The sequence below is a fragment of the Kitasatospora sp. NPDC057223 genome, from assembly GCF_042669755.1.
Taxonomy (GTDB): domain Bacteria; phylum Actinomycetota; class Actinomycetes; order Streptomycetales; family Streptomycetaceae; genus Kitasatospora.
In genome coordinates this window covers 1-57,671 of the sequence record NZ_JBHUWW010000033.1, presented here as the reverse complement: position 1 = coordinate 57,671, position 57,671 = coordinate 1, and the positions used below count along the sequence as shown (strand labels likewise).

Annotated in this window: 35 protein-coding genes and 1 pseudogene (1 of these 36 running past the window's edge); 21 read left to right on the top strand and 15 right to left on the bottom strand. The window is 73.0% G+C overall.

Features of this window, described 5'->3' with window-relative positions; genetic code table 11:
* Positions 1-263 carry the beginning of an extracellular solute-binding protein gene (locus ACFUK0_RS14970; RefSeq protein ID WP_380250019.1) on the bottom strand. 1,012 nt of this gene lie to the left of the window's left edge, so the window shows 263 of its 1,275 coding nt (coding positions 1-263); it begins with the start codon at positions 261-263; the stop codon falls past the left edge of the window.
* A 153-nt stretch (positions 264-416) separates the two neighbouring features.
* The gene (locus ACFUK0_RS14965) at positions 417-1,481 is read right to left on the bottom strand and encodes a LacI family DNA-binding transcriptional regulator (protein ID WP_380250017.1); all 1,065 of its coding nucleotides are present in this window, start codon (positions 1,479-1,481) and stop codon (positions 417-419) included.
* Positions 1,482-2,175: 694 nt separating this feature from the next.
* Between ACFUK0_RS14965 and ACFUK0_RS14960 the strand changes: the two genes are divergently transcribed.
* From ACFUK0_RS14960 to ACFUK0_RS14930, 7 genes are all read left to right on the top strand, one after another.
* Positions 2,176-2,739 carry a GNAT family N-acetyltransferase gene (locus ACFUK0_RS14960; protein WP_380250015.1) on the top strand — a complete coding sequence of 188 codons (564 nt, stop codon included), beginning with the start codon at positions 2,176-2,178 and terminating at the stop codon, positions 2,737-2,739.
* Between the two features lie 116 nt (positions 2,740-2,855).
* Positions 2,856-5,006, top strand: a complete 2,151-nt coding sequence (locus ACFUK0_RS14955) for a WD40 repeat domain-containing protein (RefSeq protein ID WP_380250013.1) — start codon at positions 2,856-2,858, stop codon at positions 5,004-5,006.
* A gap of 93 nt (positions 5,007-5,099) precedes the next feature.
* Positions 5,100-7,862 (top strand): BTAD domain-containing putative transcriptional regulator, encoded by a 2,763-nt coding sequence (locus ACFUK0_RS14950; protein ID WP_380250011.1) that lies wholly within the window; start codon positions 5,100-5,102, stop codon positions 7,860-7,862.
* Positions 7,863-8,147: 285 nt separating this feature from the next.
* The gene (locus ACFUK0_RS14945; protein WP_380250009.1) at positions 8,148-8,831 is read left to right on the top strand and encodes a hypothetical protein; all 684 of its coding nucleotides are present in this window, start codon (positions 8,148-8,150) and stop codon (positions 8,829-8,831) included.
* A 255-nt stretch (positions 8,832-9,086) separates the two neighbouring features.
* Positions 9,087-11,396 (top strand): hypothetical protein, encoded by a 2,310-nt coding sequence (locus ACFUK0_RS14940; protein WP_380250007.1) that lies wholly within the window; start codon positions 9,087-9,089, stop codon positions 11,394-11,396.
* Between the two features lie 40 nt (positions 11,397-11,436).
* Entirely contained in the window at positions 11,437-12,345 is a 909-nt protein-coding gene (locus tag ACFUK0_RS14935; RefSeq protein WP_380250005.1) for a WXG100 family type VII secretion target, read from the top strand.
* Positions 12,346-12,349: 4 nt separating this feature from the next.
* Positions 12,350-29,101: a hypothetical protein gene (locus tag ACFUK0_RS14930; RefSeq protein ID WP_380250003.1), complete on the top strand. Its 16,752-nt coding sequence runs from the start codon at positions 12,350-12,352 to the stop codon at positions 29,099-29,101.
* A gap of 182 nt (positions 29,102-29,283) precedes the next feature.
* On the opposite strand, the gene ACFUK0_RS14925 is transcribed toward ACFUK0_RS14930, so the two are convergent.
* On the bottom strand, positions 29,284-30,462 hold the full coding sequence (locus tag ACFUK0_RS14925) for a cytochrome P450 (protein WP_380250001.1): 1,179 nt from the start codon (positions 30,460-30,462) through the stop codon (positions 29,284-29,286).
* A gap of 123 nt (positions 30,463-30,585) precedes the next feature.
* Entirely contained in the window at positions 30,586-32,646 is a 2,061-nt protein-coding gene (locus tag ACFUK0_RS14920; protein WP_380249999.1) for a BTAD domain-containing putative transcriptional regulator, read from the bottom strand.
* 151 nt (positions 32,647-32,797) lie between these two features.
* On the opposite strand from ACFUK0_RS14920, the gene ACFUK0_RS14915 reads away from it, so the two are divergent.
* Together ACFUK0_RS14915 and ACFUK0_RS14910 are read left to right on the top strand one after the other, a co-directional pair.
* On the top strand, positions 32,798-33,679 hold the full coding sequence (locus ACFUK0_RS14915) for an alpha/beta hydrolase (protein WP_380249997.1): 882 nt from the start codon (positions 32,798-32,800) through the stop codon (positions 33,677-33,679).
* A gap of 585 nt (positions 33,680-34,264) precedes the next feature.
* A complete protein-coding gene (locus ACFUK0_RS14910) occupies positions 34,265-35,068 on the top strand; it encodes an endonuclease I family protein (protein ID WP_380249995.1) in 804 nt (267 codons plus the stop codon).
* Between the two features lie 81 nt (positions 35,069-35,149).
* Here ACFUK0_RS14910 and ACFUK0_RS14905 read toward each other — a convergent pair whose 3' ends face one another.
* A complete protein-coding gene (locus ACFUK0_RS14905) occupies positions 35,150-35,533 on the bottom strand; it encodes a PPOX class F420-dependent oxidoreductase (protein WP_380249993.1) in 384 nt (127 codons plus the stop codon).
* 218 nt (positions 35,534-35,751) lie between these two features.
* On the opposite strand from ACFUK0_RS14905, the gene ACFUK0_RS14900 reads away from it, so the two are divergent.
* From ACFUK0_RS14900 to ddaH, 3 genes are all read left to right on the top strand, one after another.
* Positions 35,752-35,895 carry a hypothetical protein gene (locus ACFUK0_RS14900; protein WP_380249991.1) on the top strand — a complete coding sequence of 48 codons (144 nt, stop codon included), beginning with the start codon at positions 35,752-35,754 and terminating at the stop codon, positions 35,893-35,895.
* 126 nt (positions 35,896-36,021) lie between these two features.
* Complete coding sequence (locus ACFUK0_RS14895; RefSeq protein WP_380249989.1) at positions 36,022-36,381, top strand: hypothetical protein; 360 nt, start codon at positions 36,022-36,024, stop codon at positions 36,379-36,381.
* Between the two features lie 742 nt (positions 36,382-37,123).
* Positions 37,124-37,963, top strand: coding sequence for a dimethylargininase (ddaH, locus tag ACFUK0_RS14890; RefSeq protein ID WP_380249987.1), 840 nt, complete (start codon positions 37,124-37,126; stop codon positions 37,961-37,963).
* 100 nt (positions 37,964-38,063) lie between these two features.
* Here the strand turns inward: ddaH and ACFUK0_RS14885 are convergent, their stop codons facing one another.
* The 5 genes from ACFUK0_RS14885 to ACFUK0_RS14865 form a co-directional block, all read right to left on the bottom strand.
* Positions 38,064-38,294 (bottom strand): CDGSH iron-sulfur domain-containing protein, encoded by a 231-nt coding sequence (locus tag ACFUK0_RS14885; protein WP_380249985.1) that lies wholly within the window; start codon positions 38,292-38,294, stop codon positions 38,064-38,066.
* A gap of 25 nt (positions 38,295-38,319) precedes the next feature.
* Entirely contained in the window at positions 38,320-38,973 is a 654-nt protein-coding gene (locus ACFUK0_RS14880; protein ID WP_380249983.1) for a HemK2/MTQ2 family protein methyltransferase, read from the bottom strand.
* A gap of 186 nt (positions 38,974-39,159) precedes the next feature.
* Complete coding sequence (locus tag ACFUK0_RS14875) at positions 39,160-39,630, bottom strand: MSMEG_6728 family protein (RefSeq protein ID WP_380249981.1); 471 nt, start codon at positions 39,628-39,630, stop codon at positions 39,160-39,162.
* Between the two features lie 60 nt (positions 39,631-39,690).
* Positions 39,691-40,173: a flavin reductase family protein gene (locus ACFUK0_RS14870; RefSeq protein ID WP_380249979.1), complete on the bottom strand. Its 483-nt coding sequence runs from the start codon at positions 40,171-40,173 to the stop codon at positions 39,691-39,693.
* Positions 40,174-40,458: 285 nt separating this feature from the next.
* Positions 40,459-40,950, bottom strand: coding sequence for an FBP domain-containing protein (locus ACFUK0_RS14865; RefSeq protein WP_380249977.1), 492 nt, complete (start codon positions 40,948-40,950; stop codon positions 40,459-40,461).
* A gap of 70 nt (positions 40,951-41,020) precedes the next feature.
* Between ACFUK0_RS14865 and ACFUK0_RS14860 the strand changes: the two genes are divergently transcribed.
* The 5 genes and pseudogenes from ACFUK0_RS14860 (at position 41,021) to ACFUK0_RS14840 (ending at position 47,726) form a co-directional block, all read left to right on the top strand.
* Positions 41,021-41,590, top strand: a complete 570-nt coding sequence (locus ACFUK0_RS14860) for a TetR/AcrR family transcriptional regulator (protein ID WP_380249975.1) — start codon at positions 41,021-41,023, stop codon at positions 41,588-41,590.
* Positions 41,591-41,878: 288 nt separating this feature from the next.
* The gene (locus tag ACFUK0_RS14855) at positions 41,879-42,415 is read left to right on the top strand and encodes a hypothetical protein (RefSeq protein WP_380249973.1); all 537 of its coding nucleotides are present in this window, start codon (positions 41,879-41,881) and stop codon (positions 42,413-42,415) included.
* 278 nt (positions 42,416-42,693) lie between these two features.
* Positions 42,694-42,813, top strand: a pseudogene (locus ACFUK0_RS14850) (glycosyltransferase); the annotation flags it as partial.
* 284 nt (positions 42,814-43,097) lie between these two features.
* A complete protein-coding gene (locus ACFUK0_RS14845) occupies positions 43,098-45,443 on the top strand; it encodes a HelD family protein (protein WP_380249971.1) in 2,346 nt (781 codons plus the stop codon).
* A 240-nt stretch (positions 45,444-45,683) separates the two neighbouring features.
* Complete coding sequence (locus ACFUK0_RS14840; protein ID WP_380249969.1) at positions 45,684-47,726, top strand: glycosyl hydrolase; 2,043 nt, start codon at positions 45,684-45,686, stop codon at positions 47,724-47,726.
* A 150-nt stretch (positions 47,727-47,876) separates the two neighbouring features.
* On the opposite strand, the gene ACFUK0_RS14835 is transcribed toward ACFUK0_RS14840, so the two are convergent.
* A complete protein-coding gene (locus ACFUK0_RS14835; RefSeq protein ID WP_380249967.1) occupies positions 47,877-48,116 on the bottom strand; it encodes a hypothetical protein in 240 nt (79 codons plus the stop codon).
* 453 nt (positions 48,117-48,569) lie between these two features.
* On the opposite strand from ACFUK0_RS14835, the gene ACFUK0_RS14830 reads away from it, so the two are divergent.
* The gene (locus ACFUK0_RS14830) at positions 48,570-49,835 is read left to right on the top strand and encodes a hypothetical protein (RefSeq protein ID WP_380249965.1); all 1,266 of its coding nucleotides are present in this window, start codon (positions 48,570-48,572) and stop codon (positions 49,833-49,835) included.
* 105 nt (positions 49,836-49,940) lie between these two features.
* Here ACFUK0_RS14830 and ACFUK0_RS14825 read toward each other — a convergent pair whose 3' ends face one another.
* Positions 49,941-50,192 (bottom strand): hypothetical protein, encoded by a 252-nt coding sequence (locus ACFUK0_RS14825; protein ID WP_380249963.1) that lies wholly within the window; start codon positions 50,190-50,192, stop codon positions 49,941-49,943.
* Between the two features lie 443 nt (positions 50,193-50,635).
* On the opposite strand from ACFUK0_RS14825, the gene ACFUK0_RS14820 reads away from it, so the two are divergent.
* A complete protein-coding gene (locus ACFUK0_RS14820) occupies positions 50,636-51,352 on the top strand; it encodes a flavodoxin family protein (protein WP_380249961.1) in 717 nt (238 codons plus the stop codon).
* Between the two features lie 53 nt (positions 51,353-51,405).
* Complete coding sequence (locus ACFUK0_RS14815; RefSeq protein WP_380249959.1) at positions 51,406-51,870, top strand: phage tail protein; 465 nt, start codon at positions 51,406-51,408, stop codon at positions 51,868-51,870.
* Here ACFUK0_RS14815 and ACFUK0_RS14810 read toward each other — a convergent pair.
* The 3 genes from ACFUK0_RS14810 to ACFUK0_RS14800 form a co-directional block, all read right to left on the bottom strand.
* Complete coding sequence (locus ACFUK0_RS14810) at positions 51,854-53,002, bottom strand: IS4 family transposase (protein ID WP_380249957.1); 1,149 nt, start codon at positions 53,000-53,002, stop codon at positions 51,854-51,856. The genes ACFUK0_RS14815 and ACFUK0_RS14810 overlap by 17 nt on opposite strands.
* A gap of 118 nt (positions 53,003-53,120) precedes the next feature.
* Complete coding sequence (locus ACFUK0_RS14805) at positions 53,121-55,382, bottom strand: NB-ARC domain-containing protein (RefSeq protein ID WP_380249955.1); 2,262 nt, start codon at positions 55,380-55,382, stop codon at positions 53,121-53,123.
* Between the two features lie 346 nt (positions 55,383-55,728).
* Positions 55,729-56,640 (bottom strand): alpha/beta hydrolase family protein, encoded by a 912-nt coding sequence (locus tag ACFUK0_RS14800; protein WP_380249953.1) that lies wholly within the window; start codon positions 56,638-56,640, stop codon positions 55,729-55,731.
* Positions 56,641-56,742: 102 nt separating this feature from the next.
* Here ACFUK0_RS14800 and ACFUK0_RS14795 point away from each other — a divergent pair, with 102 nt between their 5' ends.
* Entirely contained in the window at positions 56,743-57,312 is a 570-nt protein-coding gene (locus tag ACFUK0_RS14795; RefSeq protein ID WP_380249951.1) for a TetR/AcrR family transcriptional regulator, read from the top strand.
* Positions 57,313-57,671: the final 359 nt, after the last annotated feature.

The following is a 57,671-nucleotide window of genomic DNA, read 5'->3' as shown; positions in this document are numbered from 1 at the left end:
AGCTTGCGGGCGGCGGCGGCCGCGGTGACCGCGTCGTTGTACGAGCCCTGCGGGAAGTTCTGCTGGACGACCTCGTACTTGCCCTGCGAGCCGTTGAAGTCGTCGATGATCTTCTTGTAGACGGCCAGCTCGCCGGGGTTGCCCGCAGAGTGGGTCCACATGGTGATCTGGGTCGGTCCGCCGTCGGAGGACGCGCCGTCGTGGCCGGCCTTGGCACAGCCGGTCAGCGCGACCGTCCCGAGCAGGCTCGCCGCTGCTACCATCGCGAGGGGATTGCGCACAGAGGTCCCTTTCCGGGGGCCGACCGCCAAGCCGGCCCCGAGTGAAACGGCAAGCGCCAGCTGCCGTGTGGTTGCCCAGCCGAACGGCAGCGCCAACTGCCGTGTGCTGGAAGTACTGCGAGGGGTCCGCCGCCGCTACCGGCTCGCCCGCTGAGGCGGCGGCGGACCCACGGAGTCCCGGCGGATGACCGGGCACCGCATCCGGTACGGCTCGGCCGGGTCGGCCTGCCGCTTCCCGAGCGCCACCTCCATCGCCCAGCGCCCCATCTCGTAGTGCGGCAGGGCGAGGGTGGTCAGCGGCGGGTCGAGTTCGGCGGCGATCAACTGCTGGTCGTCGTAGCCGACCACCGAGAGGTCCTGCGGGATGCGCAGACCGCGCCGGTGGGCCGCGGTGTAGGCGCCCATCGCCATCCGGTCGTTGAAGCAGAACAGCGCGGTCGGCCGGACCTCGGCCGGCAGGTCGAGCAGCGCCCCGGCGGCGGCCCGCCCACCACCCGCGTCGGTCTCCGCCCGCACGTGCAGGGCCGGGTCCGGGGTGATGCCGGCCTCGGCCAGCACCTGGAGGTACCCCTGGTGGCGCAGCTCCGAGGCGACCACGCCGCTGCCGGCCGGGGCGTCCAGGTAGGCGATCCGCCGGTGCCCGGCGGCCACCAGCTCCCGGGTCGCGGCCACCCCGCCGTCCCGGTCGTCCGGCACCACGGCCGGCCAGCCTCCGTCCGCGGGGCGGCAGTCCAGGAAGACGCTGCCCTCGGCGAGACCGGTCGGGGCGTCCACCACCTGGTGCCACATCCGGGCGTAGATCATCGCGTCGACCCGCTGCCCGGTCAGTGCCTCGATCGCCTGCCGCTCCTGCGCCAGGTCGCCGTCGGTGTCCACCAGCACCATCAGGTGCCCGTGCTCGCGGGCCGCGTCGTTCGCGCCCGCCAGCATCCGGCCGGCGAACGGCGTGGTCGCGATGGTGTCCGAGAGCAGCCCGATCATCCGGGTCTTCTGCGTCCGCAGGCTCCGGGCCACCGAGTTGGGCGCGTAGCCGATCGCCTCGGCCGCCTCCCGGACCTTCGCCTGGGTCTGCGCCGAGATGCGCTCGCCGCCGGCGCCGCTGAGCACCAGCGACACCGTGGCGGTCGAGACACCCGCCGCAGCGGCGACATCGGACATCCGCACCCGCGCCATAGCCGTCCGCACCTCGCTCACGTTCATTCAATCGATTAACCGCCGGGAAGTGAGTATGCAATCGCGCCGATACCCGGTCAAGGGGAAGTTGCGGCAGCGTTACCCCACCGCAACGCGGGGCCGCCTCCGCAGGCCGGGCCGGGTGCCTGCAGCTCCCCCTGTGAACCGGACGACGGGGCTCCGTCGCCGGGAGGTGGGTGGTGGGACCGCCATCGCGTCCTCGGGCGGCATCGCGGCCCTGCCGGAGGACGTGGGAGGCGAGGGGCAGTCTCCGGGCGTGGAGCTTGATCTTGACGACGTCGTGCTGGAGGGGTGAGGCGTAGGAGCCGGCCGGGCGTCGGTGCGGACGGAGGGTGCGTCGGCGGTGCGCGGGGGGTGACCTTCTGCTCGTAGCAGGTGCCGTTCCGGTAGCCGGCGGTGATCCCGTCGTCGTAGCCGGTGAAGTCGGTGGCGGCGCCCAGTGGCGGTGGCGGTCCGGTGGTACGACGTGGGCGGGCCCGCCGTGGACCGGCTCGCCCGCGCCGTCACCCCGCCGCCAGGGGGCGGCGTGCTCACGTTTGACTAACGTCCGGCTGACGTGCGGAAACAGGGGTGGAGTGTGGTTGACTGAGCGCGCCGTTCAACCCCGTGACGGGTGGAACGGGCGGACTCCGGCGGTGTCGGGGCGTGCCCGTGGGCGGCGGGAACGTCGGGGAACGAGGGACTGCCATCAGGGGGAGCGATGCGGGCGCTCGCCGCCGTCGGGGATGAGCCGCTGCGGGCGGGCGGGCTGGTGCTGCGCCGGCCGGTGGTGGGGGATGCGCCGCTGGTGTTCCGGGGAACGCGGGATCCGCTGGTGCGGGAGTTCCTGCAGGCGGTGATCCCGCATCTGGACGTGGCGGCCGCCGAGCGCTGGCTGGCCGAGATCCCGCCCCTGCTGTGGGCCGAGAACCGGGCCGCGTACTTCGCCGTTGATCTGGACGAAGAGCCGGTCGGATGGGCCGAGTTGGTGAACCTGGACGCGGCGGACGACAGCGCCGAGGTGACCATGTGGCTGCTGCCGGAACACCGCCGGATGCGGACCGCCACCGGCGCGCTGCGGCTGGCCTGCCGGTTCGGCTTCGAGCGGCTGGGCCTGCGCCGGATCGACGCGTTCGCCGCTGCCGACAACATGCCGAGCCAGGTGATGGGCGCCGCGATCGGGTTCCGCCGGGCCGGGTACCGTCCGGAGCTGTTCCGCAGCTCCCGTACCCAGCGGCTGCACGACGCGGTGCACGCCACCCTCGTCCCCGGCGACCTGTGTTGACCACGGTGACGAGCGCCGACGAGCATCCGGGTGCGGACCCGGGGACGAACCTCGGGCAACGAAACGGGCAACGGGACGGGCAGGCAACTGCCCACCAGTGAACTGGGAGTAATGACATGTCAGGAAGTGTCCGGCTGGAGGCCGGCGGCCGCGGCGAGCTGCTGATCACCGCCGACGGCACGTTCCGCGCGCGCGGGGCGGACGGCGGCGGCGAGCGGACCGGGAGGGTCGACGGTGCGCTGGTGCGACGGGTGCTGGGAGGATGGGGTGAGGCGCCCGCGCCCGTCGAGGAGCCGGCCACGGCGCGGCGGCTGACCGTCCTCGGGCAGCCCGGCCACCCCGACCGGCAGTGGACCGACGGGACGGCGGCGCCCGTCCCGGCCTCGGCCGCCACGCTGGAGGCCCTGCTCGACCAGCTGCTCGCCGAGCCCGGCGCCCCCGCCGCGCTGCCCGGCGCGCTGGCGCTCGCCGACCCCGCCGTCCACGGCGCCCGCACCGCCGCCGCGGTCGGCACGGTCGGCGGCCGGGCCGCGTACGCCCTGGTCGACACGGACGGCTCGTTCGGGCTGACCGCGCTCGACGACGCCGAGTCGCTGGGCGGTTCGGACGCCGACGCGGGCCTGCTGTCCACCGCCGTGGCGCTCGGCGAGGCCGCCGGGCGTTCGCTGTTCGCGGTCGGCGGCGCGGACGGCTCGGTACAGGTGTGGGACGCCGCCACCGGGCAGGTCGCGTACGGTACCACCGGCGGCGAGGGCGCCCAGGCGGTGGCCGCCGCGGTGATCCGGGACATCCCGGTGGCGTTCTCGGCGGGCCAGTCCGGCGACCTGCGGGCGGTGCGCGCCGACAACGGCCGGGTACTGGGAGCCCTGGCCGCCGGCGGCCAGGGCGCGACCGTGCTGCGCGCGGCCCGCTGCGCCGGGCTCGACCTGCTGGCCGCGGCCTCGCCCGACGGCAGCGTCCGGGTGTGGAACGCCGCCGACGGCGAGCAACTGCACCTGCTGGTCGGCCACCGCGGCGAGGTCCGCGTCCTCGCCGTGCTGTCGATCGCCGACCAGGCGGTGCTCGCCTCGGCCGGCCAGGACCGCCGGATCCGGCTGTGGGACCTCGCCACCGGCCAGCTCGTCGCCGAACTCGACGGCCACACCGGCACCGTCACCGGCCTGGCCTTCCTCGACCTGGACGGCCGCCCGGTGCTGGCCTCCTGCGCGCTGGACGGCACCGTGCGCACCTGGGACGTCTACGACGGCCGCCCGCTGCGCGGCTGGCCCGCCGGGGAGTGGCTGACCGCGCTGGCCGCCGACGGCGCCCGCCTGCTGGTCGGCGACGAGCACGGGCGGATCACCGCCTGGGACGCCGCCACCGGAACCGCCCGCGAGACGCCCGTCCCGCTGGGCCGCACCGGCACGCCGGTCACCGCCCTGATCGGGGCCGAACTGGCCGGCCGGGCCGTGCTGGTGGCCGGGTTCGGCGACGGCACCATGGTGTCCTGGGACGCCCTGACGGCCACCCAGCTGCTGGAGGTGGCCGCCGACGGCGGGCCGGTGCACTCGCTGGACGTCGCCGCCGACGGTCCGGACGGGCCGCTGCTGGTCTCCGGCACCGTCGCCGGGTCGGTCCGTGGCCACGTGCTGCGCGACGGTAGCCCGTACCCGCTGCCCATCCCGCACGCCGGGCCGGTCGCCGGACTGGCGTTCACCGCCGACGAGTCGCCGCTGCTGGTCTCCGCCGGGCGGGACGGGGTGGTCGCGGTCCGCGACGCCGCCACCGGCGAGCCCCGGCTGCGCTTCGCCACCGGCCATGCCGGGACCACCGCGCTGGCCGTCACCCGGGCCGGCGGTCACCACATCCTGGCCACCGTCGGCGCCGACCTGACGGTGCGGCTCTGGCACGGCGGCTCCGGTGCGGCCGGGCCGGTCTGCGAGGGTCTGGCGCAGCCCGCCGAGGTGCTGGCCTTCGGCGAACTGGGCGGAAGCCCGGTGGTGATCGCCGGGGCGGCCGACGGCACCGTGCTGGTCTGGTCGGTCGAGAACGGCAGCCGCACCGCGCAGCTCACCGGCGGCGGCGCGGCCGTCCGCTCGCTGGTGTCCCGGGAGTTCGACGGCGAGGCGCTGCTGGCTGCCGGCGACACCGCCGGTACGCTGCGCCTGTGGCACCTGGCGAGCGGCACCCTGCTGAACGAAGCCGCGCTGGAGGGCGCACCGTTGGCGATCGACCTCGACGAGGCGGGACTGCGGGTCGTCACCCCGGCCGGAGCGGTGTCTCTCTGACGGTCCAAGATCCCCGGCCGGTCACTTCGCGTTCATGACGTTGAGTTAAGCTCCTTCACCTGTACGTACCAAGGATTCGCACGGGGGGAAGCGGTGAAGTTCCGGCTGCTCGGTGCGGTCTCGGCGGACGGCGTGGACGGGGAGCTGCGGCTCGGACCGGAGAAGCGGCGCAGCCTGCTCACCGTCCTGCTGCTGCGCCGCAACCGCGCCGTCTCGGTCGCCCAGCTGACCGAGGCGCTGTGGATCGCGGCGCCGCCCGCCAACGCCCGCACCGTGGTGCAGAGCCACGTCTCGCGGTTGCGGGCGCTCCTCGCCGAGGCGCAGGCCGACCGGCACGGGGTGCTGCTGGCCACGGCCGGGGACGCCTACACCCTGCACCTGCCGGACGGGCTGGTGGACGTCGAGCAGTTCGACGAGCTGGTGGCCGCCGCCCGCGCCGAGCAGCGGTCCGCCGACGTGGTGGACGCCCTGGAGCGGGCGCTGGCGCTGTGGCGCGGTCCGGCGCTGACCGGCACCGTGGCCAGCCCGCCGCTGGAGGCATGGCGCCAGAGCCTGGAGGAGAACCGGCTCGCGGCGGTGGAGACCCTCGCCGAGCACTACCTGCTGCTCGGCGAGCCGGCTCGGGCCGCAGAAATTCTACGCGCGGAGACGGTGGCTCATCCGCTGCGCGAGTCGCTGGTCTCCGCGCTGATGCTGGCCCTGTTCGGGGCCGGGCGGCAGTCCGACGCCCTCGACTGGTACCACCGCACCCGCGAGTCGCTGGCCGACCGGCTCGGCGTCGACCCCGGCCGGGCCCTGAACGCCGCCTACGAGCGGATCCTGCGCGGCGAGGTGGCCGTCGTGGGAGCCGGCGTGCCGTCAGCTCAGCTGCCGGAGAACGTGCTCCGGGTGCCGGAGCAGCGCCGGGCCGAACCCGACCCGCTGCCCGCCGTCGACCTGCTGCCCCGCGCACCGAGGGGATTCCACGGGCGGGAGGCCGAACTCGCCGCCCTCGCCGCCGCCGCCCGCAGCGGCCCGGACGGCGCCATCGCCCTGGTCACCGGGCCGGCCGGGGTCGGCAAGACCGCCCTCGCCCTGTCCTGGGCGCACCGCAACGCCGTGCGCTTCCCCGACGGCCTGCTCTTCGCCGATCTCGGCGGCTTCAGCGACCGCCCCGAACGCGAGACCTGCGAGGTGCTCGCCGAGTTCCTCGCCGCGCTCGGGGTCGCCCGGAAGGACGTGCCGGCCGGCGCCGCCGCCCGCAGCGCGCTCTACCGGCGGCTCACCACCGGCCGCAAGGTGCTGGTGGTGCTCGACAACGCCCGGGACCCCGCGCAGGTCCGCCCCCTGCTGCCCGGCGGCGCCGACGCGGTCGCCGTGGTCACCAGCCGGCACCGGATGCTCGGCCTGCTGGTCTCCGAACTCGCCCGCCCCGTCCCGGTCCCCGTGCTCGACCAGGACGAGTCCACCGCGCTGCTCGCCCGGGTGCTCGGACCGGCCCGGATCGCCGTCGAACCCGCCGCCGCCCGCGAGCTCGCCGTGCTCTGCGGCGGCCTGCCGCTCGCCCTGCGGATCGCCGCCGCCAGGATCGCCGCCGACCCGCGCGGCGAGGTCGCCGACCTGGTCGGCCGACTCCGCCCGGAACAGCGCCGGCTCGCCCGGCTCGCCACCGACGAGGTCAGCGTGACCGGCGCGTTGCGGCTCTCCTACGAGCTGCTGGCCCCGCCCGCGGCCCGGCTGTTCCGCACCCTCGGCTTCCACCCCGGCCCGGTGGTCGACGCCTACACCGCCGCCGCGCTCGGCGACCTGGACCCGTGCGCCGCCGCCGAAGCCCTCGAACAACTCGCCGCCGCGCACCTGATCGGCGAGACCGACGGCGGCCGGTACACCCTGCACGACCTGGTCTGGCTGTACGCCCGGGAGTTGAGCGCCCAGGCCGGGCCCGTCGAACAGCGGCTGGCCAGGCGGCGCCTCGCCGACCAGTACCTCTACACCGGCCTGGGTGCCGCCGCAGCCGCCGAACCCGGCAGCCAGTCCTGCTTCGTCCTCACCCCCGACGCTCACCGGCCGCGTGCCACCGCCGAGTTCGCCACCGCTGCGGAGGCGCTGGCCTGGCTCGGCGCGCACCGCGAGACCCTCGCCCAGCTGATCGCCACCTCCGACCCCGGCCGGGCCTGGCGACTGGCGCTCACCCAGTGGCCGCTGATCGTGCGCCAGGTCCGGGACGGCTGGGTGCCGCAGCTGGAGCACGCGCTGGAGGCAGCCGTCGAATCCGGCGAGCCCGACGGGGAGAGCCAGGTCCGGGCCCTGCTCGGCTGGGTGCTGGTCTCCAACGGCCGCCTCCCGGAGGCACAGATCTGCCTCGCCCCGGCCGCCGACCTCGCCCTGCGGGCCGGAAACCAGGTCGGCCGGGCGGTCGCGCTGATCAACCTGGCCCTGGTGCAGTCGGAACTCGGCAACACCGCCGCCGCCGACGCCGGACTCGCCCAGGCCCTGGAGATCGCCCTCGCCATCGGCCACCGGCACACCGCCACCCTCGCCCTCCAGCACCTGGCCCGCCACCTGCTGGACACCGGCCGCCCCCGGCAGGCCATCGAACACGTCCGGCGCGGGCTGGAGCTGACCGCCGAGGAGGCCCCCGGCGGCCGCCGCGTCCGGCTGCACACCGCCTGCGGTGAGGCGCTCACCGCCCTCGGCCGGCATCCCGAGGCCCGCGCCCGACTGCAGGCCGCGCTCGCCGAGGCCGAACACCTCGGGTACGACGAGGCCACCGTGGAGGTGCTGCGCGCCCTCGCGCACGCCGAGGACGCCGCCGGACTGGCCCGTGCCGCCACCGCGCACCGGCGCCGAGCCGCGGAATTCGGGCCGTCGCCGTGAGCGGGTGGGGGCCCGCCGCCGTGACCAGGCCGTTCCGGGCCTGCGGTGACCCACCCGGATCATCCGATCGACTGATTTGCGAGGAAATTAGTTGACAAGGCGTTAGTCATGCGCATGCGAAAAGCAAGTGTCATGGGACAGAATGAGGGAGTGCGGCAGCTGTGGGTACGAGCGGCGCTGCCCGTGGCACCGCGTCCGCACCAGCTGCTCACCCGGTCGCCCGGGGCCCGGCAGACCCTCGTTCACCCGCACATGGGGCAGTGAGAGCGGGAGGGGTGTACAGGGATGGCCGATGAATCGGTGTGGATCGACCTCGACGAGGTCCAGTCGTCCGCCAAGACGATTTTGCGGTTGCTGAAGGAACTGGAAGGCCCGGCCAACCAGTTGGAGGCGGCCGTCAAGCAGGTTCAGGACTCGGTCTACGGCGCCGACCTGCTCGGGAAGTCACTGCAGGGCTCCGGCTCCTCGATCGGAGGCCTGGGCCAGCACCAGGAGCAGGTGATGGCGGGCATCCGGGTACTGATGCAGAACGCCACCGCGATGGGCGACAACCTGGCCATCATGGCCGCGCGCCACGAGGCCAACGACCAGCAGCACGCGGCCGAGCTGGCCCGGATCGGCGAGAGCGGCACGGTGGCCGCCGTGCCGGGCCTGGCCGGCCTGCCGTCCGGCGGACAGGTGCACGCGGCCTCCGTCAGTGGTCGGACCCTCAGCCAGGCGGAGGACACCACCCTCCAGCCGCTGACCGCCCAGACCGTGCACCCCGCGTCGATCGGTGAGCCACGGCCGGACCACCTCGTCCGGCCGGACGCGCCCATGCGGCCGCTGCTGCTGCCGGACGACGTCCGGCCGGTCACCCCGCCCGCGCCGATCGCCCCGGTCGACGTCCCCGACGCCGGGGTCGCCTACCACGACCCGGACGCACCGGAACTGCACTACAACGACTATCCCAACCCGCTGTTCGTGTAACACCTTGCGGACCGACCGGGCAACGGTGGCTCTCTCCGGAACCGGAGCCACCTGATGCCGCGTCGGTTGGTCCGACACCGTCCCGGCCGATGTGACGTGAAGCAGCACCGGCCGAGGCAGCGCCATCCGAGCAGACCCCGACGTTCCGACGTCCGACCGACCGCCACGTCGGTCGATCCGACGGCCGTCACCGGAACCACACCGGTGCCGGCCGTCGCCGGACCGACCCGACACCCTCTCAGAGAGCTTCCCGCCATGATCGAGCTGCCGGCCGACCTCGCCGAAGTACTCAAGACCGTGCAGAGCAACGAGAACGGCAAGGACATCGCCTTCCCGGACGGCGACGAGGAGCTGCTCGCCCAGCTCGCCGCCGCCTGGGACAAGTGGAACGAGGCCGCCGGCACCCACGTCCAGGCGATCGCCCAGGCCGCGCAGCGCGCGATGGCCAGCATGTCCGGTCCCGCCGCCGACAGCTTCCAGCAGTACCTGCAGAAGTTCGCCGCAGGTGAGGGCTCGCACGTCTCCACCACCCTGCAGGCCGGCAACGGCCTCGCGCAGGGCCTGCACGGCGCCGCCCAGGCGGTCGTCAGCACCAAGAACGAGATGATCCGCGAACTCCAGTACGCCAAGGAGTACATCGAGCAGAACCCGGCCGGCAAGAACGACGACATCGCGCAGTCCGAGGGCATCAAGCAGGCCGCCGCCACGTACCACCAGTACGTCAACCAGGTCGGCAGCGGCGTCGACGGCATGCTCCGGAAGAGCGCCGGCCACATCAGCGACATGACCGGGATGGGCAAGACCTGCGCGCTCGGCGGCGCCGGTGGCGCCGACGGTGCGGGCGGTGCGGGCGGCGTGGGCACGCCCGGCTACGCGGGCGGGCCGCTGGGCTCGCGGGCCGGTGGGATCGACCCGGCGACCGGGTTGCCGTTCCAGGCAGGGGCTGCGGGTGGGATCGACCCGGCGACGGGGCTGCCGTTCCAAGCGGGGGCTGCGGGTGGGATCGACCCGGCGACGGGGCTGCCGTTCCAGGCAGGGGCTGCGGGTGGGATCGACCCGGCGACGGGGCTGCCGTTCCAGGCAGGGGCCTTCGCGGCCGGTGCCGGATCCGCGCCGGACGCGTTCGGTGGTGGCGGTGGTGGCGGTGCCGCTCCGTTCAGCATGGGTGCCGTCTCCGCGCCGGACGCGTTCGGCGGCGGCAGCGGTGGTGGCGGTGGTGGTGGCGCCGCTCCGTTCAGCATGGGCGCCGTCTCGGCTCCCGATGCGTTCGGCGGTGGCGGTGGCGGCGGTTCGTTCGGCGGCGGATCCTTCGACGGTGCGGGTGGCGGCACCGGTGGCGGCGGGGCGGAGACGGCCAAGCTGAAGCCGTTCACGCCGCTGACGCCCACCATGGCGAACTTCGGTGGCGGCGCCGGAGTGAGTGACGGAACCCCGGTCTTCACCCCGCTGCCGGTCAGCCCCTCCCACAGCTCGCTGAACCTCGCCGGGCTGTCCGACCTCGGTGCCGGCGGCGGCGCCGGCGGTTCAGGATACGGCTCCGCCTCGGGTCTGGGCGGCGGTCTGGGCGGTGGCCTCGGCGGCGGTCTGGGCGGCGCGGGCGGTTCCGGGTCCGGTGGGCTGTCGCCGTTCGGCGGCGCGGGCGGCCTGGGAAGCGCGCTCGGCAGTGCGTTCGGTGGCGGCGGCGCGTTCGGCGGCGGGGCAGGCGGCATCGGCGGCGGGACGGGCACCACCACCGCGCACGCCGGCGGGCTCGGCGCGGCGTCGGTCGGCAGGTCGAGCGGCGCCGTCGGTGCGGGTGCCGGCTCCGGCTTCGGCTCCGGTGCGGGCAGCGGCAGCGCCGCCGCCCGGGCCGGTGGCGCGGCCGGCGGCGGCATGGCCGGCGGTCACATGCCCGGCGCGGCCGGCGGCGGCGGCCGCGGCGGCGGCAAGGAAGCCCGCAAGGGCAACCGCTTCCTCAGCCCCACCCGGTTCGGCGCCGATGAGGAGGAGGAGGAGCTGCTGGCCACGGATGCCGGCATCCTCGGCCAGGCCGGCGAAGCCGCCCCGCGCGAGCGGCAGCGGGAGCTCGCCCGCCGCCGCTGGCTGGACGACACCCGCACCGAAGGCACCTTCGGGACGCCCGAGGCCGCGGCCACCGAGACCGCCGCTGTCGGCGCTGACGCTGCCGCACCCACCAGCGAGCAGACGATGCTCAACCAGCTCGCCGGCGTGCTGCTCGGCGCGGGCACCGACCCCGAGGCGGCGGCGTCCACCGAGACCGCGACCGAGACCGCGAGCAGCGGCACCCCGACCGGCGAGACGACGGCTCGTCAAGCCGGCTCCAGCCCAGGTGAGTCGACGGGCGACACGGACGAGAGCTACCTGGAGCGCTCCCGGTCCGCCGCCGCACGACGCGGCCACCCCGACGCGCCCGGAGCAGCCGAACCGGCGTCCGCGTCCGCCGCGGCAGCAGCTCCGGCGGCCGCCGCCGGGCCCGCCCCGCTCCGCGAGGAGGGCGGCTACCAGGTCCCCAGTCCCTTCCTGCGCGCCGCACTCACCCGCCTCGCCGCCCCCGCCGCGGGCTGACCCTCATCCGCCGGCGAACCCGCACTGACGAAGGAACACCATGAGCAACGACGAGCCGGCCTGGTACGAGACCGAGGCCACCGCCAGAGTCGAACCCGACCACCTGGGCCGCCTCGCGTCGGAGAGGGTGGGGGTCGCCCAACCGATGGAACGGCTGATCCCGACCGAGGCGACGACCCCGGCGTTCCGCGTCGGCACCGTCGCCACCGAAGGTCAGTTGGCGGAGCCGTTCGAGCAGGCGAGGACGGCTGCTCATCGGTCGGAGCCGTTGTCGCAGGGGCGGTTGATGGAGCCGGAGCCGTTCGAGCAGGCGAGGACGGCTGCTCATCGGTCGGAGCCGTTGTCGCAGGGGCGGTTGATGGAGCCGGACCCGTTCGAGCAGGCAAGGCCGGCTGCTCACCAGTCGGAGCCGATGCGCCGGACCTCGGCCGCGCTGCCCGAGCAGCAGGCGCAACCCCGTACCGGCGCGGAGGCGGCCAAGCGGAGGGTTTCGGAGGACGGCGGCGGCGGCAATGCCGGGCGGGGCTTCAAGGTCGACCCGGAGCAGTACCAGGCGGCGGTGTCGCCGATGCTTGCCGCGTCCGAGCAGGTCCGGTCGCTGTACACCTCGTTGAGCGCGTTCCTGCCTTCGCTGGAGGCGCAGAACCCGTGGGGCAACGACGAGTCCGGCAAGAAGTTCGCCGAGGGTGAGAAGGGCTACCTGAAGTACAGCAAGGACACGCTGGAGGTCTTCAAGGGCCTGCCCGACGCGTTGAAGGGGATCGCCGACGGCCTGAAGGCGATGGCCCAGGGCTACCAGGGCGCGGACGAGGCCATCGCCTCCGACTTCGACGGCATGGACACCGGCGCCTACTCGATTCCCGCGCCGCCGTCCCTGCCGGGCGCCCCGGTGAACAACCCCGTACACATCCCGGTGACCCCGCGGATCATCCAGAGCGGAAGGCACTGACCAGATGGCTGTCGAACTCCCCGAGCCCCTCCAATGGGTGCTCCTGATGCTCGCAGGCTGCCGCTGGCCGGAGGCGGACGAGGACCAGCTCCGTGACATGGCCGAGCACTGCCGCCGGACCGCTGAGGGCCTCAAGGACGCCACCCAGAGCTCCGACGCCGCGATCAAGCGCGCGCTGGACGGCCAACAGGGCGTTGCCGCCGAGGAACTGAACAAGTACTGGGCCAAGTTCGCCACCGGTAAGGGCACCCAGGACGACCCCGGCTACCTGCCCGGCGCGATCAACGCGCTCAACGGCATGGGCGACATGCTGGAGCAGACGGCCAACTCCGCCGAGACCGCGAAGATCCAGATCATCGCCCAGCTCGGCATCCTCGCCTTCGAACTCGCCACCGCCGAGGCCGAGGCCCCGTTCACGGCGGGCGCCTCGCTGCTCCAGGTCCCCGTGATGATCGCGGGAAGCCGGGCCGTGATCTCCGCGCTCCTGAAGACCCTGCTCAAGGAAATGCTCACGATGGCGGCCAAGCAGGCCGCCCAGATGGCCGCGATCAACCTCCTCGCCCAGGGCATCGAACTCGCCGAGGGCCACCGCAAGAGCATCGACACAAAGGAGCTCGGCCAGAACGCCCTCGGCGGCGCGGTCGGCGGCGCCTCCGCCCACCTGATCGGCAAGGGCATCGGCGGCGCCGGCGCCAAGCTCGGTGCGGAGAGGGCGCTCAACTCCACCGTCGGCAAGATGGCCACCGGCGCGGCCGTCGGCGTCGGCGCGGACGTCTCCACCCAGCTCATCACCACCGGCAAGGTCGACAGCGAGTCGCTGCTCGGCTCCGGCCTCTCCGGTGGCGCGGGAGCAGGCCTGCACGCGGGCGCCTCCGCGATCAAGGGCCACGCCAACGCGCCCAAGCCCGCCGAGGTCCCGCACCTCGACACCGCGGGCCCCGCTGCCCACGGTGGCCAGGACGGCCCGCCGACCTTCGCCAAGCCCAGTACCTCCTCGGGCGAGGGCGGCTACCACGGCCCGGCGGGCGACACCGGCGGGGGCTCCACCACGCGGTCCGGCGGCGGCGACATCGGTTCCGGGATCGGCGCGGCCGCCGGTGCCGGCGGCGGTGCGGGCCTGGGCGGCGGCCTGAACTCGGGCGGCGGCTCGCGTGGCGGGACGGAGACGGCCGGGGGTTCGGTCTCGCACGCGAGCTCGGATTCGGGTTCGCAGGTCGGCGCGGGGTCGAGCTTGAGCGCGGGCACGGACTCGGGCTCGGGCTCGGGCTCGGGCTCGGGCTCGGGGGAGTCGCGCGTGAGCGGGCTGACCCCGTTCGGCTCGGCACGGGCGAGCGAGGCTCCGCCGTCGGTCACGTCGACAGGCGGCGGCAGCGGCAGCCACTCCGGCCCGGCCACCCACGAGGCAGCGAGTGCCGGTTCGGGTGGTGCCACGCGCTCCTTCGACGCGCCGGCCCCTCGCTCGGTCGGCAACGAAGCGACGGCCGTGCACGAGCCGGCGGCGGTCCGTTCGGAGCCGTCGGTGTCGAGTCATGAGCAGTCGGTCCGGCCGGATGCTGTACCGGCGGCGCATGAGTCTGCTCCGCGTCAGGAGCAGCCGGTTCATGAGTCTGCGGCTCAGCGGGGTGGTCCTGAGCCGACGGTGGTCCGGTCTGAACCTGCACCGGTGGCGCATGAGGCTGCGCCGCGTCAGGAGCAGCCTGTGCATGAGGCTGCGCCACGTCAGGAGCAGCCTGTGCATGAGGCTGCGCCCCGACACGAGCAGCCTGTGCACGAGTCTGCTCCGCGTCAGGAGCAGCCGGTCCATGAGTCTGTGACTCAGCGGGGTGGTCCTGAGCCGACGGTGGTCCGGTCTGAACCTGCACCGGTGGCGCATGAGGCTGTTCCGCGTCAGGAGCAGCCTGTGCATGAGTCTGTCCCGCGTCAGGAGCAGCCGGTCCATGAGTCTGTGACTCAGCGGGGTGGTCCTGAGCCGACGGTGGTCCGGTCTGAACCTGCACCGGTGGCGCATGAGGCTGTTCCGCGTCAGGAGCAGCCTGTGCATGAGTCTGCTCCGCGTCAGGAGCAGCCTGTGCATGAGTCTGCCCCGCGTCAGGAGCAGCCTGCGCACGAGGCTGCGCCCCGACACGAGCAGCCCGTGCACGAGACCGTGCCGCGTCAGGAGCAGCCCGCCGAGACCGGCGGGCCGCGGGTGGCTGCACCCGTGCACGGGGATCCGGTCGCGGCCAACTCGGGCAGCGGGCACAGTGGTTCCCCGCCGCGGGAGAGCGTTCCGGAGTCGTCCGACGTTCCGCCGCAGCGGAGCGGTACGGCAGCGGTGCCCAACCTGGCCGGGGCGCTCGGCGGTGCCGCGCACCTGGCCGGGTCCGGCGGCGACACGCACCTCGACGGCAGTACCCGGACCGCGGGAGGCCAGGCGCCGACCCGGCAGGCGCCCGAGACGGTGCCGCACCAGGTCGTGCCCGACGCCGCGACATCGACCGTCCAGCAGCCGGCCGGTACGCCGCCGATGACCGGTGGTTTCACGCCCGGTCCGGTGGCCGGCGGCGGGGCGGGCCACAGTACGGGCGGCGGCAGCCACACGCCGTCGACCTCTGCTGCCCCCAGGCCGACGACGCAGCGCCCGACGGAGCCGACCCCGCCGCCGGCAGGGGGCGGCATCCGCCCGGGTGCCGGTCGCACGTCCGACAGTCACCTGCCTCCGGCGGCGGGTACGTCGCAGCACGGCAACACCGGGCCTGCGAACACCCGCGCCGTCGGCGACCCGAACGCAGCCCCGCCGTCCACGTCCCGCAGCGGACGGACCGGCGACGAGCACCTGCCGCCGCCCCCGCCGCCGGTGAACACCCGGGTCCGCCCGCTCGACGAGCGGCCCACACAGGGCGAGTTGGCGAAGCTGCACCAGCACCCGGACGGTCCGGCGCTGATCCACCCGCCGGCAGCGGACCCGGCGGCGCTGCGGCGCTACAAGAACGACAACAAGTTCAACTTCCGGCTGACCGGAGAGCTGAACACGGCCGCGAACGCCCTGCCGCACAGCTCGTGGGGCCGGCACGACTCGCAGAGCCTGCTGCCCAACGGCAGGCCGGACGTCAAGGTCAGCCCGTACTCGCAGTCCTTCAAGTCGCACCTCGACCCGCTGACCCTCAAGGCTCTGCACCCGGTCCCCGCCAACGCGGTGACCCCGCACCTGCGCAACGAGCTCGGGCCGGGCGCCATGGCCTTCCAGGGCAACCACGTGCTGGAGGCGGCCGGCAGCCTGGACTTCCGTACGCAGGAGCACTTCCAGCAGCAGGAGATCCGCCGGAACGTCCTGGAGCGGCTGGCCCGGCAGGACGCCCAGCAGACCTGGCACCCGGTCGGCGAGCAGCGGGTGACCGACCACCTCGACGGCTCTACTTCGGCGATGGACGGCGTGAACCGCCTGCTCGGCGGGCACGGCGGTCGGCCCGGCTTCGACGGGATCGTGCTGGGCGAGGCGCACAACCAGTCGCCGAGCTGGAGCTTCCTCAACGAGAACATGCACGACCTGAAGGCCGCGGGCGTCGACAAGATCTTCGTCGAGTCGCTCCGCGACGACGCCTTCCAGCAGCACCTGGACGCCTTCCAGCAGCCCGGCGCGACCATGTCGCCGAACCTGGAGAAGATGCTCCAGGCCTACGACCGCAGCCAGAACTCCCCGCCCGGGGCCGGTCTCTACGACACGGTCGTGAAGGCGAAGGCCGAGGGCGTGACGGTCCACGCGGTGGACGGCTACCCGGCGCGGAGGCCGGCCGAGGGTGGCCGGCAGGCGCTGGAGGAGCGCGCCCGTCTGCTGAACTCGTACATGAACCACGCCATTTCGGAGTCCGGTGGGTCCGGCAAGTACGTGCTGGTCACCGGCAAGGCGCACGTGCACGAGCACGCGAGCAGCTCGCCGCACCGGATCCCGGGCGTGGCCGAGATGCTGGGCGCCCCCGCCGTCCGGCTCACCGACGCCGGCCGGCCGAACCAGTCGGGTGCGCCGCACGACGCGTCGACGAACACCGCCCCCGGAGACTTCCGGCTCGGCTACCTCGCCCCCGAGCCGGGCAGCGGCGCCCCGGGGAACGCGAACCAGCACCAGGGCGGCGGCGCCCAGCCCGGGCCGCACCCGGGTCAGGGCAGCCAGGCGCCGGCGTCCCGGAGCCTCGGTGGCAACGTGACGGCACCGCCCGCCCCGCCGACCCTGCACAACCCTGCGGAGACCGGCGCGCACGACCAGTCCCCCGACCCGCAGCAGCAGACGCGCGACGGGGTGGACCAGCCCGGTCACGACCAGGCCGGTCACGACCAGCCGCCGGCGGCGGTGCCGCCGGCCGGCGCCGACCGGCTGCGGCAGGACCTGCCGAATATGTCGCCGCAGGAGCGGGCCCAGGAGCTGGCCAACCTGTCGCCGGAGAACCGGCGTTGGCTGGCCCGCGACCCGCAGACCGTGGACTCGTTGAAGGCCGGGCTGCCGCCGCGCGAGTTCGCCGAGACGGCTGCCCAGCTGATCGTGCACGTCGATCCGCGGGCGGAGCAGGCCGCGTCCGCGCGGCACGAGGCGCAGCAGCAGGTCACCCGGCTGCTCCAGGACCCGGACACGGCGGCGCGGCTGTTGAAGAACGGCGCGGACGTCGTGATCGTCCCGAAGGACGTCCGGATGCCCGACGTCCCGGAGCTGCACGGGCTTCGCGGGGTGCACAACGACGGTGAGGCGGGCAGCGGCCGCGGGTACGACGACATGCGCGGCTCGGGCGGCCGGCACACGGCCATCACCGAGGAGAACCTGCTCGGCGAGCGTACTTCGATCGGGGAGGTCGGGCACTACCAGGACGGGTACTCCACCACCACGCACGAGTTCAGCCACACCGTGCACCAGTTCGGCCTGGACGCGCACGACCAGGCGCTGATCACGGACGTCTTCAACCGGAAGAGCGCCGACCCGGCCGCTCGGTGGCCGGACGGCCCGCTGCGCGGCGCCAACGGTGAGAAGAACTACTCGTCTCGCGACGAGATGGAGTACTTCGCCCAGGTCAGCAACGCGTACCTGGGGACGAACCACGGCACCGACCCGTTCACCCAGGAGCCCCGCAACAACGGCTCGAAGTGGGTGAAGGCCAACGAGCCCGAACTGCTCCCGCTGCTGGAGAAGTTGTACGGGCTCGACCCGGCCGCGCTGCGCGACCGCCAGGCCGACCCGGCGCTGGAGAACGGGCCGGACCCGGCCGTGCTGCAGGAGCGCCCGGCCAACCCGGTGAACGCCACCGACTTCGACAACGCCATGTACGAGGGCCTGCGCGAGTTCACGGACCACGTCGACGGCACCTCCGGCGAGCACCGGCCGCAGCTCGACCACCAGCCGCAGCCGGACGGCCGGCAGCCGCAGCGCGGCACCGCGGAGGACGGGCACCTGCCGCCCACGGCGCCGCCCGTCAGCGGTCAGGGGACGAGCACGCCGGTCAACCCGTACACGCACAAGATCAGCGGCGCGAAGGCCATGGAGGTCGTCGACACGTTCCTCAGCGGTTCCCCGGAGTTCCAGCAGGTCCGTGCCGACCTGGGACGCTACGAGCGGGCCGCCCTGAAGCCCGCCGACAGCGCCGCGATGCTCGACCAGTACCGCAGCGAGAAGCTGCACCACGTGGACCTGCTCTCGCGCAACGCGGATCAGCTCCCCAAGGCGATCGCCCAGGTGGACAAGCAGCTGAAGGACGTGCGCGACGAGCAGGCCGCCGGCGGTCACTCGCCCCAGCGGGAAGAGCAGCTCAAGTTCCAGGAAGACCAGTTGGTCGTCGCCAAGCAGCGCATCGAGGAGCAGCGCGCTCGGATGGCGATCTTCGAGCACGAGAGGCTGAAGGATCAGCTGAAGGGCCCGAAGCACCAGGCCGAACTCGCCGCCCGCACCTGGGAGCGGCACCAGGCGGAGGCTCTGGTGCTGCCGGGGAGCATCGACCGGATCAAGGCGGAGCAGGCGCGGACGAAGGAACTGCTGGACGCGGCCGAACAGAGCAAGAAGAACGCCGGATCGGACGCTTCCAAGGTTCACGAGGACCGGATCAAGGATCTGAAGCGCCATCAGAAGGAGCTGACGGACGCCCGCAAGCAGCGGGAGACGGCTCTGGCGGACGCACAGCAGGCGATCCTGAAGCCGGCCCCGACCCCGGTGTCCGGCACCCGTCAGGGCGGGGTCGCGGAGCCGGTCAGCAAGGACGGCTGGAAGCAGCTGGAGGACAACTACCGCAACGCGTTCGGCTATTCCGACCACGGGGTGATGAGCGGGCAGCCGCACGCCGAGAAGGTCGTCGAGCGGATGGCGAAGAACGCCATCAAGCTGGCCGACGCGAAGGTCAACCGCAACCACGTGATCGCCGACTACATGGTGCACAGGTACGTGACGGCGGCGGTGTTCAAGGCGCGCTCGCTGGACGAGGGCAGCCAGCGGCTGGCCTCCGACGCGTTCGGCGACTTCGTCGGCGCGATGGGCCCGGACGCGCACCGGATCTACGACAAGATCGGAGAGAACGCCGCGGACCGGCTCGCCAGGGGCGGCCCGGAGGAGGCGGTGCTGGTGCGCCGCGACCTGGAGGCCACGGCGGCCGACGTCGACCTGAGGGCCACCTACGGGAACGAGAAGCTGCCGGAAGCGTTCGACACGGCCGCGATCGTCGACCACCAGAGCGCCGAGGGCGCCCGGGTGAACCTGGAGCGCGAACTCGGCCGCAACGGCCTGGACGGCCCGGCCCGCGAGCAACTCGACCGACTGGCGGGCACGGTGGACGCGCTGCCGCCCAGCCCGACGCCCGAACAGCTCACCGCCGTCCGCGATGCGGTGGGGGAGGTGCACCAGAAGGTCAAGGAGCAGGCGGTCGAGGACCTGGCCCTGGTCAACGGCATCACCGGGCCGCGGATGCTGGACGACACGGCGTCCGCGCTGCGCGCCGCAGCCGACGGCCGGGGCGGGCCGAACACGCCCGCCGGCCGGGACCGGCTGGCCGGGCAACTGGACGACCTGGCAGGCCACTTCACCCGGGCCGGCGGGGACCCGAAGGTGCTGCGTGAGCTGGCGGGCGACCTGCGCGACCGGCCGGACCTGGCCACCCCGGACCGGCTCGGTGGGCTTGCCGACCAACTGCCGGGCAGTCGGGACCAGTTGCGGCAGGCCGAGATCAAGCGGCGGCTGGACGAACTGTCCACGTCGGACACCGGCAAGCTGCCGGACGTGGAGCAGGAGCTGAAGGCGGCGAAGAAGGCCGAACCGGGCCAACAGGACGCCGTGAACGCCGCCGCGAAGAAGTACACGGATGCGGAAGCCAAGCTCGCCGCGGCCGAGAAGAAGGCCGAGGACTCGGCTGCCGCGGCCGAGGCCTCCCAGACGAAGGCCGACAAGGCCACGGCCGCGCAGGACGCCAAGGCGGAGAAGGCGGCCGCCGCTGCCGTGGAGAAGGCCCAGAAGAAGCTGGACGAGGCGAACGACAAGCTGTCCGAGACCCGGCGGAAGCTGGCCAGCGGCGCCGACCTCACAGCGCGACAGCAAGAGCTCTACCAGGCAGATCCGCGCAGCAAGAGCACCAGCGACCAGGACCGCAAGGCGGCGGCCCGGGTGGCCTGGGCCACGGCCGACGAGGAAATGGTCGGCAAGCAGTACGGCGGCGCGCACGCCCGGGCCGGGGCCGGGGAGAACCACCCGGCCGGGATGTTCGACCAGGCGCTCACCGCGCGGGTCGAGGACGTGCCCGCGCTGATCGAGGAGATCACCGCCGGCCTGTCCAACAGCTCCTCCAACCTGCGCTTCGGCGACGAGATGATCAACAAGTGGATCCAGAACTTCCTGGACCCGCACATCATCCGTGACCCGGATCTGCTGACCGCCGTCGACAGCGGCACACTGCCGCACGAGGTGCTGTTCGCGCCGCACACCGCCGACCTGCTGCAGGCCGTGCGCGGCCTGGAGGCGAACGGGTTGGTGCCGCCTGAGCTGCGGACCCTGATGGAGCCGAAGACCCAGGGCGACCTGGAGCGGCTGGCCAACAAGAACGACCTGAGCGACAGCGCTCAGATCGTCACCGAGGACCTCGGCGCGCTGTCCGCGCCCGCCTCCAGGCTGCCGGTCTCCTCCTCCGGCGACCTCGCGGCCCGTGCCGACAGCGGCGGCCTCCCGGCCGATCGGCTGTACGCGCTCGGGGAAGAGGGGCTGTACCAGCCCGACAAGGCACCCAGTAGGCCCCGCGCCGACACGCAGCAGGACGTGGTGATGGCCGACGCCAGCCAGTCGTCCTCGTCGTCCACTTTGCCCACGCACACCCCGGACGGGGACGTGGTGATGGCCGACGGCGCCGGCGGTACCACCGCGCACCCCGGCCTGAAGCGCGGCCGGGACGCCATGGACACGGACAACGACTCCGACTCCGACGGCACCACCCGCCCCGCCAAGATCCAGCGCCAGATGGCCGACCTCAGCCTGAACGGATCGACTCCGCCCCCGCCGCCCCCGCCGTCGTCGACGGTCCGGAACCGTGGCACGAACGGCAGCGGCGGCGATCTGCTGCCTCCGCCGCCACCGCCGGTCAGCCACGGCAGCGGTACCCGCGACGTGACCCTGCCTCCGCCGCCCCCGCCGGTCGGCGTGGTCGGCGAGACGTCAGGGGCGGTCCATGAGACGCCCGTTCAGGAGCACTCGTCCCCCGTGCAGCAGCCGCACGTCGAGCCGCCGTTGCCGCCGGCCGAAGCAGGCGCCGTTCCGCCGGTGGTCGAGGGCGGCGTTGCTCCGGTGGATGTGGCGTTGCCGCCGTCTCGGCCGGAGAGCCCGTCGGTCGAGGGGAACGGCTCCACCGTTCCGGCCGGCCCGACGCACGACAGCAGCCACCAGGAGGTCTCTCGGCAGCAGGAGTTGACCGGACAGCTGGTCGACTACCTGGGCGGCGAGGCGAAGGTGCACCCGCCGATGAGCAACTCCCTGCTGCAGAAGGTCAGTCCGCACGAGGTTTCGACGCAGACCGTTGAGAGTGCGCGGCCGGCCCAGGACCTGAACGCCCGCCTGGAGGACGTCGCGGCCTACCGGGACACCCACTTCGGGCGACCGCGGGTCTCCGGGCAGCCGCCGCACGGCGACGTGCCGGTGAGCGGTCCGGATGGATCCGCCCGGTTCGGCCAGGGGCCGGACGCGATCGGGACGTTGATGGACCAGGTACGGGAAGGCGGGAAGGGCAGCTTCGCCACCGTGCTCGGCACCGGTCCGAACGGAGAGGGCCACGCCGTCGCGCTGGTCCACGACCGCGACGGGCAGCTGCGCTGGGCCGACCTGGCGGACCACAAGGTGTCGCCGGCGACCGGCGGACTGCCGGGGAACTTCCACGCCGACTGGACGGTGTGGGCGTCCGTCAGCGACCCCCACGGGAACATCGTCTCCGGGCGGCACGAACCGGAGATCACGGACACCACCTCCACCACGGCCCGGACCGAGACGCTGAACGGCGACCGGGGCGGCGCGCCGAAGGGCGACTCGCCGCTGCAGAACATCCCGAAGCCCGCCGATCGGACCTCGTCCCGCGACGGCCGGTCGGAGGACCTGCCGGAGAACGGCGGGACCGTCCCGGTGACGCCCCGTCCGGCCGACAGCTCCTCCACCGTCGTTCCGCCGGCCGGTACGCACGGGGTCGGGGCATCGACCCGCCCGCGGTCGGCCTCGGACCCGTCCGGCCTCGGCCCGCGCACGCCCGCGCCGCGGTCGGCGGACGGCAGCACCAACCCGTTGACGCGCAGCAACTCCTCGGAGGCCACCGCCTCGCGCGCGACCACCACGGCCGAGTCGCACACCATCACCACCACCGAGTCGCACGCCACGATCACGCCTGAGCCGCACACCACCACGGCCGAGTTGCACACCACGATCACGCCTGAGTTGCACGCCACGATCACGCCTGAGTTGCACGCCACGATCACGCCTGAGCCGCACGCCACGATCACGCCTGAGCCGCACGCCACGATCACGCCTGAGCCGCACACGACGACGGTGGAGTCGCATGCCACCACCATCGAGCCGCCTGCCACGATCACGGAACCCGGTACCAAGACAGGCCAGGAGAGCGTCAAGGAGGAGGGACTCGAGACGCCTCTCACGCAGCACAGCGAGCACGCGCCCGTGACGGAGTTCCCGCCGCTCGGTGAGCGGGTCGCGGTGAAGGGTGACGGCCTCTGCCTGATCCACTCGCTCGAAGCCAGCGCCCCCGGTCTGGCCGGCCGGCACCCGGAGGGCCTTCAGAAGGCGGTCGCGGACCACTTCGGCACCCTGCGTCCGGAGGACTGGCCGACCGAGGTCATGTCCAACTACCGCAACTACCTGCTCAGTCGGTCGAACCTGGGTGAGAGCAAGCTCCTGGAGTTCCTGCCGGCCGAGAACCGGCCCGGGTTCGTCGGGATGCCCGACGACCAGCTGCGGGGGATCATCTCCGATCACCTCGCCGTCAACTCGCCGGATCCGTCGCCCCGTGAGCAGCAGGATCTGCTTGGCACCGTCGGGGACTGGGCGGCCCGATGGGGGTCGGACGAGGGGGAGATGCTGCCGGCGGCAGCCGCCCACGCGCTGGACCTCCGGCTGCGGGTGGTCGACCACGACGGGATCACCCAGGCGGTCTTCGGGCCTCCCGGCGGGACGCCGGTGACGGTGTACCACCGCGGGAACCACTACGACGGCAGTGAGCCGCAACCGGTCACCCCGGGGAGCGGCCACACCCCGCCCGCCCCCGAGCCCGAGGTGAAGGCTCCGGTCGAGCCCGAGGTCAAGGCTCCGGTCGAGCCTGAGGTGAAGGCTCCGGAGAGCGAGCAGCCGCCGTCGAAGGAGACGCCCGAGGTCGAGCCGCAGCCCAAGCCGGCTCCGGCCCCGGAGGGTGAGCAGCCGCCGGTCAAGACCCCCGAGAGCGGGTCGAAGCCGCTGGAGCCCGGCACCGTCGTCAAGGCGATGCCGATCGCGGGCACCGACCTGGTGGTCGGGCTGACCGAGCGCGAGACGCTGGTTCGGGAGAAGGTCATCGACATGCTGGCGCGGTCCGTGCCGGGTGACCGGGCGGCGGCCCGGGCGTTCGCGGACGCGAATTTCGGTCCGGCGACGCTGCGTCCGATGCTCAGCGCGCTCTCGCGGGGCGAGGTGTGGACGGCCCCGTTCGAGGGCAACGGCTGGAGCGGCAGTGTCAAGCTGCGCGGCCAGGTGACCGGGTCGACGTACATGGGCCAGAAGAAGATCGAGTTCGAGGACGGTGCCGACCGCGCCGTGGCGATCGGCACCAACCAGGACTCGGCGTGGCAGTTCAACGTCGGAGTCCAGACCAGGCAGGCGCGCGGCATCGGTGAGCCGCAGGAACTCGTGGCCTACTACCACGACCGTGGTCAGGCCGAGGTCAACATGGACCTCGGCGGCACGGTGGCGCGGTCGAAGACCAATGAGGAAGCCGACCTGTTCCGGTCGACGATGCGACTGGAACTCGACTTCAACGACCTGAGCCACCGAGGCACTCCGGTGAGCAACGAGTCCGGCGGGCGCACCGAGACGGTGGACCTCGGCCTGGCGGTCGCGGTCCCGCAGCGCCCGGAGATCACGGCCGGCAGCGAGCAGCGGGTTCCTCCGCAGCGGCTGCAGGACGGCCGTGTCGGCGGCCAGGAGGTCGTGCTCGACCTCTCGCCGCGCGGCGCGTCGCATGACCGTCCGCCGGTGGAGGGGCTGCTCGAAAAGGCCGATGCCGCGGCCCGGGAGGAGTTCGGCAACGACTGGCCCGCGATGCGCGACAAGGTTCTCGCCGAGGTCGACTTCGCCCGTCTCCAGCGCGACCTGAAGAGCATGACGGCGGGCGAGCCGGTCTCCGTCACGCTGACGGACCGGCGTGGAAATTCGCTCGGAACGGTGGAAATCACCGCGCGGGTCGGGGAGTTGAAGCAGGTCGGCACCACCAAGGAGTCCGAGTTCAACATCGGCACCAGCATGCAGCAGGTGCGCAGCGCGTCCTCGAACAGCGGCCACGCGGGCCAGGTCGGGTTCTCGTCCGTGCTGAAGCCGGGCGCCGCCCTGGTCACCCCTCCGGGCGTCGCCGGGCGACTCGGCCGCGACACCGTCTCGATCGTCGGTGAGGCCCGGACCTCACAGCTGACCAGCAAGTCGAAGGTGCCGGGCGTCGTCTACGACGGCGCTGTCCACTTCGACCTGTCGTTCAACGGCAAGTCCGTGGCGATCGATGCGGGCGCGGCGGACGTCCGGCTGCTGGTCGACCGCGCGGACACGGCACCCGAGCCGGTGAAGGCCGATCCGGCCGCGACGGAGCCGAAGGACGGGACCGTACCCGAGCCCGAGGGGACCGCCCCGAAGGCGGAGGGATCCACCACCGAGCCGCAGCTGCACGAGGTCGTCAGCCCGCCTGCCAGCGTCTGGCACAGTGGCGACGACACGGGCGGGCTGGGCGAGACCGTCGTCGTCCGCGACCTGGAGAGCACGAAGGCGCTGCGCGCGGCAGTGGACACCGCTGGGCGGGCGAAGTTCGGCAATGACTGGGACGCCGTCCGCGACCAGGTCATGCGCGGGTTCAGCCAGCCGAACCTGTCCGCCCGGCTGACCGGGATGACCCGCGGTGAGCCCCTGGAGATCAAGATCCCGGGCAAGGAGTCGCTGGTCGTCACCGCCGTCGCCAGGGTCGAGACGATGACCTACCGCCGGGAGGACGAGAAGGCCGAACTCAACACGGTGAACGAGACCAGCTCGTTCAGCCTGGACCGTCGGCTGGGGGCGCGCACGACCATGGAGCAGGGCTACGTCGGCGGCACACCGGTCAAGGGTGCGCCGGGCCTGGACCTGACGGCCCACGCGTCCGCCGAGCAGCGGCGGCGCTCCGGCGGGCAGGGCCGGCAGGCCGACCGGGTGTACGCCAGCGGCAAGTACAGCGCACCGCAGGTCATTTACGGGACCGAACTGGTGATGGACATCCACATCGGCCGGCCCGGCGAGGCGAGCGGCGGTCGGCCCGCGGTGTCGGTCCCGGTCCGCGCCGAGGTGGGCATGGACGCCCGGGACACCGTCAAGGTCCAGGCGCCCCGCACCGAGGACGGCGTGATCGACTTCAAGCGGCCCCCGGCGGACTCGGCGGACGGCACCGCGCCGAAGCCGGACACCACCACCAGCACTGCGCCGAAGCCGGACACGGCGGACGGCACCGCGCCGAAGCCGGACGTGACCACGGGGACCACGCCGAAACCGGGCACGACGGACGGCACGGTGCCGAAGCCGGACACCACCAGCGCCGCGCCGAAGCCGGTCGCGACCCACGATGCACCGAGCCGGATGCGCGTGCAGCGGGAGCTGAACGCGTCCTACGTGGTGCACAGCCTGAGCGGTGCCGACAAGGTGCGTTCGGCGGTGGAGGAGGCGGTGCGCTCGAAGCACGACGGGCCGTCGGACGAGGTGCAGCAGCGGATCAACGCGAGCTTCGACCGGGTCGCGCTCAAGACCCAGCTCTCCCAGCTCACCCGCGGCGGGAAGATCACCCAGACCGTCTCCGGCAAGACCTGGTCGGCCGAGATCACCGTCCGGGCCCGGCTGGGGGACTCCACCTACCACTCCCAGGCGGACAAGTACGAATTCGAGTCCGGCACCCGGGCGTCGAGCGGCCAGGGCAACCTGCACGACGGACGCGACCGGATGGCCGGCGGCGGCCGGGCCAACATCAAGGCGCCGTTCGTCAGCATCCCGACCGGCTACGGATACCGGGTGGAGCGCACCTACGGCCAGACGACGGAGACGATCGGTTCGGTCTCGAACCGCGGCAAGCACGTCGAGAAGGCCGTGTTCTTCGACGTCAACGCGTCCTACGACGTCGAGGTCAAGTTCACGCAGCTGGGCCTGTCCCACGGGACCGTCACCCAGCAGGTGGACACGGTGGCGCGGGTGGCCGTTCCGGAGCGCGACGCCGAGCCGGTGGGGGGTCGGGCACCGCGGGTCACGACGCAGCAGCCGAAGAGCTTCGTGGACCACCAACGCCTGGACTCGTCGGCGATCATCACCGACGTCCACACTTTGCCCGGCCTGGCGCCGACCGTGTCACCGACCCCGGCGAACGGTGCGGTGGACGGCGCGGCGAACGGTTCCGCCGGGACGAAGCCGGGCCCCGGTCGGCCCCTCGGCGAGTCGATCCTGTCCCAGGTGGAGTCGGGCTGGAAGCCCGGCGGCCTGCGTCTGCCGAGCTTCGGGCGGAAGGGGAAGTCCGGGTTGGAGAGCAACCCGTTCGGCAGCGACTGGGCGGACATCCGCCGCGAGCTGGATGCGGAACTCACCCCTGACAAACTCCAGTCCAGGCTCAAGGCCATGACGGCCGGCGACGAGATCGTGGTGAAGTCCGGGCGGACCACCGTCCGGGTCCGTGCCGTCCTCCGCGACAAGTTGGAGCACCTGGGCGACTCGGGCACCACCGAGTTCAACGCCGGCACCGACGTGCAGCGGAACTTCGCCACCACCAAGGGCACCGGCACCACTCACCAGGGCCTGCTCGGGGCGGTCGCCTCCGTCCCGCTGCCGCATGCGCCGGCCGTCTCGGTGACCGGCGGTGTGATCGGCACCGGAGGACACGGCCACAACCAGGTGGACACCCAGAACCGGAGCACCACGGCCGGTGCCGCCACCAAGACCAAGACGGACGGCAGCGCCTACAAGGGCGAGGCGGAGCTCCAGTTCACGATCACCCGGAAGCCGTGGGGCGGCACCCAGGTCTACCAGCGGCGCACCGCGGTGATCGGCTACGAGGCCATCGTGGAGTCCGGCGAGACCGTGCCGGTCACGCCGAAGCCCACCGCTGACGCCACCACCACTACCACCACCAGCGGGCGGCCGGGCACCGACGCGACCGACGTGCCGGCCGTCGAGCAGCAGCGTCCCGCGACGGACGCGACCACCGGTGGCAAGCAGCAGCCCGCGACCGACGTGCCGACCGGCGACAAGCAGCAGCCCGCGACCGACGTGCCGACCGGCGACAAGCAGCAGCCCGCGACCGACGCGACCGACGCGCCGGCCGGCGGCAAGCAGCCGCAGACCGTCTCGCTCCAGCCGTCCGCGCCGGAGACCGTCCGGGTCCCGCCGGAGCGGGTCTGGGAGACCGGCCTGCGCGACACCGACATCCTGCGTTGGCTCGGCGACGTCGGCGGCGTCCAGGACCTGGTGCGGCTGCGCGGACCGCAGTACTTCGGCGCGTCGAGCTGGCAGAAGATGGAACCCCAGGTCGGGAAGGTCACCACGCACAGCCACCTCTCGGCGCTGTTCGGCAGTGCGAGTCAGGGCGCGGAGGTGGCGGCGACGGTCCCGTCCGGCAAGGTCCTGTTCGGTGGCGGGAAGGGGGTGGAGATCGGCGTGAAGGTCGTCTCCCTGGAGAGCCGGTCGAGCGGCAAGGCCGATGTGGCCCCGGCCAACACGCTCTCCTCCGGCGGCGTTCACTACGACCTCACGGCGAACAACGCGGGCGCCCAGGGCCAGGTCGGCGCCAGGATCACCGGTGACCCGACCTCCAACAGCCCGTCGCTCATCGGCGGGGCGGCCCGGGTCTGGCGCGAAGGCGGCGGGTACGGCGACTCCGGCCAGGTGATCTCCAACGGCAAGTACTCCGACGACATGGCGCGTTACACCGGTTACGCCGAGGTCGACGTGACGTTCTTCAACGGGAACAAGGAACGGGTCACGGAGAAGGGCATCGTCCCCTTCACCGTGGACATCCCCGCCTCGGAGACCACGGCGAAGGACGTGCCGGGCGACCACTACGCGGCCTTCACGCCGGAGCAGAAGGGCGGCGAAACGCGCCTCACCGAAGGGTCGTGGCGACTCGCCGAGGTCGAGCGGGCACTGACGCCGGACGACGGCAAGCCGCCGACCGGCGAAACCTCGTCCGCCCCTGCCCCTGCCTCTGCCCCCGCCCCTGCTCCTGCTCCTGCCCCCGCCCGAACCCCCGCCCAGCACGAGCAGCTCATGGGCACCGCGCGGCTCGGGCAGGCCTTCGCCAACGAGGAGTTCACCGCCGGCACCGACGCCGGGGTCGCCCGCATCAAGGCGACCCACCGGCTGGTCGAGCTGGCCGGCGGCACCACGGCCGGCACCTCCACCCTGCTCGGGGACCTGCTCCACGCACCCGACGGGGCCCCGCTGAAGGCGGAGGAGGTGCGCCAGGTGATCGACTACGTGGCGCGGAAGAGCGCCGCGGGGCCGGTCACGCTGGACGACCTGGTGGCCGGAGCAGAGGACGGCTGGCCCGCCCACGAGCCGTACGAGATCCACCGCGGCACGTGGACCGACAACGGCCCCGCCAGCGAGCTGGTCACCGCCGCCATGGCGACGGTCGCGGACGCCACCCGCCCGCTGCTCCAGGACGGGGCCCCCACCCCCGGGCAACTGCACCTCACCGTGGCCGGCGAAGGCCCTGAACTGCCGCTGCGCCGGGTGTTCGACCTGGACGGCGGCCCGGCGGTGGAGCAGATCCGGAAGATCGAGGAGGCCACCTACCTCAAGCCGGGCACCCGGCCGAGCGAGGTCACCGTCCGGCTGGCCGGCACGCCCGGCACGGGCCAGGACTGGGACTACCGGGTCACCGCCCGGTCCGACCGCAGCCGTGAACTGATGATCCGTCAGCTCGGTCCGGAGGAGGGGAAGCAGCGCGACCCGCAAGCCCAGGACGAGGCCGACGCCCGCTCCGCCGGGCTCACCCGGTTCGTCGCGGACCGCACCGGAGCACCGGAGGAGTCCGCCTGACCCAGCGGGACAGGGGGCGGCAGCAGCCGTCGGCCGCGGTGGGGAATCGATCCCACCGCGGCCGACGCGTTCGGGTACCTGCGCAGCCGCAGTGCCACCCGGACCTTCGCCGTCGGCACCGAACGGCAGCTTCCGAGCGGTCCGTCAGCCGGTCGTTCGCGTCGACTGCCGGGCCGGCCGGCTCACAGGACGACGGGCAGCGAGACGAGCCCCCGGATGAGCCGAGCCTGTCGCCAGGGGAGCTGCTCCGGTGGTACGGCGAGCCGCAGGCCGGGGAAGCGGGTGACAACGGCCCGGACCGCGATCTCGATCTCGGCCCGGGCGAGTGGTGCGCCGAGGCAGCGGTGGATCCCGTGTCCGAAGGCGAGGTGGCCGGTGGCGTCGCGGTCGAGGTCGAGCCGGTCGGGGTCGGGGAAGCGGTCGGGGTCGCGGTTGGCGGCGCCGGGGCTGATCAGGACGGGGGTGTCGGCCGGAACCCCGTGCTCGCCGAGGCCGATGGAGGCGGTCGTCCAGCGGAAGGTGGCGATGCCGACGGGGGAGTCGTACCGCAGCAGTTCGTTCACCGCGAGCGGGATGCGCTCGGGCCGGGCCCGGAGGGCCCGCAGTGCCTCGGGGTGTCGCAGCAGTGCGAGTACGGCGTTGCCGATCGCAGCAGTCGTGGTCTCGTGGCCGGCCACGAACAGGAGGACGGCGAGCGAGACGAGTTCCTCCTCGCTGAGCCGGTCGGAGTGGTCACGGACGGCGATCAGGTCCGCGAGGACGCTCTCGTCCGGCCGGCGGCGCTTGGCTGCGACGAGGCGGCCCATGTAGTCGGCCAGCGCGTGGGAGGCGGTGTCGATCTGTTCGTGACGGCCGGTCGCGAACAGGTCGTCGGACCACCGGCTCACCTCGGCGCGGTCGGCGGCGGGGACGCCGAGCAGTTCGCAGATCACCGTCACGGGGAGCGGGCCGGCGAGGCCCTGGATGACGTCGACCTGCCGGCCGGCGCTCCAGGACGAGAGCAGGTCCTCGGTGACAGTGGCGATGTAGGGGCGCAGGCGGTCGGCGGTGCCGGGTGTGAAGGCCTTGGTCACCAGGCTCCGCAGGCGGGTGTGCTGCGGCGGGTCGGTGGTCAGCATGTTCCGTGCGACGGCCGGATGCAGGTCGCGCGGCGACTGCTTGTCGGCGAAGAACGCCGAGGCGTCCTTCGACAGCCCCGGTGCGGTGAACGCCTGCCGGGCCTGGGCGTAGCCGGTCACCAGGTAGCTGCCGTGTCCGTGGGAGCCCGTCGGAACGGACTGCACGGGGCATTCGGAGCGCAGACGTGCGTAGTCAAGGTACGGGTCCTGGGGACGACGGGGTTTCCCGGCGGAGTCGGTCACGGTCTCAGGCTCCTTCGAATACAGGCAGGTTGGCGGCGGCGACACGCGCGATCCGGCTGTTCGCGTAGGCATCGGGCCGCCCCGGAGCAGCCACTCGGCCGACGTTCATCGGGGCCGGGGGAGTCAGTCGCCGTCGCCGGCCGATCCCCCGGAGGAGGGCGAGTGCAGGCCGAGGGCGGCGTCGGCGGCCAGCAGGTGACGGGTGACCGGGCCGTAGGAGACCAGACCGCTCCCGGCCCCGGCCATCTCGGTTCCGGCGCCGGCGAGTTCGTCGCGGGCGCGGCGCAGGACGGGCAGGTGGCCCACGGCCGCCGCCGCTCGGGCGAGGACGCACCACAGTGCTTCCTGGAGGAGGTCGTGCGGAGGCCGGGGAACCTCGGCGAGTGCCCGGCGGGCCTGTTCCGTGGCGCCGCGGGCGGCCAGCAACAGCGGGTCGAGCCAGGGCCGGTAGGGGCCGGCGTCGAGGTGCGCGAAGTCGTCGGGATCGGGAAGCGCGTCGCCCCGCAATACCGGGATCAGCGCGACGAGGACGGCGGCGCCCCCGGTGAGGCCGGGCATACCGCAGTCGGCGGTCTCCGCGAGCACCTGGGTGTAGCGCGGGCGGGCCGCTGCCCATCCGTCGGTCTCGCAGGTGCGCAGGGCCCGGTACCAGGCGGTGAACACCTTGGCGAGCGGGCGTTCGTTGCGGTGCGCGAGCCGGTCGATCTCCTCGGCCTGGGTGTCCGCCGCCGCGAGGTTGCCGAGCCCGGCGAGGGCCTGGAGGCGGATCAGGCGTCCCAGTACCTCGTGCCCGGGCAGTTGGTGGTCGACGGCCAGCCGGGTCAGTTCGGCGCCGAGGGAGTCCCGGTGGGCGGCCGATCCGCAGCCGGCGAAGGACTGCATGAAGGCGCCGTTGAGGGCGAACGCGAGCAGCGCCGGGTCCTGGAGGCGGCGGGCGAGGCGGACGGCCTCCTCGGCGGCGCGCTCGGCGCGCAGCCGCCAAGGCTCCGCTGCGGAGGCTTCCGCTGCCCGGGGAGGCGGTTCGTCGGCTGCGGCGTCGCCGCGTGATTCGACCGCGACGACCGACAGGAGCCGGGCGCGCAGTGCGGGCGGTCCGTCCGGGCCGAGCCGGGCGGCGGCCCGGGCGGCGGAGCGGGCCAGGCGGCCGGCGTCCCGGGGGTCGTCGGCACGTGTCCACACGGCCGGGACGTCGTAGGAGCCGATGATCCTGGCAGCCAGCTCGGTGTCGCCGGTCGTCTCGGCGGCCGCGACCAAGGCCCGTCGGTGCTCGCGGGCCTCCTGCAGCCCGTCGGCGCCGGTCACCGCGAGGTCGCGCAGTAAGCCGGCCGTGGCGTGCAGCCGGGCCCGGGACCGGGCGGGCACCGAGCGGTTCCAGGCGGCGGCCGTGCGCTCCCAGACGCTGTCCGCCGTCCCGGCCGGCTCGGTCGCGGAGCCGGCCGGTGCGCTGAGGATGCGGGACTCGGTGCGGGTCAGCGCAGCGCCGGACCCGGGTCCGAACAGGGCGGTGACGATCTGGCGGGCCTGTCGCAGGGTCTCCAGTGCCTCGCCCCGGCGGCCGGACCGGTCCAGCGCGGTCGCCAGCAGCACCCAGCCGTGCTCGCGCCCCGGGTGCGCGGCGAGGTGGGCCTGCAGACCGGCGACCGCGTCCCGGGCGGCGCCGGACGCCAGCAGGGCATCGGCGCGCCGCTCGACCGCGTCTAGGTGCAGCGCCTCCAGCCGGGCCCGGTCGGCGGCGGCCCATGCGGCGTGGGGGAAGTCGGCCAGGACCGGGCCGCGCCACAGGGCGAGCGCCCCGTCCCACAGGGCGACCGCCGCGTGCGGGGGCGCCTCGGCGGCCCGCGCCGCGCCGTCCTCGAACCGCCAGGCGTCGACCGTGTCGCGTCCGGCGTGCAGGACGTAGCCGGGGCCGTCGGTGACCAGCAGCCGGGACGGCTGCCGGGAGGGGCGTCCGGGTTCCAGGGTGCGGCGCAGCGCCGCGACGAAGGTGCGGACCGCGCCGACCGCCCCGGCCGGGGGTCCGTCCTCCCAGAGGTCGGCCACGAGCCGGTTGACCGGGACGACCCGGTTCCGCGCGACCAGCAGCCGGCCGAGCACCTCCCGGTGGCGGGGGGCGCCGAGCGGGAGGGCCGCGCCGTCGGGATCCCAGGCGGCGACCGGCCCCAGCAGTCCGAACTGCAAGCCCACCGCTCCGTCCCTTCGTGGGCGGCGCTCCCGGGGGCGCCGCGTGTCCACTCATCGATCGCTGATCCGGGACCTCCAACCTGGGTGACGTCCCCGGAGGCTCCGGACCGGCAGGTCCGGGACGTCCACTCTGCCACGAGCCACAGGAGTCGCTGTGACACACCCGAGCATCCCCGGATTCACCGAGCACCGCGTGTCGGTCGAGGACGGTGTGACGCTGAACGCCGCCGTCGGCGGCACCGGCAGCCCGGTCGTGCTGCTGCACGGCTTTCCCCAGACCCATCTGATGTGGCGGCACGTCGCCGCCGACCTCGCCGCCGACCACACCGTCATCTGTCCCGACCTGCGCGGCTACGGCGCCAGCGACAAGCCCGCCGAGAGCGGTCCGGACGTCTACTCCAAGCGGACCATGGCCCGGGACGTCGTCCGCCTCGCCGCCGCGCTGGGACACGATCGCTTCGTCCTGGCCGGTCACGACCGCGGCGCCCTGGTCGCCTTCCGCGCGGCGATGGACCACCCGGAGGCGGTGTCCCACGCGCTGTTCCTCGACGTCCTGCCGACCCTCGACATGTGGGACGCCCTGCACGGCGTGTCCGGCGCGGTCGGCTTCCACCTCTACCTGATGGCGCAGCCGCCGGGCCTGGCGGAGCAGATGATCCATGCGTCCGCCGATGCCTTCTTCGCCCATTTCCTCGATGCGTGGACCAACGCGCCGGAGGCGATTCCCGCCGACGTCCGCGCCCACTACCTCGCGGCGTCCGCGGCGGCGGTGCCGTCCATCGTCGCCGACTACCGCGCCTCCGCCGGTGCGGACGTGGACCACGACACCGTCGACCGGGAGGCCGGCAACCGGCTGGCCATGCCGGTCACCGTCCTCCAGCAGGACTGGGGCGCGGCCCTCGGCTACCACGCCGAGGGCCTGTGGAGCGCCTGGGCCGACGACCTCCGGCACCGCACGGTCTCCTGCGGCCACTTCATGGCCGAGGAGGACCCCGGGCTGATCGCCGGCGAGATCCGGGCCGTCGCCGCCCGCTGACATCCACCGTGCCTGCGCGCTCCCGCTCCTCCTCCCCACGGGGGGAGCGGGAGGCCCCGCCGGCACCACCGCCATCGTCGGGCCGCCGACGGTGACGGGTGGTGGCGGGCGCCCGGCGGTGAGTTGCTTCTGTCCGGCGTGGCCGACCCGCGTGGCCGCCGGTGAGTCGAAGGAGGTCCGGTTCCCCCGCGTTGCTGCCTCCGCTTGCTGCGGTGCAGGTGACCATGCGCAGGTCCGCGCCGGGGACGTGGATGTCCGTTGCCGGGCGTCGGCCGTCACCTCAACCGGCGAGCCGTCATCGTGGACCGGGTGTGGGACGGCCCGCCTCGACACCGCGGCGTGTCGTTGGCGCCAATCCCGTGCATTGCTATGCCAGTTGGAGATCTTTCGGATGCCACGCCAGGGTGGTCGTCGAAGGCGCGCGGTGTATGCGAGAACGTCACAGAACGGCCTTCTCCTGGTTACACGGCAGGAGCTCACGACGTGTCATGCTCGCGCTTACCACCTAGTCAACACGCGTAGATCGCGGCGCCCTTGAGCAACCCGCCACCGTCCTGCGCGTGCCGTCCCGGGAAAGGCATCCCCATGCCCGTTGCGCAGATACGCAGATGGAAGGCGTTGGCGGCGACCGTCTCCGCCGTTCTCCTCAGCCTCACCCTCCCGACGGTCGCCGCGACCCCCGCGAGCGCTACGACCACGGCGTACGACAGCACCTACTACAAGAACGCGATCGGCAAGAGCGGCACGAGCCTGAAGGCCGCGTTGCACACGATCATCAGCACCCAGACGAAGATCTCGTACGACGCGGTCTGGAACGCCCTGAAGGCGACCGACCAGGACCCGAACAACACCGCCAACGTGATCCTGCTCTACAGCGGGGTCTCGCGCAGCAAGACCCTCAACGGCGGCGACGTCGGCGACTGGAACCGCGAGCACGTGTGGGCCCAGTCCCACGGCAACTTCGGCACCTCGGCCGGCCCCGGCACCGACCTGCACCACCTCCGCGCCGCGGACGTCCAGGTCAACAGCACCCGCGGCAACAAGGACTTCGACAAGGGCGGCACCGCCGTGAGCGGCGCACCGGGCAGCTACACGGACTCCGACTCCTTCGAACCGCGCGACGCGGACAAGGGCGACGTCGCCCGCATGATCCTCTACATGGCCGTCCGCTACGAGGGCGGCGACGGCTGGGCCGACCTGGAGCCCAACGAGACGGTTCCCAACGGCAGCGTCCCCTTCCTGGGCCGCCTCTCCGTCCTGAAGCAGTGGAACGTGCAGGACCCGCCGAGCGCCTTCGAGGAGCGACGCAACCAGCTCATCTACGACACCTACCAGAAGAACCGCAACCCGTTCATCGACCACCCCGAGTGGATCGAAGCGATCTGGTAGACCGCACCACGGCACGGGCCGGGCTCCCCTCCGCGGACGGGAGCCCGGCCCCCTGCCTGCCCCGCCCCGTACTGCTGGTCGTCAGCCGGCCGGCGTGACCAGCCCCCAGCTGATGATGCGGTAGGGGCGGATCCTGATCAGTTCCTCGCTGAGGTAGCCGCCCAGTCCGTGCGGTCCGACCACCTGCTCGGCCTCACCCCGGATCTCCACACCGCGCACGGTCCACGGGTTCACGCTCGCGAGATCGTCGACCACCAGGGAGACGAAGGGGTTCGCGCCCACGTTCCGCCACTTCCTGGTCCCGCCCATGGCCCGGCCGCCGATGTCGATCGTGCCGTCCTCGCGCACGAAGTACCCGACCGGGTTGACCTGCGGCCTCCCCTTCGCGTCCACGGTCGCCAGACGGCCGAGTCGCTGGGTCCGCAGATAGGCCAGTTCGCTGGTACTGAGGGAAGGCGATGTCATTCCCCCACCCTCACACGGCGCCGCCGCACCCGCATCGGACCGCAGACCTAGGCCTGGCCGGGCCGCGTCCCATCGTGCTCCCCCCAGCCGTTCGCAGGTCACCGGCACCGTCCGCCGAGGCGCGCTCGGCCCCGTCGCGCGACCGGCCGGGCCGTGGCGGACGACCGGCGCGCGCCCCGGCCTGACCATCCGGCGGACGGACCGTCAGACTGTAGGCCATGAGCCATTCCACGACGGTGCCGCGCGCCCCCACGACACCCCGGCCGCCCGACGGCCGGCCCGGCGAGGCCGCGACCACCGCCAGGCGTACGGCCCACGTGCGGACGAGCCCGCGCCCGTGCGGTGTGCTCGTGGCGCGCTGACCTCCACCGCCGGGGCCGGTACCTCAACCGCCCGGCCCCGCCATCCGCCGGGTGCCCTCCCGGCAACCACCTCGCGCCATCCCGCGCCAGCCCAGCCAGCCCGACCAGCCCGACCAGGAGACGCTGATGACCCTGCCGACGCCCGCCGACACCTGCCCCCTGCACGGCGTTCCCGACAACTGCGGCGAAGCCGTCGCCCTCTACCTGGCCAAGGCGGCCGAGCAGCGCCCGGCCGAGCAGCCGCGGACCGTCATCATCCAGCAGGCTTCCTCCGTACCGGCTTTCGCCCGGCCGGCGGACCCGCGGGTGGAGGAGGCCAGGGCCGCCAACCAGGCGTCGCTGCGCAACGCCGCCTGGGTGGTCGGGGGAATCCTCGCGCTGATCGTCGCACTGACCGCCGTCAAGCTCCTCGGCTGGATCAACCTGAGCGTCCCGACCGGCAACCAGCCGCAGCCCGCCGTCACCGTGACCGTCACGCCGCAGTGACCGGGCAGCGGCGCCGCCCGGGACATGGGGTAGCTGCCCGTGCGTCCACTGCCTGCCCTGTCGATCGGGCGCCGGCCGTCGTCCTGGGAGGGGCTGCGTCCAGCGGGGGACAGCTCGCACCGTCGCGGGATGCGGCTCGCCGACGAGTGGCTTGCCGAGTCTGACGTCGGCAGCCCGAGCTGCGTTGCGCAGGGTGCCCGGGGGAGGCGCCCGTCGTGGACAGCCGGAGCGGAGGACACCCGGGAGTTCCATGATCTGCTGCGGCTGATCGACGAGCGGGCCACCGCCTTCCGTGCCTCGGTCGCCGCTCCGCCCGGTCCCGAGGTGCTGGTGCCGACCTGCCCCGAGTGGACGCCGTCCGATCTGGTGAAGCACCTGGGTGGGGGGCGCCGCACCTGGGCCGCCGCCGTTGCCGCCGGGCCCGCCACCGCGAAGTCCGCACCGGCGGGCACCTCGGTCGCGCCCCTGCTGTCGACTTCCACGCCGTCGAGGGCCGCCCCTGGTGCCTCTCGCTCGACGCCGAGGGCGCGGGCTGCCCGCCTGCCGGTGCCCGGTTCGTTGTCCGCCGGCGCTGTCGCGGCCGACGCGGCCGGTGTGGCCCGACCGGCCCGACCGGCCCGATCGGGCGAGCGGTGGGCGGCCCGTCGTGCCGCATGCCGTGCGGGCGGTCACTGTTGGGATACCAGGCGCACGTCTGGCGGCTCTGCGCGTACGGGCCGGGAGGCGGAAGGCGGACCCGATCATGACCGGCAGCGCACGAGAGGCATCCGCGCGCCACTTCCTGATGTGCCCGCCTTCCTACTTCGCGGTGGAGTACTCGATCAATCCGTGGATGGACCCGCACCGGCCCGTCGACCGAGCCCTGGCCGAGGTCCAGTGGGAGGCGCTGCGCCGCACCCTGACAGGGCTCGGCCACCGCGTCGATCTCGTCGAGCCCGTCCCCGGCCTGCCCGACATGGTGTTCGCCGCCAACGGGGCCACGGTCATCGGGGACAGCGCTCTCATCGCCACCTTCCGCCACTCCCAGCGGGCACCCGAGTCGGCCGCCTACGAGAAGTGGTTCCGGGATCGCGGCTTCACGCGGGTCCGCTGCGCGGAACACGTGAACGAGGGCCAGGGCGACCACCTGGCCGTGGCCGGACTCGTGCTGGCGGGCACCGGACCCCGCACGCAGCCCGCCGGTGTGCCGGAGACCGAGAGCTGCCTCGGCCGTCCCGTGGTCGCGCTGGAGCTGGTCGACCCGCGCTTCTACCACCTCGACACCGCCCTCGCCGTCCTGGACGACGAGCAGGTCATGTACTGGCCGGGTGCGTTCTCCGCCCGCAGCAGGCACCGCCTGGCGACGCTGTTCCCCGGTGCCGTCCGGGTGCTGGAGAGCGATGCCCTCCACCTCGGCCTGAACGCCGTCAGCGACGGCCGGCACGTCCTGCTGCCGGCGGCGGCCACGGCACTGGCGCGGCGACTGGCGGCCATGGGGTTCGAGCCCGTGGGCGTGGACGTGTCGGAGCTGGCCAAGGCCGGTGGCGGCCCGAAGTGCTGCGTCCTCGAACTGCTCCCGGGCGTCTCGTCACCGCTCGGTTGACGGGTCCTGCGGATGGATGGGCGGCCCCGGCCACCGTCGCGGGTTCACCGGCCGCGCGCGGCGACGGCACGACGGGCGCCCCGTTCCCGTCGCGGCGGGCTCAGTGGTCGGCGTCCGTCGCGTCCTCGCCGTCGCCCTGCGCGGCCTGCGCGGCCTGCTCGGCCGGCGGCACCGAGCGGCGGCGGTGGCTGGTGTCGCAGAACGGATAGCGCTTGCTGCGCCTGCACATGCACAGTGCGACGACCGGGCGTTCGCTCAGCCGGACGCTGCCGTCCGCGAGGACGATCTCGACGGGCCCCTCCACGAGCAGGGGGCCGCTGTGCTCGGGCATCGTCAGGCGCGTGGCGGGCTTCGCGTCAGGCCGGCCGGACACCGCGGATCACCGCCAGTTCCTCGTGCCGCACGCCCGGGGCGACCAGCCCCTGTTGCTCGAACCAGTCGGCCCGTGCCGACATCACCGGACCGAAGGGGAGCCGCTGCCGGGCGACCACCTCGGTCCGCAGCCCGGCCCGGGCCAGGGCCCGGCAGCTCGCCCCGACCCCGGACAGCGAGGACTGCACCAGCAGCAGCACGCCGCCGGGCGCCAGCACCTGCGGGGCGTCGAGGCAGATGCGGTCGAGGAGGGCGCGGCCGTCCGGTCCGGCGTCCCAGGCCCGGGCCGGGCCGTGGGTCGGAAGGGTGTCGGCGGCCGCCGGCACGTACGGGGGATTGGAGGCGACCAGGTCGAACCGGCGCCCGCGGACGGGCTCCAGCAGGTCCCCGCGCCGAACGTGGATGTGCCGTCTGTTCAGCGCGCCGTTCAACCACGCCGTCGCCAGGGCGCGCCGCGAGACGTCGATCGCGGTGACGCGGGCGCCCGTCCCGGCGGCGGCGAGGGCGACCGCACCCGTCCCGGTGCCGATGTCCAGCACTTCGTCCCCCTCGTGGAGGCGCTCGCGGAGCAGGCTCGAAATCAGCAGATCGGTGTCTTCCTGTGCCCGGTAGACACCAGGAGGTTTCATCAGCCACATACGGTGCGTCTGCCCGCCCCGGCCCTGCCGACACGTCCGCACCGCGGGTTCAGGAGGCGGCTCGCCACCCCGGACGCGCCCGGGCGGCGGGGCGCCGTCCGGGCGCGGGCCGCAGCACCCGTCGCGCACGCGGGGGCCGGGGATGACGGCCTGGAGCGGGGCGGCGCGGTGGCCCGGTGCGGTGGGTCAGATCCGTGCCGCGCGGTCCGAGGCGGGCCAGACGTAGGGCAGGTCGTCCGGTACGTCCGGGAAGCGGGGCCGGTAGAAGTCCGGGTCCTTGCGGACGAGCGAGGACCGGTGGCTGCGGTGGAACCCGGCCGCGCCCAGCCACGGGGGCAGCTCCGCCGCGAGGGCCAGCTCCGCCTGGGTGCGCGGTGGCCTGTGGCTGTGGGGCGGCAGGCCGTCCGTGAGCTGGACCGCGCAGGTGTCCGGGTGGCCCTCGGCGGTCCAGACCCGGCAGATCTCCAGGCCGTATCGCACGAGCGCCTCCTCGTACCCCGTCCACATCCGTACGGCCGGGTGGTGGCGCCAGCCGTACCCGGGCACGGTGAGGCCGCGCAGCACCTGGAGGGCCTCCACCCGCTGCTTGCCGAGCCGTTTCGGGTCGAGCGCCGCAGCAGAGGCCGCGAAGTCGGGACAGGGCAGGAACGTCTGCACCCTCTCATCCTGGCGGGCCCGCCCGCGCCGCGCGCGGGGAGCATCCGCGTCCCTTCCCCGTCATGCGGGGTGGCCGGCGTCGATGTCCTTGACGTCGTCCAGGGTCAGGGAGGCCGCGTGTGCGGGTGCGTCGGTGCCGACCGGTTCGAGGAGGAAGCCGACGTGGTCGCCCCAGTCGGCCCGGTCGAGCACCCGGCCGACGAACCAGGCCTGGGCATCCGTCAGGACGGGCACCCCGGACGGGCCGGGTGTCCAGGCGACGGACGCGAACTTGTCGGTGCTGTCGCCGCTCCGTCCTCCGAAGAGTTCGGCCAGGTCGTGCCGGTGCCGGGGCAGGAGGTGGACGGCGAGGGTGTCGCAGCGTGACGCGACGCCGTAGGTGTGGTTCGCCTTGGAGATCCACACGACGAAGCGGGGCGGCTCGATGGAGCACTGCCCGGCGAAGCCGACCAGACACCCGGCGAGTTCCGGGCCGGCGGCCGCGGTGACCACATGGACCGGGGGGTCCAGCAGGGCCGTGAAAGCGTCGAATGCACTTTCCATCGGTTCCTCCAGGGGCGTGCGGGCGGCTCGCGCCCGCGTGCTGCCACTCCTCCGGAGCGCGTCCCATCGGTCCGCGCCGCCGGGAGAACCGCGCGCCGGGTCGGCGGCGTGGCCGCTCATCCGCGTCGGGTACTGATCGGCTGCCCGGGCACAGACACGTCAAACCGGCCGGTACCGCCACGGGTGCGCGAGGTGACACCGGGCGGCGCGGTGCCCGGGTGGGATGACCGGGGCATCCCGGGAGGAGGAACCACCGTACGGCGCGGTGCGCAGTGCGGGTCGTCGTCAGCCGGTGACCTTGGCGATGAACGCGGCGAGGTTCGCCGTGGTCCGCTGGATCTTCTCCGCCGTGGTGAGGGACTCGTGGAGCCTTCCGCCGGCTCCGGCGTCCTTCCTGCCGCGCAGGTAGAGCGAGCAGGCCAGGTCGCTGCAGATGTAGGCGCCCACCGAGTTGCCCTGCCGCCCTGCCGGCCCGGCCTTCGGCGCGACCATGAGCGACACCCCTCCGGTGTGCGTGGTCACGCACAGCGAGCACATGCTGCGCCGCATCTGCCAGGAGCCGGGGCCCGGGCAGCGGAGCGTGAGGCCGAGGGGGCGGCCGTCCTGTTCGGTGACGAGGTAGGCGCGGTCCGGGGCCTGGGGGTCCCGCCAGCCGAGGAAGTCGAGATCGCCCCAGGGCCGGTCGGACAGGTCACGGGGGAGGGAGAGGCGCTTCGCCTCGCCCTTGGTGCAGTTCACGAAGGCGGTCCGGATGTCCTGCTCGGTCAGCGGTTTCATGCAGGCAGGCTAATTTGCCTAAAGGCTTTAGGCAAATAGATACTGCCTACAGGCAAACGGGAGGAACGCTATGGTGCGCGCAGGGCTGACCGCGGAACGGCTGACCCGGGCGGCGGCGGAGCTGGCCGACGAACTGGGCTTCGACCAGGTGACCGTGTCGGAGCTCGCCAGGCGCTTCGACGTCAAGGTGGCGAGCCTGTACTCGCACCTGAAGAACTCCCAGGACCTCAGGACCCGGATCGCCCTGTTCGCCCTGGAGGAACTGGCCGACCGGGTCTCCGCCGCAGTGGCCGGGCGGGCCGGCAAGGACGCCCTGGCCGCCTTCGCGGACGCCTACCGCGACTACGCCCGGGAGCACCCCGGCCGCTACGCCGCCACGCGGTTCCCGCTCGACCCGCAGACGGCGGCCGCCAGCGCCGGGGTGCGGCACGCGCAGATGACCCGCGCGATCCTGCGCGGCTACGACCTCGACGAGCCGGACCAGACGCACGCCGTCCGCATGCTGGGCAGCGTCTTCCACGGCTACGTCAGCCTGGAGACCGGCGGCAGCTTCAGCCACACCGCCGTCGACCCGCAGGAGTCCTGGTCCTGGGTCATCGACTCCCTCGACCTGATGCTGCGGACGCGCACACCGGGCTGACCCCGGCCGCACCGGCGCCGGCCGGCCACCGGGTACCTTCCGCCGGCTACCGGCTACCGGCCACCGGTGATCGGGTCGGACACCGCGAACGGCTCTGCCAGGTGCTCCGCCGCGGCTGGGCCGGGTGGGTGGGGTCGGGGGCGTACCGGTGTGGCTGCCGGACGTGGTGGCGGGTGTCGGCGGGACGCTGGTGCTTCGGAGGTGGCCGGGAGAGCGGGAGAGCGTGTGATCGGGCGCGGTCGTCGAGATGTTCCCGGCCCTGGACCCGGGCCCGTGGGCGCGGCGCGGATGGCCGGCGATCCCGGTGTGCTGGGGACGGCGCTGGCCGTGGTGCTGGCGTTCGCGCTCGCGCAGGGCTCGTGGCAGTGGTTCTCCACCTATCTCGGTGTGACGCTTCTCGCCGTCGTCCTGTCCTTCGGGCGGGTGCCGATCCCGGTACCGGGCCGGCGGGCTGCCTATGCGTGGAGTCTGCTGGCGTACTCGCTGGTCGTCGGCCTGTGCGTGGCCCTGGCGGTGGCTCCCGCCCTGCAGCGCTGGGACTGGCTGTTCCCTGCGCCGGGCGCGCGGCAGGCGTGCGTGCAGTCCGGTCGGTACGAGAGTCTGCTGACGGAGGCCGCGCTGGGGGAGCTGGCCGGTCGTGACGGTGCCGCGTTGGCCTACGCGCAGCACGAGCAGAGCCGCCAGGCCGTCGCCGACTGCCTGGCGTCGACGACGACCAGTTGGCTGCCGGTGTACGCGTTGGGGGTGGCTCTGCTGGTGGGCGCGGGCTCCTGGGCGTGGGCCCGGGCCGGGCGGCGTTCGCAGGCGGAGCCGATGACGCCGTAGGGTGCTTTCCGTCGGCCGGCCTGGTGGATCCGGAGCGTCCAGGGCCCGCCGATGCGGGCCTTCGGCCGTCGCCGTGCAGCCGCGCCCACTGGACGCGGCCCGGCAGGAGCGATGATCCGGGAAAAGAGGAGCACCCACTCCTTTCCACTCCCAACTTATAGCGCAGCGGGGGGCTTGCGGCAAGGCCCCCGCCATACCGCAGAATCACTCTTCGAAGCCGGAATCCGCGGAAATGGGAGTCGCGAATGCGTGTGCTGTTGTCGACGTACGGGTCGCGCGGGGCCGTCGAACCGAGGGCGGCCGCCCGGGCCGGCGCACCTCAGGTGGTGGTACCACAGATCGCGGACCGGCCATACTGGGCCGGTCGGGTCACTGTCGGCGGCGCGGAGAACGGCCCTGGGGCGAAGGCGGTGGCCGCGAAGCCGCTGCCCGACGTGGCCGGCCGGGACGGGCGGCCGGTGTCCGCGTGAACCACGCGGAATCATCGCGCCGGACAGCATAGGCAGTAGTGCCCGGATTTTGTTGTGCCGTAATGGCGGTCATTCCGCCGCAGCCCCCAATTGCCCGGTCAATTGGGAGTCCTGAGTCAATGGAGCTGGTCTTGGTCCCCGCGTCGTCTTCGTCCTCCTCTTCCCCGTTCTCCTCCTCCGCTTCTCCCTCCTCGTCCTCGTCCTCGTCCGAAGTGAATGCGATCGTCGACGCCGGAGCCGGGACCGGGACGGACCCGGGCGGCGACGGCGCACAGGCCGCCGACGGCTGGCGGGCCCGGGAGCTGCGAGCGGAGAACGAGTACGTCGGAAAGCTGTACGACCGCCTGGAGAACCGGCGTGAACTCGCGACGGCCCGGCTGCGGGAGGTCCACCTCCAGGAGAAGGGCGGAACGCTCCAGTCCCGGATGGAGCGCGACACACTGGAGTTCCACCACACCCGCCGGCTCTCGGAGCTGTACGCCGCCGAGTACGGGCTCTGCTTCGGCCGGATCGAGAACGAGGACGGCGAGCGGCGCTACATCGGCCGGATCGCCCTGGCGGACGACGACCACGAGCCGCTCCTCACCGACTGGCGGGCGTCGGCGGCGGAGCCGTTCTACCGGGCGACGCCCGCCGCGCCGGGCGGTGTGTCAGGGCGACGGCACCTGCGGAGCAAGGACCGCACCATCGTCGACTTCGACGACGACGCCTTCGGGGTGAGCGCCCTGGAGGGCCGGGACAGCTCCGAGCTGAGCGGGGAGACGGCCCTGCTCGCCTCGCTGACGGCGGCCCGGACGGGGCGGATGGGCGACATCGTCTCCACCATCCAGGCCGAGCAGGACCGGGTCATCCGCTCCGAGCTCGGCGGCGTGCTCGTCGTGCAGGGCGGTCCGGGCACGGGCAAGACCGTGGTCGCCCTGCACCGCGCCGCCTACCTGCTGTACACCCACCGCGACCGGCTGGCCAAGCGCGGCGTGCTGGTCATCGGGCCGAACACGATGTTCCTGCGCTACATCGACCAGGTGCTCCCCGCGCTCGGCGAGAGCGAGGTCGTGCTGAGCAGCATCGGCACGCTCTACCCGGGCGTGACCGCTGCCGACACGGAGACGCCCGAGGCGGCCGCCGTCAAGGGCGACGCACGGATGGCCGGCGTACTCGTCGCGGCCCTGGAGAGCCTCCGGCAGCTGCCGGAGGAGGACGACGCCTGGACCATCACCGTGGGCAGGAGGTCGCCCCAGGAGGTGGAGCTCCAGATCGGCCGGGCCCTCGGCCTGCGGGCCCAGGCCGCCGCGCACCGGACCGGCGAGCCCCACAACGCGGCCCGGCCCGACCTGGTCGAGCGGCTCTCCTCGGAGCTGGCCCTGCGGATCGCCAGGGACCGGGGCGGAAACATGGACCTGGACGACGTGGCGGACCTCGCCGACGCGCTCGTCAAGGAGCCCGAGTTCCAGGCGGTGGCCGAGAAGCTGTGGCCGCTGGTGAGCCCGGAGCAGCTGCTCACGACCCTGTTCGGCTCCCCGGAGCTGCTGGCGGCGGCCATGCCGGACTTCTCCGCCGCCGAACGCGCCGCCCTGCTGCGCGAACCCCCGCTCCCGGACGCGGAGTCCGCCCCCTGGACCACCGACGACGTGCCGCTGCTCGACGAGGCCGCCGAACTGCTCGGCCCGCTTCCCGGCAGCACCAAGTCCCGTCAGGCCGAAGCCGCCGATGAGGCCGAGGACCTGGAGTTCGCGAAGGTCGTCCTGGAGGACTTCGGCAACGGGCTGGCCGAGATCGACGCGGAGATGCTGGTGCGCCAGTACCGTGGTGACCCGGAGCTGCGCCCGCTGGCCGAGCGCGCGGCCGAGGACCGGACCTGGGGCTACGGCCACGTGATCGTGGACGAGGCGCAGGAACTCTCCCCGATGGCCTGGCGGTTGCTGACCCGCCGGTGCCCCGGCCGTTCCATGACGATCGTGGGCGACCTGGCGCAGACCGGCGCACCCGCCGGGCTGAACTCCTGGGGCGAGGCGTTGGAGGAGTACACGGCGGGACGCTGGCGCACGGTCGAGCTCACCGTCAACTACCGTACTCCGGCGGAGATCATGCGGGTCACCGAGGGCGTCCTGCGGGCGGTCAGCCCGGCGCTCGCCGCTCCCCGTGCGGTGCGCAGCGGCGGGATTCCCCCGTGGAGCCTGCGGATCCCCGAGGACGACCGGGGGCCGGCGCTGCGTGCCGCCGTGGAGAAGGAGATCGCGGCGTGGGACGGCGGCCGGACGGCGGTCATCCACGCGCCGGATCTGCCGGCCGAACTGATCGACACCCTGGCCGAGTTGGACGGCGTGGTGGTTGCCGGCGACGCCTCGGCGCTGGACTCGCCCGTCGTCCTGATGACGGCGGCCCAGGCCAAGGGGCTGGAGTTCGACGCCGTCCTCGTGGTGGAGCCCGCGGAGATCCTCGCGGCCCACAATCGCGGGGTGAACGACCTCTACGTCGCGCTCACCCGCGCGACGAAGAGCCTCGGGGTCATCCACAGCCGGGAGTTGCCGGAGATGCTGACGGGTCTGGACCCCCGCTGACCTGGCAGGGGTGCGGGGCGGCAACGGCCGCGCCGCACCCCGGCCGGCCCGGAGCCGCCGCAGGCAGGCCGACCGGGGCCCAACTCCCGGTGATTCCCGAGCTGCTGTCGCAGCCCTCGGCCGTGCTGCCGTGATGTGAGATCCAGGTGCCGACCCATTGACGGGCGCGCTTCGCTCTGGCTCTATGGGAGCGCTCCCATGGAATAACGGCTCAGCAGGAAACCCCTATTGGAGGACCACGTGTCGCCCCACACGCCACGCCGCCGCAGATCCCTGCGGCTGATCCTGTCCCTTCTGCTCATCCTTCCGGCGGGTGCGGCCCTTGCCGCCGGCAGCGCGTCCGCAGCCGACCCGGCACCCGTCCAGGTGTACCAGGCGGAGAACGGCACCCTGAACGGTGTCACCGTCGGCACGGACGCACCCGGATATCAGGGCACCGGCTATGTCGAGGGTTTCGACACCGAGACCGACAGCGTCACCGTGACGGTGCCCGACAGCCCCGGCGGGCTGTTCGCGCTGTCCATCCGCTACCGCTCCCCGTACGGCGACAAGAAGGCGGCCCTGCAGGTCAACGGCAGTGGCCTCGGCGAGGTTTCGCTGCCCGACACCGCGGGCGCGTTCGCGGACGCGGCGGCCGGCAAGGTCCTGCTCCGGGCAGGGGCCAACTCCGTGACGGTGACCAACGACTGGGGCTGGTACGGCATCGACTCGATCACGCTGGCCCCGGTGCCGCCGCGTGCACCGCACGCGGTGACCGGTGCTCTGACCGACCCTCAGGCCACCCCACAGGCGAGTTCCCTGATGTCCTATCTGGCCGGGCACTACGGCAAGGACATCCTCAGCGGTCAGCAGGACACCGCCAGTGAGCAGTGGGTGGAGAACACCACCGGCCGGGCCCCGGCGATCGAGGGCCTCGACCTGATGGACTACTCGCCCAGCCGGGTGGAACGCGGCGCCACCTCCCAGGAGACCGAGAACGCCCTGGCCTGGGACGCGCGCGGCGGCATCGTCAGCCTGGTCTGGCACTGGAACGCCCCCAGCCACCTGATCGACCAGCCGGGCAAGGAGTGGTGGCGCGGCTTCTACACCGACGCCACCACCTTCGACCTCGCCGCGGCGCTGGCCGACCCCTCCTCGGAGGACTACCGGTTGCTGCTGCGCGACATCGACGCCGCCGCCGTACAGCTGAAGCGGCTCCAGGACGCGGGCGTGCCGGTGCTGTGGCGGCCGCTGCACGAGGCCGAGGGCGGCTGGTTCTGGTGGGGCGCCAAGGGCCCGGGCCCGGCCAAGGAGCTGTACCGGCTGATGTACGACCGGCTGACGGGGCTGCACGGCCTGCACAACCTGGTGTGGGTGTGGAACTCGGTTGACCCGGCCTGGTACCCCGGTGACGACGTGGTCGACATCGTCAGCACCGACTCCTACCCGGCCGCGGGCGACCACGGCCCGGTCGCCCTGACCTACGACCGCCTCCTGTCGCTGACCGGCGACACCAAGCTCGCGGCGCTCGCCGAGGTCGGCACCATCCCCGACCCGGAGCTGACCCGCGCCTACCAGGCGGACTGGTCGTACTTCGTGGCCTGGTCGGGCTCCTTCGTCACCGACGGGGCCAGCAACTCGGCCGACTTCCTCAAGCGGGTCTACAACGACCCGCACGTCATCACCCTGGACGAGGTCGGCGACTTCAAGCACTACGGCGGCAACGGCGACACCACCGCGCCGAGCGTACCCACCGGCCTGGCCGGCGCCGCCACCTCCACCGGCGTCACCCTGACGTGGTCGGCTGCCACCGACAACGTCGGCGTCACCGGCTACGACGTCTACCGCGGCGCCACCCTGGCCGGCACGACGGCCGGAACCTCGTACGCCGACACCGGCCTGACCGCCGCCACCGCCTACACCTACACGGTCAGGGCCAAGGACGCCGCAGGCAACACCTCCGCCGCCTCCGCACCCGTCACGGTCACCACGGCCCCGACCGCCACCGGCTGCACCGCGACCTACACCACCACCAACTCCTGGGGCAGCGGCTTCACCGCGGACGTCACCGTCAAGGCCGGCGCCGGTGCCGTCACCTCCTGGAAGGTCACCTGGACCTACTCCGGCAACCAGAGGATCACCAGCGCCTGGAACGCCAAGGCCACCCAGACCGGCACGGCGGTGAGCGCTCTCAACGCCGACTACAACGGCACCCTGTCGGCCGGCGCCACCACCACCTTCGGCTTCCTGGGCACCTACAGCGGGGACAACGGCGCACCCACGCTCACCTGCACCGCCCACTAGGAGCTGTCCGGCCGATCGTGCGACCGTCGCCTGATCGACCCGTCGGTCCGACCACGGGGCGGGAGCGCGGCGATCTGTCGGACGGGGGAGTGGGAGCGGCTGCGGCCGTTCCTACCGGCGAGTAACGGGCGGTGTGGAGGATTCCGTCGATCACCGGTCGATCACCGGCAGGTGATCGACGGAATCATGCGGCACCCGGTCGGACGTGGCGGTGACCGCCGCGTCCGGGGTGCGGTCCACGTCCGTGAAGCCGAGCCGGTTCAGCAGCTCGGCGGCGGCGTGGGCGAGGAGCAGGGGCTGGTGGACCTCCGCCCCGTGACCGAGGTCGTGGGTCTCCAGCGTGTCGACGGCCTCCAGCCGGACGCTGACGCGGCCGCCGGCGCCGGGCACGATCCTGCGCGGACCGGGTCGGCGCGCTCGCGCCCGATGACGGGATCGCCGTGAGGCGGGCAGCCGTCGGGCTCACCCGGCACCCGGGCAGGTGAGCCGCCGCCGGTCAGCCGGGTGACCGGTGCGAGCTTCTGCCGTGGGCGAGTTGACTGCCGCCGACGAGCTCCAGCCGGCGCAGGCCGTTCGACGCCATCCAGGCCAGTGGCCCGGCCCGGCATCCCACGCGCGCCGTGTCCTGCGTCCCGGCAGCAGCTTGCCGATCGGCCTGCGGGTGCGCCCCTGAGTGGCGGAGACTGGAGCCCGCACCGGGCGTCGGTCAGGGCCGGCCGGTGCCGCCGTACGTCACGTCAACGACCCTCGCACCGTAGGCAGTTCATGAGGGTCGGCGCCAGCCGACCCGTCCAGTCACCGTCCAGCCGATCCGCACAGTCGACGAGACAGGAACCGAACGTCATGAGCACACCCGCAGCCACCCGAGCGATCTTCCGCACCACCGGCGCGTTACGGGCCGCCGTGGCGGTGGCCACCGCCACGGCCGCCGTCGCCCTCGCGGCGCCGGCCGTACCCAGCGCGGCCGCCGCCGGCCCTGGCACGGCACCCTCCGTGGCCGTCGTGCTGCCCACCCCGCCCGGCGCCCCCTACGGCGACCCCACCGGGGTCAACAGGCTCGGCGTCGTCATCGGGAGCGTGTCCTCCGGCAGCCCCGGTGACGGTCCCCGCGCGGTGCGCTGGGACAACGACCACACCGTCGCCGTCCTCGACCCGCTCCCCGGCGACCACTACGGCAGGACCGTCGCGCTCAACGACGCGGGCACCGTGGTCGGGTTCTCCTGGCAGTCCGGCCTGCCGGGCAGCGGACACGCCGTGCGCTGGGCCCCCGGTGCCGCCCCCGCCGCCCTGGCGGCGCTGCCCGGCGACCTGTACAGCCGGCCCACCGCGGTCAACCGCGGCGGAACCGCGGTCGGGTTCTCCTGGAACGACGCGGGACAGGAGCACGCCGTGGCCTGGCGCCCGGACGGCACGGTGGTCGCGCTCGCCGCGCTCGCCGGCGATGTCCGCACCGTCGCCACCGCGGTCAACAGCTCCGGCACGGTGGTCGGTTACTCCGCGGGGGCCGGCTCCCTCGACCCCCGGCACGCCGTGGTCTGGAGCCCCGGCGGGGCCGTCACCGCCCTCGGTGCACCGCCGGCCTACCGCTACACGTCCGCCACCGGCATCAACGACGCGGGCACCGTGATCGGTGGCGGGACGGCGGATCCCGACTCCGGTGCCGGGCACGCCCTGGTCTGGGGCGCCGGCCACAGCCGCCGGGATCTGGGCGCGGGCACCAGCGCCACGGTGCTCAACGCCTCGGGCCACGTCGCGGGCACCGTGCCGCCCGCCGACCCGGACACCGCCCGGCAGGACGCGGCCCTCTGGCGCCCCGACGGTGCGCGCAGGACGCTCGGGGCGCCCGCCGGTGCAGCGGGCACCGTTCCCAGCGGCATCAACGCCGCCGCCGTCGTCGTCGGATACACCTGGAGCGGTATTCCCGCCCGCGAGTACCAGCAGGCGGTGCGCTGGAGCCCCGACGGGACGGCCACCGCGCTGCCGCTCGCCGGGGGCGAGCAGTACGCGGCCGCCCTGTTCGTCAACGACGCCGGTCTCGTCGCCGGGGTCCAACTGCTCCACGGCGGCGCCATGTACGCGTCCCACCTGGCCGTGGTCTGGCGACCGTAGTCCCTCGCGGTTCCGCCCCTGCGACCGGTTGCCGCGTCGCAGGGGCGACGACGGCCGCCCCCGCCGAGTCCGCCGGTGCACCGCCGACGGCCCGCATCCCGGAGGTCAGGGAGTTCCGGTGGGGCTCGGGCCGCTGCCGGGAGCGAAGGTGACGACGTCCGGCCGGGATTCGCCGTAGCAGCCGATGTCGAAGCCGTCACGGTCCAGGCTCGCCTGCTTCGCCGGTGACATCGCGTTCCACTGCGTGGCGCACGTCTCCGGGGACGGCAGGCCGCCGCGGTAGCGGATGTCGATGACGGCGGCGGCGCCGGCCGCGGCGGACTGCGCCCAGCCTGCCACTACCGGCTGCCCTGTCACGGAAGGTGACGGTGATGCCGTCGTGGGTGCCGACGAAGCGGGGCGGGCGACAGTGGGGGTGGCCGTCGGCGGAGCGGAGGAACATCCCGCCACCAGCGCGGGCGCGCCGGCGAGGGCGATGCCCGCCACAAGCTGTGTGATCTTCTGCATGGTGGCAGACAGTAGCCGATACGGGCCCGCCGGTGCGGAGGGCGTTCGCCGCGGCCTTTGCCGGGGGCGGCTTCCGCGTTTCACCGAGGCCCCTGGCGGCCAGGGAGAGGGGGCTGCGGCGGGCTGCTCAGAGTGGGCGCCGGGCCCACCGGGGGAGGAGCGATTCGGGCAGGTGGCCCAGCAAGGCGGGCGCCTCGGCGGCGGGGCTGGTGGAGTGAGTCCGTGGCCGGGTCGAGGCCTGCCGTTTCGGCGGCCGGGCGCCGGCCGTCCGAGCTGTCCGAAGGAGATGTGCGATGGCCGACGGTGGAACGTCCTACCGGGATCTGCGTGCCCTGGTGATCAACTGCACCCTGAAGCGATCCCCGGAGCGCAGCCACACCCAGGGGCTGATCGACGTGAGCCAGGGCATCATGGAGCGCCAGGGCGTCCAGGTCGAGGTCCTGCGGGCGGTGGACATCGACATCGCCACCGGCGTCTGGCCGGACATGACGGAACACGGCTGGGACACGGACGAGTGGCCGGTCATCTACAACAAGGTGATGTCGGCCGACATCCTGACGCTGGCCGGGCCCGTGTGGCTGGGAGACAACTCCTCGGTGATGAAGCAGGTGATCGAGCGGCTGTACGCCTGCTCGTCGATCCTCAACGGGGCCGGCCAGTACGCGTACTACGGCCGGGTCGGCGGGTGTCTGATCACGGGCAACGAGGACGGAGCGAAGCACTGCGCGATGAACGTGCTCTACAGCCTGCAGCACCTCGGGTACGTGATCCCGCCGCAGGCGGACGCGGGCTGGGTGGGGGAGGCGGGGCCGGGGCCGTCGTACCTGGACCCGGGGTCGGGCGGTCCGGAGAACGACTTCACCAACCGGAACACCACCTTCATGACCTGGAACCAGCTGCACCTGGCACGGATGCTGAAGGACGCCGGCGGCATCCCCGCGCACGGCAACCAGCGCTCGGAGTGGGACGCGGGCTGCCGCTTCGACTTCGAGAACCCCGAGCACCGCTGAGTGCAGCACACAGAACTCCGTCGCCCACCGACGCCGATGAGAAAGCGCCTGCCATGACCTACACCGTGGATTTCGTCACCGTCTCGACCGTCGGTCTGGAGTCGTCGCCCGTCGCGGACGCGCTCGCCGGTCTGCGGGCGAACGAGGCCCGTTACTTCAAGAACAAGTACGACCACGTCTTCACGGTGGAGCCGGCGAGCGAAGCGAAGGAGGCCGTCGACTGGGTGCACCGGATCCTCAAGGAGGAACGCGACATCGTCATCTCCTCCCGGCCGCTCGAAGCCACGGCCTTCCAGGTCGAGGACATCCGCATGGCCTACGTCTTCTACGAGAGCGGACTGTCGGTCAACGTGATGTACACCGTCGACGACACCAAGAAGCGGGCCGTCGGGTTCAAGCTCTCCGAAGGGATGGACGTCCCGGAGGAGCTCGCCTCCCGGTTCAAGTTCGCACGCCAGAAGTCGAAGCTCGCCGGCACCATCCGCGGCTCGTTCTTCGTCGTCAAGAACGAGTACTGACGGAGCTGATCGCGTAGTGGATCAGCAGGTAGGCCCAGATCTCCTGGTGGACCAGATCCGGGCTCTTGGACCGCAACACCCTCCCTGGCCCGCGCAGGACGCTCTTGAGCAGCCCGTTCGCGGTCTCCTCCTCCCATCTCCTCTGATGAGCACCGGCGAGTTCACCGGCTGTCACGGCATCGGGGTCGGTGATGTTGGTGATCAGGCGGACCAGTTCCCGACCGTCAGGGCCGGGGACGTCGTACTCGACGACGCGCACCACGTGGGCTGCGGCGGGGTCCGGTTTCGCCCCTGATCTCGCTTCGTCAAACAGCTCCCCGCGCTCGCGGCCGCGAATCGCGGGGTCCACCAGCGCCGACAGATACGTGCCGTCCGGCAGTACTTTGAGGGCCGGGAGCACCAGCTGTGCGGGCGCTCGCCAGCACAGCGCGGCCCCGGTCATCGTGGCAGCGCTGAACGTGGCGAAGCTGTAGAACCTGCGCTCGGCCAGCAGCAGCCAGTCGCTGGAGATCGAGATCAACAGGGAGGCCGCCATCGCCTTCTCGCCGCGATTCCACGGGCCGACCTCGGCGTCCATGAACGCGTGGGACCCGCACTCGACCACGGCGACCACCCGGGCCTTGGGGAACGCCGAGCGGGACCGATCATTGCCCGCATGGCCGAATTCGGCCGCGTTCTCGGCCGTGTCGGGCAGGTCCAGGCCGAATCCGTCGATGGCCGTCAGCCGCCATTGCCGCAGCCATGCACCTCGGGTCTCGGCGGTGGCCGCCGGCTCGGCGACCCTGTAGAAGGTCTCACGCAGAACGTCACGGCCCAGCCGCTCGCGCGCCTGGGTGATGGCCGACGACGTCGGCGGCCTCCACCCTGCGTCCCAGATCCCGAACTCCGACAGTGCCCCGGTGACCCTCTGCGCGACCCGCTCAACCCCGTCATCGGCGAACAGGAAAAGCGCCATTGTCAGATACGCGGTCACATGGGGAGGAAGCTCCCCGCGACGGCGCCGCTCAGCCACCCCGCACACCTCGGCGGCCTCGTCGACCTTGAACCGCGGCACTGCGGCGACCAGTACCCCCAGCGACACCTGGTCCGGCCGCGCAACCGGCTCACCTGCTCCAACCGCCCCCTGATCCATGGGTCAACCGTAGTCGCCCGCCCGCAACGGGCCCTGGGTCGGTCGGGTGCCCGAGTGTCCGCCGGTCCGGACGCTGAGGTCGCTCGGGCTCCCTTGGCCCGATCCGCCGGCGGCGCTGCTACTCGGCGGGGAGGGAGTCCAGGAGGGTCTGCGCGATCGCCACGTCGTGGCTCTTGGCCGTCTCGCCGAAGGCGAGGATTCGGCGCAGGCAGGTGCTGGCCTCCTCCGTCTCCCCGAGTTTGATCAGAACCTCCGCAAGGTCCAGGAGCATGCTGCTCTCGGCGTACGGAATGCCGACGCGCTGCACATGGACAAGGCCGCTTCGAAAGTGCTCGGCGGCCTCGCGCCATCGCCCCAGGGCGGCGTAGTCGCGGCCGAGCCCGCAGATCGCCCTGGCGCGGACATGATCGGTCATGTCCTGGCTCATCGGGGAGTCGGGGGCATCCAGCAAGGCCATGAGGGGCTCGTGCATCGCCATGCTCTCCTCAACGCGGCCCGAACCGCGCAGGGCGGCTCGATAGCTCTGCAGGGAGACCAGCCAGATCTTGTGGTCACCGGCGGCTTCTGCCAGCTCCGTGGCCATCCGGGACTTGTCCAAAAATGCCTGGAATTCGCCGAGTTGCTTGTGCGGCGATGTCGCCATGATCAGGGCCCACGCCTGCTGCGCGGTGTCCCCGGCCCGACGGGCACACTCCAGCGCCTGGTCAGCGTGGTCGATGGCCTCCCGATACCTGCCCTCGTATCCCAGTGTCCAGGCATAGTTGTTGAGATGGAAGGCCTGCCTGCGGTGGTCCCCGAGCGCGATGGCGGCCTCGCTGGACAGGCGGTAGACCTCGCTCCAGCGTCCCCAGCCGTCCCAGACGCCGCAGAGAACGTCCAGGGCTTCGGCAGTCTCCACGACGCGGACGTGCTCACCGCGCGCGGCCGAGCCTTGCAAGGCGGCGAACCAGGCGGCAGTCTCACTCACCAACCAGCTCCGGGCCTGCTCAGCACTCCCCAAGGGGACCAGGCCCTGCCAGGCTGTCGGTGGCCCGTCCTTGAAACAGCGACCAGCCGCCGCAGCGGTGTCCAACAACCACTCCCGCAACCGCTCGTCGGCTGCTTCCCGCTCCGCAGCCCCTTCCTTCTGCAGCCGGTCGCGGGCAAACAGTCGCAACAGATCGTGCAGTTGGTAGCGGCCCGTGAAGGCGGCCTGGAGCAGGCCCGCCTCCACCAGTTCCGTCATCACCTCCTCAGCCTCGAACACCCCGGTGCCGCTCAGGGCAGCGCCGTAGGCAGCAGTCAGGTCCGGGCTCGGGACCACGCTCAGCAGCCGCAGCATCCGGGCCGCCTGCCCGGTCAGCTGCCGGTACGACAGTTCGAACGCCGCCTCGACCTGCACGTCCCCTGCGGCCAGCGCGCCCAGCCTGCGTTCCTCGTCGGCCAGCCGATGCACCAGATGCTCGATGCTCCACCCGGAGCGCACCGTGAGCCAGTTCCCCGCCACACGCAGGGCCAGCGGAAGCCGCCCGCACAGTTCCGCCACCTCGTGCAGGGCCCCGGCTTCGGCATCCGCCCGCTGCGCCCCCAGGATCCGGCGCAGCAAGTCCACCGCCTCGGCCTGCGCCAGCCCCGACAGCGCCAGTCGGTCCACGTCTTCCAGGCCCGACAGCTGCCGCCTACTTGTCACCAGTACGAGACTCCGCCCGCGGGCAGGCAGCAGCGGTCGTACCTGCCCCTCGTCACGGGCGTTGTCCAACACCACCAGACACCGGCGTTCACCCAGCAGCGACCGCAGCAACTCTGCCCGACCTGACGCATCCAACTGCGCCAACCGGTACTCGGTCACCCCGAGGGACTTCAGGAGTCTCAGGAGGGCTTCGCCCGTATCCACCGGACTCTCCACCCCGTGGAGATCCACCACGAAGCAGCCGTCAGTAAACATCTCCGCCAGATCCGCCGCCGCCTTCAGCGCAAGCGCTGTCTTCCCACACCCCGGTGGACCCGACACTACGTACACCGACGCCCCCGCACCGGCGACCGCCCGCTCCGCAGCGTCTCTCAACCGGGACATCTCCGTCTCACGTCCCGAGAAGTCCCCCACCGATCTCGGCAGCGCCGTCCACGCGGCGACCACCGACTGCTCCGAACTCGCCGACCGTGCCGCAGCGAGCAGCGCCTCGCGATCCTCGTCCGCCAGCCCCAACCCCTCCGCGAGCGCCGCCACCGTACGCCGCCGCGGGACCCGGCTGTGCCCGCGCTCCATGTCGCCGATCGCCCGAACACTCACCCCCGAGGCCTCGGCCAACCCCTCGATCGTCAGGAAGCACTTCTGTCGAAGGCCGCGCAGAACAGACCCGAAGGACTTCTCACCGGACGCAGCCGCTGCTCTTTCCGCCACGCCCCGGACTCTAATCGATCACTTCGAGACCTCGATATCGGCGTGACAACAGCAGGGGGCTCGCCGCCGCAGCGGGCAGGGTCCGCTCGCGGGAACTCCCGTGCCGGTGTGGATGCGGATGCGCAGCGAAGAAGGCCCTGGTACCGGTCTTTCGCCTTGACCCGTCTGCGGCGAGGCTCACTCCGGCCATCGCGAGCCACCCCGGTTCTCGTGACTGGGGATCAGGCCGGGCTTCCTCGGAACCGTGCAACGGATTCCGCGTCGGCGCGCGCGGTCGCGATTGGTGTGGAGCCGTGGGCCCGCTCCGCCCGTCCCCGGCTCGGTCGGCAGTGCGGTCCGGCGGGGTTCACTTGCTGGAGATGCTCCACATGCCGTTGGCGGCGGCAGCGGGGTTGTTGAGGGTGGTCCACGCGGTGTCGTCGAGCTCGAAGGCGTTGAGGAGGTAGGCGGAGATCGCGTCGGCGACGAGGGCGACGCGGGCGGGGTCCTCGTCGGTGGTTTCGGCGGCCGCCTCGCCGGCGATGCCGCCCAGGGTGTGCTCGCCCTCGGCGATGGTGAGCAGGCTCTTCGGGGACGGGCTGCGGTGGTAGGCGTCGGTGAACCATTCCGGTCCCCGGGTGGAGAGCTGCGACTGGTCCTTGCCGCCCGCGATGACCAGGGCCGGGGTCGTCATGGTGGAGTAGTCCGGCCTCATGAACGGGAGGTGCTCGGCGGCGAACGGGGTGAGCGTGTCGCCGGTTCCGGTCGCGGCGATCAGCGCGCCGGCCGAGACCGCAGGGTGGGAGAAGTCCTCTCCGGGAATGCCGTCCTCGTCGAGCACGCGCGTGCCGAGGATCGCACCCGCCGTCTGGGCGCCCCAGGAGTGGCCGACGACCGCGATGCGCTCACGGTCGACGCGGGTCTCCAGGCCGCCGGCCTGGAGGAGGATGTCGCCGAGGCCGTCGAGGACCGCGTGGAGGTCGGCGATCCGGACGCGCCAGATGGTGGCGAAGCGCGGGTCCTCCCACCCGATGCCGTTGCGGCGGGAGTCCAGGTGGGTGGGCTGTACCACGACGAACCCGGCTGCGGCCCACCGGTCGACGAGGGGCTCGTATCCGTCCAGGGACCACGCGTTGCCGTGGGAGAACACGATGACGGGCAGGTTCCGGCCCGACAGTGGGGCGGTGACCTTCACCAGCAGGTCGGCGCTGCGGTCGGGTGCGGGGACGGTGATGGGCTTGACCGAGAAGATCCGCTGGTCGAGGTGGTGGGAAGACATGGGGGACCTGAGCTTTCTCCAGGGGATCGCTCTGCCATAATTTGGCGGAGCGACGTTCCGCCAATCTAGCGGAACATTGTTCCGCGAGTAAAGGAGGATCCCGTGCCGGACCCGGTCGGAGTACGCCAAGCACAGGCGCAGCGCACCCGCAGCGGCGTGCTGGCGGCCGCAGCTGCGGTCTTCGTGGACCAGGGCGTTCAGGCCCCCATCCGCGACATCGCCGAACGCGCCGGCGTCGGCATCGGCACGATCTACCGGAACTTCCCGACCCGGGCGGACCTCGTCACCGCCGTCTACCGGCACCAGATCGACACCTGCGCCGCACTCGCGCTGCACCTCCTGGAGGAATCAGCCTCCCCGTTCACCGCCCTGACCCTCTGGGCGGACGCGTTCGTGGAGTTCCTGGTGACCAAGCACGGCCTCGGCGCCGCCCTGGGGTCCGGTGACCCGGGGCTGGAGAACCTGCACGCCCTCATGCTCGACACCCTCGTCCCGGCCTGCGCGACCTTGCTCGACGCCTGCGCCGCCGCCGACGAACTCAGCCCCGGCATCACCGCCTACACGCTCATGCGCGCCATCGGAAACCTCTGCATCACCGGCCCCGACTACGACCGTGCCGACGCCAAGCACATGGTCGCCACCCTCCTCACCGGATGCCGTCGCAAGGCATAGCGAGCAGCTGACCACCCGGACGACGCACCGGCGCGAGGCTGCCACGCCGGGCGTGGACGGGAGGCTCTACCCAGGGCAACCGGGAGGCTCCACCCAAGGCAACGACCGAGTGGATGCACCGGTGCGGGGGAAGCCGGGCGCGAGTCGGCCCCGCGCCGGGGGTCTGCGGGCCGTAACGCGACGGCCGCCCACCCCGTGGTGCTGGGGTGGGCGGCCGTCGGGCCGGAGAGGCCCCGTCAGGGGCTGATCCCCTCAGGGACTGTGGGTGTTACGGGTAGGAGACGAGGTTGGAGGGGACGGTGCCGGTGCCGGAGGTGGGGGCGCCGGTGTTGTTGACGACGTGGTTGAACTGGCCGTTG

Excerpts from the sequence above, each read along its gene's own strand:
- ACFUK0_RS14860 (WP_380249975.1), top strand. The coding sequence starts at position 41,021 with ATGGTGCGCGCAGGGCTGACCGCGGAACGGCTGACCCGGGCGGCGGCG.
- ACFUK0_RS14855 (WP_380249973.1), top strand. The coding sequence starts at position 41,879 with ATGGCCGGCGATCCCGGTGTGCTGGGGACGGCGCTGGCCGTGGTGCTG.
- ACFUK0_RS14960 (WP_380250015.1), top strand. The coding sequence starts at position 2,176 with ATGCGGGCGCTCGCCGCCGTCGGGGATGAGCCGCTGCGGGCGGGCGGG.
- ACFUK0_RS14800 (WP_380249953.1), bottom strand. The coding sequence starts at position 56,640 with ATGTCTTCCCACCACCTCGACCAGCGGATCTTCTCGGTCAAGCCCATC.
- ACFUK0_RS14940 (WP_380250007.1), top strand. The coding sequence starts at position 9,087 with ATGATCGAGCTGCCGGCCGACCTCGCCGAAGTACTCAAGACCGTGCAG.
- ddaH (WP_380249987.1), top strand. The coding sequence starts at position 37,124 with ATGACCGGCAGCGCACGAGAGGCATCCGCGCGCCACTTCCTGATGTGC.
- ACFUK0_RS14965 (WP_380250017.1), bottom strand. The coding sequence starts at position 1,481 with ATGAACGTGAGCGAGGTGCGGACGGCTATGGCGCGGGTGCGGATGTCC.
- ACFUK0_RS14820 (WP_380249961.1), top strand. The coding sequence starts at position 50,636 with ATGGCCGACGGTGGAACGTCCTACCGGGATCTGCGTGCCCTGGTGATC.
- ACFUK0_RS14910 (WP_380249995.1), top strand. The coding sequence starts at position 34,265 with ATGCCCGTTGCGCAGATACGCAGATGGAAGGCGTTGGCGGCGACCGTC.
- ACFUK0_RS14885 (WP_380249985.1), bottom strand. The coding sequence starts at position 38,294 with ATGCCCGAGCACAGCGGCCCCCTGCTCGTGGAGGGGCCCGTCGAGATC.
- ACFUK0_RS14895 (WP_380249989.1), top strand. The coding sequence starts at position 36,022 with ATGACCCTGCCGACGCCCGCCGACACCTGCCCCCTGCACGGCGTTCCC.
- ACFUK0_RS14810 (WP_380249957.1), bottom strand. The coding sequence starts at position 53,002 with ATGGATCAGGGGGCGGTTGGAGCAGGTGAGCCGGTTGCGCGGCCGGAC.
- ACFUK0_RS14955 (WP_380250013.1), top strand. The coding sequence starts at position 2,856 with ATGTCAGGAAGTGTCCGGCTGGAGGCCGGCGGCCGCGGCGAGCTGCTG.
- ACFUK0_RS14815 (WP_380249959.1), top strand. The coding sequence starts at position 51,406 with ATGACCTACACCGTGGATTTCGTCACCGTCTCGACCGTCGGTCTGGAG.
- ACFUK0_RS14945 (WP_380250009.1), top strand. The coding sequence starts at position 8,148 with ATGGCCGATGAATCGGTGTGGATCGACCTCGACGAGGTCCAGTCGTCC.
- ACFUK0_RS14905 (WP_380249993.1), bottom strand. The coding sequence starts at position 35,533 with ATGACATCGCCTTCCCTCAGTACCAGCGAACTGGCCTATCTGCGGACC.
- ACFUK0_RS14880 (WP_380249983.1), bottom strand. The coding sequence starts at position 38,973 with ATGTGGCTGATGAAACCTCCTGGTGTCTACCGGGCACAGGAAGACACC.
- ACFUK0_RS14930 (WP_380250003.1), top strand. The coding sequence starts at position 12,350 with ATGGCTGTCGAACTCCCCGAGCCCCTCCAATGGGTGCTCCTGATGCTC.
- ACFUK0_RS14900 (WP_380249991.1), top strand. The coding sequence starts at position 35,752 with ATGAGCCATTCCACGACGGTGCCGCGCGCCCCCACGACACCCCGGCCG.
- ACFUK0_RS14935 (WP_380250005.1), top strand. The coding sequence starts at position 11,437 with ATGAGCAACGACGAGCCGGCCTGGTACGAGACCGAGGCCACCGCCAGA.
- ACFUK0_RS14865 (WP_380249977.1), bottom strand. The coding sequence starts at position 40,950 with ATGAAACCGCTGACCGAGCAGGACATCCGGACCGCCTTCGTGAACTGC.
- ACFUK0_RS14830 (WP_380249965.1), top strand. The coding sequence starts at position 48,570 with ATGAGCACACCCGCAGCCACCCGAGCGATCTTCCGCACCACCGGCGCG.
- ACFUK0_RS14870 (WP_380249979.1), bottom strand. The coding sequence starts at position 40,173 with ATGGAAAGTGCATTCGACGCTTTCACGGCCCTGCTGGACCCCCCGGTC.